The organism is Bradyrhizobium shewense (genome assembly GCF_900094605.1).
In the GTDB taxonomy this organism is placed as follows: Bacteria; Pseudomonadota; Alphaproteobacteria; order Rhizobiales; family Xanthobacteraceae; genus Bradyrhizobium; species Bradyrhizobium shewense.
The window spans coordinates 54836-110605 of the sequence record NZ_FMAI01000020.1 but is presented as its reverse complement, the minus strand read 5'-3'; the positions used below and the strand labels follow the sequence as shown (position 1 = coordinate 110605).

Genomic DNA, 55770 nt, shown 5'->3' with positions numbered 1-55770 from the left:
TGTCCGCGCGCGCGACCTCGGCTCCTTCGTGGCCGAAGCCGAGACGGCGGTCGCGGAGAAGGTCAAGCTGCCACCCGGCTACTGGATCGGCTGGGGCGGACAGTTCGAGCAGCTGGTCTCCGCGACAAAACGGCTAATGATCGTGGTGCCGGTGGCGCTGCTGCTGGTGTTCCTGCTGCTGTTCATGGGCATGGGATCGGCGGCGGACGCGGCGCTGGTGTTTTCCGGCGTGCCGCTGGCGCTGACCGGCGGCGTCGCCGCGCTCTTGCTGCGCGACATTCCCTTGTCGATCAGCGCCGGCGTCGGCTTCATCGCGCTGTCGGGCGTCGCCGTGCTCAACGGCCTCGTCATCATCGCCTTCATCGAGCGGCTGCGAAGCGAGGGGCGGCCCATCGCGGACGCCGTGCGCGAGGGAGCGCTGACGCGGCTGCGCCCGGTGCTGATGACCGCGCTGGTCGCCTCGCTCGGCTTCGTGCCGATGGCGCTCGCGACCGGTGCCGGCGCCGAGGTGCAGCGTCCCCTGGCGACCGTGGTGATCGGCGGCATCATCTCCTCGACGGTGCTGACATTGCTGGTGCTGCCGGCGCTCTACGTGCTGTTCCGCCGTGACGTCGCAAACGAAACGCCTACAATGGCGCCTGATTTGGCGGCTTCCGGGGAGCGCTAGAATTGGGCAGCCACGACCATCACGGTCATCACCACCATGATCATGGCGACCATGGTCACGACCACGGTCACGGCCATGTCCATGCCCCTGCGAATTTCGGCAAGGCATTCGCGATCGGCATTGCGCTCAACATCGCGCTGGTGGTGGCCGAGGCGGTCTACGGCTATGTCGGCAACTCCACCGCCCTGCTCGCGGACGCCGGCCATAATCTGTCCGACGTGCTCGGCCTGGTCGTGGCCTGGGGCGCGTCGATCGCTGCGCAGCGGGCGCCGAGCGGCCGCTTCACCTACGGATTTCGCGCCTCCACCATTCTGGCGGCGCTGGCCAATGCGGTGTTCCTACTGGTCGCGACCGGCGCGATCGGCTGGGAGGCGATCCTGCGCCTGCGCGAGCCGGAGCCGGTCGCGGGCGTCACCGTGATGGTGGTCGCCGGCATCGGCATCCTCATCAACGGTTTTACCGCCATGCTGTTCGCAAGCGGGCGCAAGGACGACATCAACATCGAGGGCGCGTATTTGCACATGGCGGCCGACGCTGCGGTCTCGCTCGGCGTCGTAGTGTCGGCGGCACTGATCATCTGGACCGGCTGGCTCTGGCTCGACCCCGTCACCAGCCTCGTCATCTGCGCCACTATCCTGTGGAGCACGACCAGCCTGTTGCGCGGCTCCGTCGACATGTCGATGGCGGCAGCACCCAAGGGCACCGACCTCGCCGCGATCAGAGCCTTCTTGCTCGCGCGTCCCGGCGTCTCGGCGATCCACGATCTCCATGTCTGGCCGATCTCGACCACCGAGACGGCGCTGACCTGCCACCTCGTCATGCCCACTGGGGCCGGCGATGCCTTCCTGATGGAAACGGCGCAGCTCCTGAAGACGACCCATCGCATCGGCCACACCACGCTTCAGGTCGAGACCCATCCGGACAATGGCTGCGCGCTGGCGCCGGATGATGTGGTGTGACCGCGTCTATGCCTCGCCGCGCTCGGCCCGCTCGGCCTTGGCCCCGGCCCTGAGCCAATCGAACAGCACACTCCCCAGGATCGCGCTCGAGCCGGCGAGGAAGGGAATGACGTAATACGCGTAGCGATTGAGCCCATAAACGAGGAAGGTCGGAAATGCGGCGCTGGCCAACGCCAGCAGGATCATCAAACTGCCGCCGGCGACGAGGCGGCCGGTCGGCCACCGAACCAAACCCGCATGGCTCGCAGGGACGCCAATCAGAAGCACGAGAGCGAGGCCGAGTGTCGCCGAGGACAGCCACCAGATCGGACCCGGGAAATCGTCGTATTCGGTCGAAACCTGCACCCCGCAGCACAGCGCGACCAGCTCCGAGTTGGGCGCGTAGCCACGCGCAAAAAGGCGGTTCAAGGTGAGCTGAAGCCGATCCGCAGAGAGCAGCCGCGACAGTGGCCGCCAGGGTTTGTAGTAGTCGTGAACCAACTGTCCGGACTTCAACCCGGTCGGGCTGCCAAAGAACGGGAACCTGTCGCGGTCCATGAAATATTCGTAGCCCTGCGGATTGGGCGTCCGCCGCGCAACCGAATTTGCGTCGAACAGCAGGAAGTACATTTCCCGGAGAAAGTGCTTCGTGAGGTGTCGATAGAGCGTCGACGGCGTCGTCAGCGTTTCGACGAACGCACGACCCGCTCGATATCCACTTCGCTGTCGCCGGGCTTCGCCAGCCGGTGTATCGCGCCGAACGGCCACTGATAGACACCGGTGTCGGGCCATCCCTGAGGAGTGTCCGCAGCCCGCATCTGCTCGACGTATCCCCGCGCCTGCGCCTTCCGGTCGAGATGAACGCCGTGCTCGAAATCGCCGGAATAGCCGACCACGAAGGCCATCGCGGCCACGATCTCGTTGCCGGCGGGGCGTTTGCCGATCGCCAAGTTGATCGCCGCCGGCGTCAGGTAGACGGCCGAAGCGAAAAGGCCTGCCAGTGCAAGCACGCCAAGCCGGCGCAGGAGCCCTGCGTCCAGCACCACCACCAGCCACAACAGAATGACCGCGGCCTGACCTATCGCGGCCGACCGGCATGTCATCACGGCGCCGAGCGTCAAGCCCACGGCCGCTGCGGCCGGCAACGCCGGCCATTTCCTGAAGGCGGCACCCGCGGCGATGAAAGCCGCAAGACTGACCAGGAAGTTGGAGATCGTCTCCGCACCAATCGTGTTGTCGTAGTGGACGATGCGGCCGTGCAACGCCGCCAGACAAAAGGCCACGAGCGGGAAGAAACGCGGCGCGCCGGCAAAACGCACGATCCCTGCAACAAAAAGCGCAGTGCCGACGCTCATCAGGTGCTGCGCGATGACGAAGACGAGGATGTGCGGGCCGAACAGTTTTGACAGCAGCACAAGGAAGGCGGCCACGCCGTACGGCCGCTTCATCATATCCTCGAGATATTGTCCTCTCAGGATGGATTCGGCCTGTATGATATAGGCCGCGCTGTCCTCATGGATGAAGTGATCCGGCCAGTTCATCAGGAAAGCAAGATGAACCATCAAGACCAGGCCGATTGCGCAAACCCAGACCCAGAACCACGCAATAGAGACTGCCCATCGGGGCAAGGCGGACCAAAGACCAGTGCGCTGGTTCTGTGCTGGATTCATCTTCAATGCTCGCAACCGGGAGTTCGGGGGCGACTACGTCGCCTTCGCGGTCACGATCCAGATCGCGCCCTGCAACGCGACGCTCTGCCCCTTCTGGAACGGCGCGAGCATCTCACGGATCGAGGCTTTTGCGGCCGCGTACGTCTCCGGCGGATGTCCCTGCAGCGCGCGGCTGGCGGGGCCGATCTGCAAGGCGCCGTCAACCGCGGCATCGAGGCCGCCGCCGATCGCGACATCCATCGCCAGATTGTGCGGGTCCATCGCCATGTCGACGAAGCCCGCCCCCTTCAGGATGCGCATCACACGCTCCTCCGAGGCGAACGCGAACGGGCCCGGCTCCTCCGGCCCGACCGGCGGCATCTTCGGCACGTGCTTGTAGACCGCCATCAGCGGCGCCATCATCCACGGATTTTCCTTCGGCTCGCGCCAGCAGGCGAAGGCGAGCCGTCCCGAGGGTTTCAGCGCCCGGCGGAGATTGGTGAAGGAGGCAATGGGATCGGCGAAGAACATCACGCCGAAGCGCGAGGTCAGCAGATCGAAGCTCGCCGGCTCGAACGGATGCACCGTTGCATCCGCCAGCACGAAATCGAGCGGCAGGCCTTTTGGCGCGAACGCGCGCGCCTGCGACAGCATCGGCTCGGACACATCGAGGCCGAGCGCGAACCCATCGGGCGCCACCGCCTTGGCGAACGCGAACGTCGTCGCACCGGAGCCGCAGCCGACATCGAGGACGCGCTCACCGGGCCTCGGCTTGGCGCGCTCGATCAGCGCATCGGCGATCGGTCCGAGCAGGCACTCCTGCGCCGCGTGGCGATCGGCCCAGCGCGGGCCGCTCGGGCCGTTCCAATAGGCGATCTGGTCGGCGTTTTGCTCGTGTCCGTTTGGCTGCTGCATGGTGTTCCCGGTCATTCCCATTCGCGATGCCCATCGCGGTTTTGCAACCGCACAGGGGCGATACCACGTCGGGATGGCGGGCGCACCCCTTCAAGGATTCAAGGCGTGTCGCGCGCCGGGGCCGGAATTACGAGATTGCGATGGTCGAACGGCCTCGGCTCATGCGACGCGCTTCGCGCAGGCACGCCCGGCAGCAATAGCGATAAATGAAATCAAGCAGCGCACACATTGGACCAACCCCTCCGTTGTGACTTGCAAGTCGATCATGGCGCGGGCTGGCCCGGACGCCTGTGACGTTGGTCACATAGGGGGCTTTGCCTTGATGGCATGCTCTGGACTATTCTGGTCACATTGCGATTTGGGGCTGCAATGGGCGCGTTTCGTTTTTTTCTATTTTCATTGACTGCGGCCCGGCGCACGCGGAAAAGCGCGTCGCCCTGGTGATGGGCAATTCCGCCTACAAGAGCGCGCCTCGGCTGACCAACCCGGTGAACGACGCCTCGGCGGTCGGCGGCATGTTGAAGAAGGCCGGGTTCGACCTCGTCGACATCAAGCTCGATCTCAATGCCGCCGAGATGCGGCGGGCGCTGCGCGACTTCGGTGGCAAAGCGCGTGAGGCCGACGTCGCGGTCATCTATTATGCCGGTCACGGGATCGAGTTGGATGGCAACAATTATCTCGTTCCGACCGACGCCGCGCTGGAAACCGATACCGATGTCTTCGACGAGACGCTGCCGTTGGACCGCGCTTTGTTCGCGGTCGAACCGGCCAAGCAGCTTCGCCTCGTCATCCTCGATGCCTGCCGCGACAATCCCTTTGCCAAGACCATGAAACGCACGATCGCCGCGCGCGCCATCGGCCGCGGTCTCGCTAAGGTCGAGCCGACCAGCCCGAACACCATGGTCGCCTTCGCGGCGAAGGCGGGCTCGACGGCCTCGGACGGCAACTCCAAAAACAGCCCGTTTGCCGCAGCGCTGGTCGAACGCCTGCCGACGCCGGGGCTCGACCTGCGCAAGGCCTTCGGCTTCGTTCGCGACGATGTCCTCAAGGACACCGGCTACAAGCAGGAGCCTTATGTCTATGGCTCGCTGGGCGGCGACGACGTGCCGCTGGTTGCGACGAAACCGGTCGTCGCCGGCCCCCAGGCCAACCCCGACAGTGAGATCCGGCGAGACTACGAATTGGCGCTTCAGCTTGGGACACGCGACGGATGGACCGCCTTCCTCAACCGCTTTCCGAGCGGCTTCTATACCGATCTCGCGAAAGGCCAGTTGAACAAGATCGCTGCCGAAGAAACCCGCGCGACCACGGCGGACAAGGCCCGGCAGGCGGAAGAGGAGAAGGCCCGGCTCGCAGCCGAGCGCGCCACCAAGGCCGAGCAGGAGAAGGCGGCGGCCGCGGCCAAGGCGGCCGAGGACAAGCGTCTCGCCGCCGAGAAGGCCAAGCAGGTCGAGGAAGCCAAGGCGGCCGCAGCCGAGCAACGCCGGAAAGAAGCCGAGGCGGCAGTCGCGAAGGCAATGGCCGAGAAGCAGGCTGCCGAGAAGGCGCTGGCCGAGAAACTCGCGAGCGACAAGGCCGCAGCTGAGCTCGCCGCCAAGCAGGCCGCCGAGAAACAGGCCTCCGCCAACACGGAGCAGAAAGTGGCAGCGGTTGCGCCCTCTTCGACTCTGCCGGCGATGTCGCCGCAGGAAACGACAAAGCTGGTGCAGTCGGAGCTCCGCCGTGTCGGCTGTCTGACGGCTTCCGCAGACGGCGATTGGAATGCCTCGTCACAACGTTCGCTGGCGCTATTCAACAAATATGCCGGCACCAAATTCGATGCCAAGCTCGCGAGCTTCGATGCGCTGAACGCGATCAAGGCCAAGCCCGGCCGCTTCTGCCCGCTGATCTGCGATCGCGGCTTCAAGGCAGACGGCGACACATGCACCAAGATCGCCTGCCGCGCCGGCTACCGCGTCAATGACGACAATGAATGCGAGAAGGTGCAGGACAAGAAACCGGTTGCGACGCGCGAGGACGCCAAGAAGCGGGATACTGAGCGCAAGCAAACGGAAGCCAAACCATCCAAGCCTCAGGCAAGCGGGCAGCTTATATGCGGCAACGCAGGCTGTCGTCCGGTCAAATCGGGATGCCGGGTCGAGAGTGGGAGCTCGTCGGGTGCGGGATCGGTCGGATACAGGGAAGTGTGTCCCTAACTCTTCGGCAGCTTCAGGAGTTTAGCCGGGTCGAATTTTGGTGCCGGCCTGTTCGGCCCCAGAGTTGGCTGTTCTTCACTTTCCTGGTGCCAGCATTCCGCTCCCTCTCTAATCGTTGCCGATCTCGCTCAAGGCCGCCCCCCGCGTGCATTTCATTGGGCCACCGCCTGTTGCGCAGGTGGATATGCCTGCGGTGCACGTCGCTCCCGGTCGCATCGTGCCTGTCGAAGTGAACGCCGCGGGCGCAGCGCGGCGAAGGCGAGTCTTGCAAACTGGAACATCTGTCCTCGTCGAGTGGTCTGATTGCTGTTCGACCTTTTGGCGTCGACGTTGAAGTGTTGCCTCGCTTTCGAGCAAAGGCTGGTGGGCGGTCACGGATTCGAACCGCGGACCCTCTCGGTGTAAACGAGATGTCCTAACCAATTAAGCTACCCCCTTGCCGTAGACATCACCGAAGCCTGCGCAGCCGGTCTCACCTGTGCGCATTGCGCCGCATTGGTTTCACCGAACGGCCACATCGAAATCAGATGCCAACCAGATTTCATCGATAGGTTTCGCCATTCCTCAAACTGGAAAAGGCATGACCATGCGCAGCTTCACGGCATCCGTCATCGTTGCAGCTCTCTGTCTCGGAACACCGGCTCTGGTGCAGGCACAGGGCGCATCGTCGCAACCCGGCGCGGAACAGCCGTCCACGCAGTCCAGCACGGAGATCCGGAGCATACAGGTTGTGGACGTCAAGGAATTGCAGCCGGCCGTGCGCGCGAAGGTCGATGAACTCGTGGCGCACACAAGTGACAAGGACATCCAGTCGCTCCGGCAGTCCATCGACGCCACACCGCAAGCAGCCTCCGTGCTCAAGGCCAAGGGCTTGAGCTCGTCGCAAGTCGTCGCGATCAACATCGCCGACGGCGTCCTGACGATGTTCACCAAGACAGCCTGACATCAGGCGGGGTTCCAGGCCGAGGCGTTGCGCAGCGGCGGCGAGCACGATCGCCGCCGCTTCGGGCGCGCTCGGCCCTTGCTCCGACACCCGCCGAGGCGCTAAAGAGGCGCCGTGGGGCGGTTAGCTCAGCTGGTTAGAGCATCTCGTTTACACCGAGAGGGTCCGCGGTTCGAATCCGTGACCGCCCACCAGCCTTCGCTCGCTTCGCGAGCTACGGCTCGGCAAGCCAGCAACTCGGCAAGCCAGCATTAGTGCTCGTGGCGCGAAGCGAGCGCAGACTGCCGCGCCGAAAGCCCAACGGGCGAAGGCGGGCTTTGAGCCGCGAGCTTCGGCTCGGCAAACCAACCTCAATCCTGTGGCCTCCCCGGCAGCAGCGGCACCGCGTCGATCCACACCGCCGCGGACTGGCACCAGATCTGCCTGACGGGGCGCAATTTGTCGCGCTGGCGGATGCTGCCCCACCGGATGCCCCAATCGTCGGCCTGGTCGCCCTCGCCGCTGGTGAACAGCGGGGAACCGCAATCGGCGCAGAAGTGCTGGAAGCGCATCCGGCCGTTGTCGCCGCGCTTGCCGTAGATCTTTGGAGTACCGCCAGTCAGGCGGACATCAGCGCCGGCACAGACGGCCGTCACCCGGAACGGCGAGCCGGTCAGCGTCTGGCAATCGGTGCAGTGACAGACCGAGACCTCCTCCGGATCGACCTCGGCCTCAAAGGTGATTGTCCCGCAATGGCATTGCCCGTCGATCTGCATCGGCCTCCTCCCCTTGCCCGCAAAACAAAAACGGCGCCCGAAGGCGCCGTTCTATCATCTTTTCGCTGAGCCTCAGTGAGCGGTCAGGCCGCCGGCGGCTTCATCGCCGTCCGGCTTCACCGTCACCTTGGTGTCCTCTTCCCAGACGATCGGCACAGGCTTCTTCACCAGCGCCTTGGCGACGACGTCGTCGAGGCGCGAGACCGGGATGATCTCCATGCCGCCCTTGATCGCATCGGAAATCTCCGTGAGATCCTTGGCGTTGTCCTCGGGGATCAGCACCGTCTTGATGCCGCCGCGGGCCGCAGCCAGCAGCTTCTCCTTCAGGCCGCCTATCGGCAGCACGCGGCCGCGCAGCGTGATCTCGCCGGTCATCGCGACATCGTGGCGGACCGGGATGCCGGTCATGACCGAGATGATCGCGGTGGCCATGGCGACGCCCGCGGACGGGCCGTCCTTCGGCGTCGCGCCCTCAGGCACGTGCACGTGGATGTCGCGGCGGTCGAACATCGGCGGCTCGATGCCGTAGTTGATCGCACGCGAGCGGACGTAGGACGCCGCCGCCGAGATCGACTCCTTCATCACGTCACGCAGATTGCCCGTGACCGTCATCTTGCCCTTGCCGGGCATCATGACGCCTTCGATGGTGAGCAGCTCACCGCCGACATCGGTCCAGGCAAGGCCGGTGACGATGCCGACCTGCGGCTCGCTCTCGATCTCGCCGAAGCGGTACTTCGGCACGCCGAGCAACTCTTCCAGAGTCTTCTCGGTGACCTTGACCGACTTCTTCTTGGAGATCATCAGCTCCTTCACCGCCTTGCGGGCGAGTGTGGAGAGCTCACGTTCCAGATTACGCACGCCCGCTTCGCGGGTGTAGCGGCGGATCAAAAGCAGCAGCGCGTCGTCGTCGATCGAGAACTCCTTGGAGTCCAGGCCGTGCTTGGACACCGCGTTCGGGATCAGATGCTTGCGCGCGATCTCGACCTTCTCGTTCTCGGTGTAACCCGCGATCCGGATGATCTCCATGCGGTCCATCAGCGGGCCGGGAATATTGAGCGTATTCGCGGTGGTGATGAACATCACGTTGGACAGATCGTAGTCGACCTCGAGATAGTGGTCGTTGAACGTCCCGTTCTGCTCGGGGTCGAGGACCTCGAGCAGAGCCGAGGACGGATCGCCGCGGAAATCGGCGCCCATCTTGTCGATCTCGTCCAGCAGGAACAGCGGATTGGACGACTTCGCCTTCCGCATCGACTGGATGATCTTGCCGGGCATCGAGCCGATATAGGTGCGGCGGTGACCGCGGATCTCGGCCTCGTCGCGCACGCCGCCGAGCGAGACGCGCACGAACTCACGCCCCGTCGCCTTCGCGATCGACTTGCCGAGCGAGGTCTTGCCGACGCCGGGAGGCCCGACCAGGCACAGGATCGGGCCCGTGAGCTTGTTGGCGCGTGACTGCACCGCGAGATACTCGACGATACGTTCCTTGACCTTCTCCAGTCCGTAGTGATCGGAGTCCAGGATGGCCTGCGCCGCTTCCAGGTCCTTCTTCACCTTGGACTTCTTGTTCCACGGGATCGACAGCAGCCAATCCAGATAGTTGCGCACGACGGTCGCTTCCGCGGACATCGGCGACATCTGGCGCAGCTTCTTCAATTCATGCTGCGCCTTCTCGCGCGCTTCCTTGGAGAGCTTGGTCTTGGCGATTTTCTCTTCGAGATCGGCGAGCTCGTCGCGACCGTCGTCGTCGCCGAGTTCCTTCTGGATCGCCTTCATCTGCTCGTTGAGATAATACTCGCGCTGGGTCTTCTCCATTTGTCGTTTGACACGAGAACGAATCCGCTTCTCGACCTGCAGCACCGAGATCTCGCTCTCCATCAGGCCCAGCACCTTCTCCAGGCGCGTGGTGACGGACAGCGTCTCCAGGATACCTTGGCGATCCGCGATCTTGACGGCGAGATGCGAGGCAACGGTATCGGCGAGCTTGGCGAAATCGGTGATCGCCTGCACGACGCCGACGACCTCGGCCGAGATCTTCTTGTTGAGCTTCACATAGCTCTCGAAGTCGGACACGACCGAGCGCGACAGCGCTTCCGCCTCGACCGACTTCGCATCGGTGTCGGCCAGCGCAATGGCGGTCGCTTCGTAATAGTCGGCGCGATCGGTGTATTTCTGCACGCGCGCACGCTCGAGCCCTTCGACCAGCACCTTCACGGTGCCGTCGGGAAGCTTCAAGAGCTGCAGCACGCTGGCAAGCGTACCGGTCTCGTAAATGGAGTCGGGCGCCGGATCATCGTCGGACGCGTTCTTCTGCGTCGCGAGCATGATCAGCGCGTCGTTCTTCATCACCTCTTCGAGCGCGCGGATCGACTTCTCGCGACCGACGAAGAGCGGAACGATCATGTGCGGGAAGACGACGATGTCGCGCAGCGGCAGCACGGGATAGGCGTGCGTTTCGCCATGAACGATGGTTGGCCTGGGTTTTGGATTAGTCATGGCCTTTTCCTTTTGCTTTGCCCCCTTGCACGCAGCCCGCCATGCTCATGCGCAACCGCCACAAGGTGCCGAGGTGATCCGCAAAACCGATCGGTCCGTTTTTCGCGTTGGACCGGCTCGCCGGATCGGAACTGAGGCGAATCTGGAAGAGAATTTTCGCTCGCCGCCGACATTAGGTGGCTATCGACCCGGGGGGTGTCAAGTCATTGAAAAACGCGCGCCATCAGGCGCTTACGCAACGCGGTAAGCGACGCAACATCGGCTGCGGAGATACACTTCCGCAGCCCACTTTGGGGATACAATTGGAGCGTTCCAGCGCCGAAAGATCAGGCGCTGGCGTTCTCGACGGCGCGATCGGACCGATCGGCGTAGATGTAGAGCGGACGCGCCGTTCCTTCCACGACTTCGCGCGAAATCACGACCTCTTCCACACCTTCCAGGCCCGGCAGATCGAACATGGTCTCGAGCAGGATCGCCTCGAGGATCGAACGAAGGCCCCGCGCACCGGTCTTGCGCTCGATCGCCTTGCGGGCAACCGCGCCAAGCGCCTCGTCGGCGAAGGTCAGCTCGATGTTCTCCATCTCGAACAGCCGCTGGTACTGTTTCACCAGCGCGTTCTTCGGCTCGGTGAGGATCTTCTTCAGCGAGGCCTCATCGAGGTCCTCGAGCGTCGCCACGACCGGCAGACGGCCGACGAACTCGGGGATGAGGCCGTACTTGAGGAGGTCCTCAGGCTCGACGTGACGGAAGATCTCGCCGGTCCGGCGGTCTTCCGGCGCCATCACCTGGGCCGCGAAGCCGATCGAGGTCGACCGTCCGCGCGCCGAGATGATCTTCTCGAGGCCGGCGAAGGCGCCGCCGCAGATGAACAGGATGTTGGTGGTATCCACCTGCAGGAACTCCTGCTGCGGATGCTTGCGGCCGCCCTGCGGCGGGACCGAAGCCACCGTGCCTTCCATGATCTTGAGCAGCGCCTGCTGCACGCCCTCACCCGACACGTCGCGCGTGATCGAGGGGTTGTCGGACTTGCGGCTGATCTTGTCGATTTCGTCGATGTAGACGATGCCGCGCTGGGCGCGCTCGACATTGTAGTCGGCGGCCTGGAGCAGCTTCAGGATGATGTTCTCGACGTCCTCACCGACATAGCCGGCCTCGGTCAGCGTCGTCGCATCGGCCATGGTGAACGGCACGTCCAGGATGCGGGCGAGCGTCTGCGCGAGCAGCGTCTTGCCCGAGCCGGTCGGACCGATCAGCAGGATGTTCGACTTCGCGAGCTCGACGTCGTTGTGCTTGGTCTGGTGGTTGAGGCGCTTGTAGTGATTGTGCACCGCGACCGACAGGACCTTCTTCGCATGGCTCTGGCCGATCACGTAGTCGTCCAGGACCTTGCAGATTTCCTTCGGCGTCGGAATGCCGTCGCGCGACTTGACCAGCGAGGATTTGTTTTCCTCGCGGATGATGTCCATGCAGAGCTCGACGCACTCGTCGCAGATGAAGACCGTGGGACCCGCGATCAGTTTGCGGACTTCGTGCTGGCTCTTGCCGCAGAACGAGCAATATAGCGTGTTCTTGGAGTCGCTCGTGCCGACCTTACTCATTCATGTCTCCGTCCGCGGTTCGATCCCGTTCCGCTCGATCGCTCCATTCCGACACGAGGGTCGGCATGAAGCTTAAGTAGAGCAAATTCCGTACCAAAAAAGACCCTACGCGTTACATCCCGTGCGAATCACGGTCACTCGATTCTCCGCGATCATAGCCGATCATTCGTAGCCAACCATGCTGTCACCCGACTATCAAGAATTCGCTAATCGGGGCTCGCCGGCTACCCGTGACAATACCGTGATTTCCGGTCTTGGCACGGGCGAAGTGATCGAAATCACCCCGGCGTTGCTGGATTGCCACGAAAAACAAGCACGAAAGCGGAACCTTCTGCTTGTCGCAGGGCGCAAAACACCGTTTTGCGACGCGCGCACGCGTCCATAGCGTGAACGCCACCTGATGGTAACAGGCGATCCCAAGGAATTGCCCAAGGGCCTAACAAGGGATCGCCGCAGCCCCAGTAGTGCTACGGGGTCTTCGCCGCCGCCGGTTCCTCGGCGCGCTTGTCGATGACCCTATCGACCAGGCCAAACTCCTTGGCGTCGTTCGCGGTCAGGAACTTGTCGCGCTCCAGCGCGTCCTCGATCGACTTGTAAGTCTGGCCGGTGTGCTTGACGTAGATCTCGTTGAGCCGCTTCTTCAGGTTCAGGATTTCCTGCGCGTGCAGCATGATGTCGGTGGCCTGGCCCTGGAAGCCGCCGGAGGGTTGATGCACCATGATGCGCGCGTTCGGCAGCGAGAAGCGCATGTCCTTCTCGCCGGCGGCGAGCAGCAGCGAGCCCATCGAGGCCGCCTGCCCCGTGCACAGCGTCGAGACCGGCGGGCGGATGAACTGCATGGTGTCGTAGATCGCAAGGCCCGACGTCACCACGCCGCCCGGCGAGTTGATGTACATCGAGATTTCCTTCTTCGGATTTTCCGCCTCGAGGAACAACAACTGTGCGACGACCAGCGTCGACATGCCGTCCTCGACCGGGCCGGTCAGGAAGATGATGCGCTCCTTCAAGAGGCGCGAGAAGATGTCGTAGGCGCGCTCGCCACGGTTGGTCTGCTCGACCACCATGGGCACGAGGTTCATGTAGGTTTCAACCGGATCGCGCATGAGTCACCTAGGGTTTTAAGAGGCGGACATCGCCAGTCTTGACTGCCAGTTTGGGCTGGATCTGCTGAAGGCCGATGGACGTCCTGTGATGCAGGAACTTGGTAGAGATAGAAAGGCGTACCGACAGATATAGCCCAATTCGCTTCTGACAAGTGCGGAGCGCATTAAGGCTTAATCGGTCGGGCAGTTGAAGCTGATTCGTACAAAGAGGCCCAGCCGGCCATCTGGCTAGCTGGGCCTCTTCGCTGATCATCCTTAATAGATGACTGCCTCAAGCTCTTCAGGCAGCGGTCCTTTCGGTTTCGTCGTCCTTGTAGAGGTCCTCGCGCGAGACCTTCTTCTCGGTCACGTTGGCGAGCTCGAGGATGAAGTCGACGACCTTGTCCTCATAGATCGGTGCACGGAGCTGGGCCAACGCCTGGGCGTTGCTGCGGTAATAGTCCCAGACTTCCTTCTCGCGGCCGGGCATCGAGCGGGCGCGCTCGATCACGGCGCGGCCGACCTCGTCGTCGGTCACGGTGATCTTGTTCTTCTCGCCGATCTCGGAGAGCACGAGACCGAGCCGCACGCGGCGGTCGGCGATCTTGCGGTACTCTTCCTTGGCGGCGTCCTCAGTGGTGTCCTCGTCGGCAAAGGTCTTGCCGGCGGAATCCATCTCGGCCTTGACCGAGTTCCACATCAGATTGAACTCCTCGTCGACCAGCGAGGGCGGCGCCTCGAAGCGATGAGCTTCGTCGAGGCGGTCGAGCAGCGCGCGCTTGACGCGCTGGCGCGTCGCGCCGGCGAACTCGACGTTCAGACGCTCGCGCGCGGCTTCCTTGAGCTTGTCCAGCGATTCCAGGCCAAGCGTCTTGGCGAACTCGTCGTCGATCGCGATGTCCTGCGGCGCCTCGATCGAGGTCGCGGTGGTCTCGAACTCGGCGGGCTGGCCGGCGAGCTTGTCGTTCATGTAGTTCTTCGGGAACGACACCTTCAGCGTGCGGGTCTCGCCGGCGCCGATTCCGGTGAGCTGCTCCTCGAAGCCGGGGATGAAGGTGTTGGAGCCGATCACGACCTGGATGCCTTCGCCGGTGCCGCCCTCGAAGACTTCGCCGTTGATGCTGCCCTTGAAGTTGATGGTGACGCGGTCGCCGGACTCGGCCTTGGCGCCCTCGGCCTTCGCGGCATAGCCGCGGTTGGTATCGGCGATGCGCTTGATCGCCTCGTCGACGTCGGAATCGGTGACGTCGGCCACGGGCTTCTCGACCTGGAAGGTCTTGAAGTCGGCGAGCGCGATCGCCGGCACCACCTCGATCGCGACCGTGTAGGTCAGATCGGTCTTGCCGCTCAGCAGCTCCTCGACCTCGGCCTGCTCGCTCGGCATGGTGATCTTCGGCTCGGTCGCAAGGCGGAAGCCGCGCTCGGAGAACAGCTGCGTGTTGGTGTCGCGGATGGTCTGGTCGATGGTCTCGGCCATCACCGAGCGGCCGTAGACCTTCTTCAGGTGAGTGACCGGCACCTTGCCGGGGCGGAAGCCGTTGATGCGGACCTTGTCCTTGAGGTCGACGAGCTTGGCACCGGCCTTGGCGTCGAGATCAGACGCGGGAACGCTGATCTTGAACTCGTGCTTCAAACCTTCCGAGAGGGTTTCTGTGACCTGCATGGCGTCCAATCTTCTTCCCGTTCGGTCCCGGCGCGCATGCGTCGGGACGCTGTCATTAATCGATCCGGCGCGAGGCAAACGCCTCAACGCCGGTGCTTCATCGAACCGGCTCCCGGCGGACAAACATCCGCGCAAAAGCAGGTCTCGTAATCCGTGCAAACGCGATAAGCGCTTGGTGCGGGCGGAGGGACTCGAACCCCCACAACTTTCGTCACTGGAACCTAAATCCAGCGCGTCTACCAGTTCCGCCACGCCCGCGTAAATTTGCATCTAGACCGGCCGCGATGCCGCGGGCGGCCGGGCTTATAACATGTGCCTGACTGTTCGCAGCAAAAAAATGGCCCGATGGAGGCAGGCTTTACGTAGGCACGATGGCTGGACTTATCCAGCGTGGCGTGGTCGGGATCGGCCCATGAAAACGCGGTTCTTCGACCCGACCCGACGTGAGCTTTTGGCCGGCCTCGCCGCCGGGCTTGGCACCGGGCTTGGAGCCTCGGCGGCCGGGCTGGTCGCCAGCAGTGCCGCGCCGGCCCTGACCGCCCAGCTTTCCCTTCAGGCAAGGCCGCAAACCCTGGCTCTCAGGCCGGGTCAGCCAGCTACACCAATCTGGGAGCTGGCCGCCATAAGCCACATCGGAAACGTCCGTCTCAAGCGAGGCGACCACTGCGAGGTGGTGTTTCGCAACAACCTGCCTGTCCCACTTGCCCCAGCCTGGTACGGCCTCAATGGCCCGGCCGCGGCGGACCCGCTGCGCGGGCGCGCGCCCGCTCCGCCGGGCGCGACCGAAACCTCAATTATTTCAGTACCAAGCGCGGGAACCCTGCTGGCGGACTTCCGCCTCTTCGAGGACGTCCTGACGCGGCCTGCGCGCCCGCTTCCGGTCATCGCACAGGAGGCAAACGCGGGCGCCGTCGATCGCGACGAGGTCCTGCTGATCGAGGAGTGGCGGCTGCGGCCGGACGGCACCGCACTCCCCCCGGGACGTGCCCCAAAGGACGCGACGCCGCTCTATACGCTTAACGGACAGACTTCATTTGAACTCTCAGCTGCAGCTGGTGAGCGTTTGCGGCTGCGCTTGATCAACGGCTCCCAACGCACTGTTCTGGCGATCAAATTGGAGAACCACGACGTCCGGGTGATGGCCATGGACGGACAACCAGCCGAACCGTTCCCGGCGCGCAATGGCGCTCTGGTCCTGGCCCCAGGCGGGCGTGCCGATGCCATTGTGGATGCGGCCAGCTCGGCCCCGATTCTGCTCCATGACGGCAAGGAGGCGCACCAGATCGGCTCGCTCGCGGTCTCCGGCAGGCTGGAGCGCCGCGCGCCGCTGTTGCCGCCGCAGCCGCTCCCTTCCAACGACCTGCCCGACAAGCTCGATCTCCGAGGCGCCCTGCGGTTCGATGTCGCGCTCGGCGCAGCCGATGCTGGATGGGCACGATGTGCCGACTTCTCCAGATCCTCCGCCCCGGCCTTCCGCGCCAAGCCCGGCCGCACCGTCGTACTGGCCCTCAAGAACACAGGCCCGGTGACGATCGTCTTCCACCTCCACGGCCACCACTTCCGCCTGCTCGACAAGCTCGACGACGGCTGGAAGCCGTACTGGCTCGACACGCTCGCGATCGAGCCCGGCCAGACCCAGCGCATCGCCTTCGCGGCGACCGCATCCGGACAATGGCTGATCGAATCCGTCGTCACGGACTGGGCCGCGCCGCGGCTGGTGCGCTGGTATGGGGTGGAGTGAGTTTTTGTAGGATGGGTAGAGCGCAGCGAAACCCATCGCCACGGTATCGGGATTTGGGATGATGGGTTTCGCTGCGCTCTACCCATCCTACCCGACGTAGCACAGCTCAGTACTCAACCCCCAGCGCATCATAGATCCGCCGGTGCACGGCCGGCAGCGTCTCGGTGAGATCCTCCGCGATCAGGCCCGGCCCGGCTTCGCGTCCCGCCTCGCCATGCATCCACACGCCGATGCTGGCGGCCTCGAACGCCGGCACGCCTTGCGCCAGCAGCCCTGCGATGATGCCGGCGAGGACGTCGCCGGCGCCCGCGGTGGCGAGCCAGGGCGGCGCGTTGGCGGCGATGGTGGCGCGGCCATCGGGGGCGGCGATCGTGGTGTCGGGTCCCTTCAGGAGCACGACGGCGCCGGAGCGCTCGGCGGCATCGCGCACGCGCTCCAGCTTGGAGCGGCCCGGAAATTTGTTGCTGAGGTCGGAGAACAGGCGCGGAAACTCGCCCTCGTGCGGGGTCAGCACCACCGCATTGTCCTGGGAGGCCTTGATCGATTCGAACAGGCGCTCGGGGGTTGCGGCAAAGCTCGTCAGGGCATCGGCATCGAGCACCAGACGACGCTGCGCGCCGAGCACGGTGTGAACGAGATCGCAGGTGCGCTCACCGATGCCCGCGCCGGGGCCGATCATGCAGGTGTTGTAGCGCTTGTCGCCGAGCAGCTCGCCGAACTCGACGACGGTGTCGACGGGGCGAACCATGACCGCCGTGAGCGCGGCCGCGTTGATCGCGAGCGCATCGCGCGGGCTCGCCAGCGTCACAAGGCCCGCACCGGCGCGCAGCGCCCCGCGCGCGGCGAGCCGTGCAGCGCCGGTCGCCGCCGCATCGCCGGAGACCGCCAGCACATGCCCCCGCGCGTATTTGTGACCGTCGATGCGCGGCACCGGGAACGCGGCGCCCCAGACATCCGGATCGTCCTCGAACGTCTGCGGCGCGATCTCGTCGAGCACCTGCGCGTCGATGCCGATGTCGGCGACGCGCACGCGGCCGCAATGCATCCGGCCGGGCAGCAAGAGATGCGCCGGCTTCTTGCGGAAGAAGGTGACGGTTTCGGTGGCGTTCACCGCCGCGCCCATCACCGCCGCGCTGGTGCCGTTGATGCCGCTCGGCAGGTCGACCGCGAGCACGGGGGCGCCGTTGGCGTTGATCGCCTCGATCATCGCGCGCGCCTCGCCATCGACGGGGCGGCTGAGGCCTGCGCCGAACAGCGCATCGATGATCAGCGCCGGCCGTCCGATCGCCTGTGGATTGAACGGGAGCACCGGCTGCTTCCAGCCGCGCGCCGCGGAGGCCGCATCGCCCTGGAGCTGGTCGCGCTCGCACATCAGGATGACCGAGACCTCCCGCCCCTGCGCGGCGAGCTCGGCGGCTGCGACAAAACCATCACCGCCATTGTTGCCGGGGCCGGCCACGATCAGGATCGGCCCCTCCTCCACCAGCGCCTGGGCAGCCTCGGTGACCGCCTGGCCCGCGCTCAGCATCAGCTTGAATCCGGGCGTGCCTGCCGCGATGGTGAGCTGGTCGGCGCGCTGCATTTCAGCGGTGGTCAGAACTTCCATGCCACTTCCCTGGTCCAAACGCCTTTTCAATAGGCACGTTCCGTGCCGCCCCACCCTTGGGAATGTCGATCTGCACACATATTGAACCGTTTGCCTATTTCGTAGTCTTCGGTATTTTGTGCAGGTCGGCACCACTACTCAGAGATGCTCGTTAAAAGGCTGATAACGCTCCAATAATCAGGGCATTTGCAACTTGGCATAGACCCTGCTTTCGAGGAAGCCGCTTCGGTTCGTCGTGCTCACTGGCATTTATCAGAGTGTGGCCGGCCGTTGTTGCCGGACTGGTCAGGGATCCCGGCATAGCGAAGACAAGATCGTGCGTTAAGAAAAGCGCATCCTGACGAAGACGTTGCTATTTGATCGAAAGGCCGGGAGGCGCGCAGTGAAGAAAATCGAAGCCATCATCAAGCCATTCAAGCTCGACGAGGTGAAGGAAGCGCTTCAGGAAGTCGGCCTTCAGGGCATCACAGTCACCGAAGCCAAGGGCTTTGGCCGGCAGAAGGGGCACGCCGAGCTCTACCGCGGCGCAGAATACATCGTCGACTTCCTGCCCAAGGTGAAGATCGAGATCGTGATCGGCGACGATCTGGTCGAGCGCGCCATCGACGCGATCCGCCGCGCCGCGCAAACCGGTCGCATTGGCGATGGTAAGATCTTCGTCTCCAACATCGAAGAGGCGATCCGCATCCGAACCGGCGAATCCGGGCTGGACGCTATCTGAGCCGGGTGCTATCCCGAATTTTGCGACACTCCGACTAGAAAGAAGGCTGCTTCGGCGGCCTGATTTCGTTTGTGCGGTCGCGCAAAACTCGCCCGAGCGAGAATAATTTTGCTCATCTGGAAACCGACCCGCAGAGCCAAAAGGGGTATGCATGAAGACCGCCAAAGACGTCCTGAAATCGATCAAGGACAACGACGTCAAGTACGTCGACCTGCGCTTCACCGATCCGCGCGGCAAGTGGCAGCATGTGACGTTCGACGTCAGCATGATCGACGATGACATCTTCGCCGAAGGAACGATGTTCGACGGCTCCTCGATCGCCGGCTGGAAGGCGATCAACGAGTCCGACATGTGCCTGATGCCCGATCCGGTCACCGCGACGATCGACCCGTTCTTCGCCGAGACCACCATGGTCATCACCTGCGACGTGCTCGAGCCGACCACCGGTGAGCCCTACAACCGCGACCCCCGCGGCATCGCCAAGAAGGCCGAGGCCATGGTGAAGTCGATGGGCGTGGGCGACAGCGTGTTCGTCGGCCCCGAGGCCGAGTTCTTCGTGTTCGACGACGTGCGCTATTCGGCCGAGCCCTACAAGACCGGTTTCCGCCTCGACTCCTCGGAGCTGCCGACCAACTCCGACACCGAATATGAAGGCGGCAATCTCGGCCACCGCATCCGCACCAAGGGCGGCTACTTCCCCGTCCCGCCGCAGGACTCGGTGCAGGACATGCGCTCGGAGATGCTGGGCGCCATGGCCAAGATGGGCGTCAAGGTCGAGAAGCATCACCACGAGGTCGCTTCCGCCCAGCACGAGCTCGGCATGAAGTTCGACACGCTGACGCTGATGGCCGACCACATGCAGATCTACAAGTACTGCATCCACCAGGTCGCGCACATCTACGGCAAGACCGCCACCTTCATGCCGAAGCCGATCTTCGGCGACAACGGCTCGGGCATGCACGTGCACCAGTCGATCTGGAAGGACGGCAAGCCGGTGTTCGCCGGCAACAAATACGCCGACCTGTCGGAGACCTGCCTGCACTACATCGGCGGCATCATCAAGCACGCCAAGGCGATCAACGCCTTCACCAACCCGTCGACCAACTCCTACAAGCGTCTGGTCCCGGGCTATGAGGCCCCCGTGCTGCTCGCCTACTCCGCGCGCAACCGCTCGGCCTCCTGCCGCATCCCCTACACCGCTTCGCCGAAGGCCAAGCGCGTCGAGGTGCGCTTCCCCGATCCGATGGCCAACCCCTATCTCGGCTTCGCCGCGATGCTGATGGCCGGCCTCGACGGCATCAAGAACAAGATCGATCCGGGTCCGGCGATGGACAAGGACCTCTACGACCTGCCGAAGGAAGAGCTGAAGCAGATCCCGACTGTCTGCGGCTCGCTCCGCGAGGCGCTGGAAAACCTCGACAAGGACCGCGGCTTCCTCAAGGCCGGCGGCGTGTTCGACGACGACTTCATCGACGCCTATATCGAGCTGAAGATGACCGAAGTCGCCCGCTTCGAAATGACCCCGCACCCGGTCGAGTTCGAAATGTACTATTCGGGCTAAAGCGGCCCGGAAAGACACGACACGCGAAAGGCGCCCTCCGGGGCACCTTTTTGTTTTGAGGCGTAAGATGGGTAGAGCCCTTGCGAAACCCATCATCTCGTTCCGTGGAAAACCGATGGGTTTCGCTGCGCTCTACCCATCCTGCTCGGCCCGCTACCAGGTCGCCGTAAAAGCCTTCTGCAGCTCGGCCGCCCCCGTCACGCCGCCCGCTATCAGCAATTGCGTGAGCACCCGCGCCTTCTGCGGATTGAGGTCCTCGGACACGACGAACCCGTTCTTGTCGTCGTCGACCTCGACGTTCCGCGTCACGAAGCCCGATCGAACCCGCGTCGAGCGAACCACGATGACGCCCTTCTTCGCCGCCGCTTCGAGCGCATCGAGCGCCGCCTTCGAGGTGTTGCCGTCGCCGACGCCGGCCAGCACGATGCCCTTGGCGCCGTGCGCAATGGCATCCTCGATCGGAACGGCGTCCATGTTGGCGTGCGAGTACACGATCGCAACGCGCGGCAATTGCTCGCCGGCCGGGAGCTGATAGGTCGCGCGCTTGAGACCTTGAGCCTGTGCCATGAAGCGAATGCCGCCGGCGGTGTCGACATAGCCGATCGGCCCGTCATTGGCCGAGCTGAACGTCTCGATGCTGGTGGTGTTGGTCTTGGTGACCGAGCGCGCGCCCTGGATCTTGTCGTTCAGCACCGCCATCACGCCGCGCCCACGCGAGCGCGGGTCGGCCGCCACCTGCACGGCTTCGTAGAGATTGCCGGGGCCGTCGGCGCTGACGGCCGTCGCCGGCCGCATCGAGCCGACGATCACCACCGGCTTGTCGCCGCGCACCACGTTGTCGAGAAAGAACGCGGTCTCCTCCAGCGTATCGGTGCCGTGGGTGATGACGACCGCATCGGCCTCGTTCTTGTCGAAGGCCTCCTGGATGCGACGTGCCAGCGCAAACCAGACCTTGTCGTTCATGTCCTGGGATCCGATCGACGAAATCTGCTCGGCGTTCAGCTTCGCGAGCTTGTCCAGCCCCGGCACCGATTGCATCAGCTGCTCGCCCGTGATCTGGCCGGATTTGTACGCGCCGGTCGCACGCGCGTCGGCCTGGCCTGCGATGGTGCCGCCGGTCGCGAGCACGAGAATGCGCGGCAGGCCGGCAGCCATCGCGTCCTTGCCCGATTCCGCGGCCTCCGCCGCGGCGATCCCCCACGACCAAAGTGCGAAGGCGATCAGCGGAACGGCGAGGATCGATGGCCGATTTCGGCGGTGGATTGCGGGTCTGGCGGCATGCTTCGTCATCGAATTCTCCTCCCGTTCAAGTTGGGAGCGATATTCGATACGCCCAATGAGGCCGAAGATGGTCCTCTCAATGCTTATGGCTAAGGATTGTCCCGCCGCGGCATAAAATGGTCGAGCAAGCCCGTCGGCAGCGGAAAGACGACAGTCGACGACCGTTCGCCCGCGATGTCGTGCAGGGCCGCGAAGTAACGCAGCTGCATCGCCTGAGGCTCCTGCGCGAGAATCCGGCCGGCCTCGACGAGCTTTTCGGCAGCCTGCTGCTCGCCCATCGCATTGATCACCTTGGCGCGCCGCAACCGTTCCGCCTCGGCCTGTTTGGCAATCGCGCGCACCATGGTTTCGTTGATATCGACGTCCTTGATCTCGATCCCGGTCACCTTGATGCCCCAGACGTCGGTCTGCTTGTCGAGGATCTCCTGGATGTCGGCGTTCAATCTGTCGCGCTCGGCCAGCATCTCGTCGAGCTCGTGCTTGCCGAGCACCGAGCGCAACGTTGTCTGCGCGAGCTGACTGGTGGCGGCCATGTAATCGCCGACCTTGATGATGGCCCGTTCGGGGTCGACGATGCGGAAGTACAGAACGGCGTTGACCTTTACGGACACGTTGTCCCGCGAAATCACGTCCTGCGGCGGCACGACCTGCACCATCACCCGGAGGTCGACCTTGACGAGTTGCTGCACGACCGGAATGAGGATGATGAGGCCCGGGCCCTTCACGCCGGTAAAACGGCCGAGCGTGAAGATGACGCCACGCTCGTATTCGCGCAGGATTCGAATAGCCTGGGATAGAAACATGATGACAAGCAGCAGAAGCGCCGCATAAGTCAGGTATTCCAGCATCATGATGTACCTCCCTCACCGGTCCTGGCCGGTGCGCGCCGTATCAGCAGCGTCAGGTCGACGACGTTCGCGACTTCGACCGTCTCTCCGGGCTTGAACGTTTCGGCCCCGCGCGCCTGCCAGCGCTCGCCATGGGCGAAGACGTGACCTTCGCTCCCACTCCAGTCGAGAACCTCGGCGGGCAAGCCTCGCATCGCCTGCGCGCCGACCCGTTCCGGAGCCCGGGCGGCACGCCGAAGCGAACCAAGCACGACCAGAGCAAAGCCGGCGAACACGGCTGCCGTGATGCCGATCACCCACCATGACAGGTGGTAACCGGGCGCCTCGACCCTGAAGAGCATCAGCGCTCCCAGCACAAAAGCGATGATCCCCCCGAGACCGATCACCACGGTCGGATTGAAGGCTTCGACGGTGAGAAGCACGATGCCGACCAGCATCAGGGCAAGGCCGGCATAGTTGATCGGCAGCAAATTGAGCGCATAGAGACCGATCAGCAGGCAGATCGCGCCGACCACGCCGGGGGCGACGGCTCCGGGAGACATGAACTCGAAGATCAGGCCGTAGATGCCGACCATCAGGAGAATGAACGCCACATTCGGATCGGTGATGACCGCCAGGAAGCGGGATATCCATCCGGGGTCGATGGCTTCGACGACCGCATCCTTCGTCGCAAGACGTTGCGTCTTGCCGCCTGCAACCTCGACCACGCGGCCATCGAGCTGCCTCAGCAATTCAGGCTGATCGCGCGCGACGAGTTCGATGGCATGGGACTGCAGCGCGCCGTTGGCAGAGAGAGTGGCGGCCTCGCGGACCGCCTTCTCCGCCCAGTCCGCATTGCGGCCACGCAGCTCCGCAAGGCTGCGGATGAAGGCAACCGCGTCATTGGTCACCTTTGCCGTCATCGCATCCTTGAACTGATCCTTGGGCTCGCTCTGCTGGTCCCCGTCCTTCTTGTCCTTGCCGCCCTTGTCCGGTGTACCGCTCGGCAGCCCCGGCAGCGGTCCGCCAATCTGCACCGGCGTTGCCGCACCGATATTGGTGCCTGGCGCCATCGCCGCGATGTGGGTCGCATAAAGGATATAGGTCCCCGCGCTCGCCGCGTGGGCGCCGGAGGGAGCGACGTAACCGACGACAGGAACGGGCGAGGCCAGCACATCCGCAATGATCTCGCGCATGCTGGAATTGAGACCGCCGGGCGTGTTGATTCTCAGAAGCACGACCTCGGCGCGCCGTTCGCTTGCCTTGGCCAAGGCCTCCTTCACGTAACTGGCCGACGCAGGGCCAATGGCCCCTTCGATCGACACAATCAGTGCAAGGCGGCTCTTCTCCTCCGCTGAGCTGGGAAGGAGGCAGCAGATCAAAGCAACGACGCCAATCGCCGCAACGAGGGCCGCCTTCATGGTCTGCACGGCAGGGCTCCCTTGCAGAGCATATGGTGTTCGCCTCTCGAACCTCAATGCAGCCGTGTGCTGGTGCAGGCCCCTGTCCTGATTGTGCGATGCAATGGAAACCGCCCCGTAGATCGGTTGAGCACGGGGCGGTGGCGGGCGGACCATGCCTTGAGCTGATCCGCCCACGCATTCCGTGCTGCTAGCGCCGCGCGATCCGCACCCCGTCCGTCCCGATCGCGCCGAACGTGCTCGCGATGATCTCAGCTGTCTGCTGCATGCCGCCGAGCGACCAGTGTGTGGGCTCCTGCTCCTCGATCCTGACCCAGACGTTGCGGCGGAAATCCGGGCTGCCCTGCCCTTCGACCTCGACCAGGAGGTCGGTGACGCGTTCGAGCAGCGTCTTCTTCTGCGCGGCATCCAGAATGCCGCGGACGGTGGAAATGGTGACGTAAGGCATGTCTCTCTCCAATCATGTCGGGTGACGACGGCGGCAGATTGGACCGGACACTCTTCGCAGGGCAGTGGCGGATAAGACAGAGATCAGGCAATTTCCGCCAGGCGCTCGCGGACCCGATCGGCTAGGATCGCGGCATCAACGCCAGGGGGGTCCCATGAAGCTCGCAATTCTGGCACTGGAAGGCTGCATGCATTCGGCGATCGCCGGCGTCGCCGACATCCTGTCGCTCGCCAATCACGTCATGCAGCAGAGCGGCGCAAAATCCGACTTCAGCTGGCAGACGCTTTCGCTCGACGGCAAGCCCGTGTGCGCCGGCGGCGGCCGGATGGTCGCGGTCGATGGCGGGATCGGGCAACGCACTCGCTTCGACGCGATCCTCGTCCCCGGCAATCTCGTCGATCATGTCACCGCCGAGCGCCTGCAGCCGCAATATGACCGCGCCGGCGCCTGGCTCCGGCAGCAGCACGCGAACGGCCGCCTGATCGGCGCGTTCTGCAGCGGCGTGTTCCTGCTGGCCGGCGCCGGTCTGCTCGACAACCGCCGCGCCACCATCACCTGGTGGCTGCAGGGCGAGCTGCGGCAGCGTCATCCCTGCATCGACCTCGCCCCGGATGCCGTCGTCACCGTCGCGGATCGCATCGTCTGCGCAGCCGGCCCGATGTCATGGGTCGACCTCCTGCTCAGGCTGATCGAGATGGTCGAGGGCAAGGAGACCGCAAGATTATGCGCGGACTACGCCGTCATCGACACCGCGCAGCGCACCCAGTCGATCTTCATGCCGGTCGGCTATCTGCTCTCGCAGGACCCGCTGCTGACCAGGGCCGACCTCCTGGTTCGCCGCACCGGCAAGAGCGCGATGACGGTCAAGCGCCTTGCCGGCGCACTCGGTCTCAGCGAGCGCACGCTGAACCGGAAATTTCGGGAGCTCACGCACGAGCCGCCGCAGGCCTTCATCATGCGCCGCCGCGTCGAGCACGCGCGCACGCTGCTGGAGACGACGACGCAGCCGATCAAGGCGATCGCGCGCACGACCGGCTATGAGGACGAGAGCAGCTTTCGCAAGGCGTTCCGCAAGCTCACCTTGATGTCACCGCAGGCCTATCGCGCGCGACGGATGGAGCGGACGATGTGAGGCGCCGTCGAGTCATCCGCTTTCGTTCCACATCCGACTCTACTTTGTTCTCAAAGAACAAATCAGAGCCGCAAAAATCAGGGCGGACCAATTCCTACTGATTGGTTTACATAGGGCGGATCAGCCGAGGGCGTAATCCGCCGACTGCTGGTGACGCTCACGCGCTCTCCAAAGTCGCCATCCGTGCTGCCGTCTCTTCCCCAGTCCTCCGGAAATAATCCGGACTGTACGTCTCGGGGCTTTGAAGCTGCCCGATCAAGACAAGATGGCGGATTACGCCTTCGGCTAATCCGCCCTACACACCAGCGCGCCTCGTCACTTGTCCGGAAAATTCACCCCGATTGCGGTCACCACCGGCGCCTATTTCACCAGCGCCGCATGATCGGACGCTGCTTTCACGCCATCGCCGGACAGCGACCTCGGCGCCCCGGTCTTGGCGCCGAAGCGGATCGACACGGTGCAGCCGCCTTGCAGCGGCCGGCTCAGCGCCCCGCCCTTCCAGTCGGTGACGAAGCCGCCATAGTCCCATTCGAAGCCGCTGACGAGGAACGGCTTGCCGTTCGCCTTTTGCACGTCAGCAAGGCTGGATCCGATCGTGACGCCGGCAACGGTCCAACGGCTGGTCTTGGCGTCGCGCAAGGTCAGGCCGGAGGCGCGCCCGGCCTTGTCGTCGGTGAAGGCGACCTCGATGCGGCGGTCACTCGCCTTCGGGAACAGCACGACGCCTTTGTATCGTTCGCCCTCGGCGCCGGGCAGCTCCTGCACCACGGCGTCCTTGCCGTAGCGCTGCTTCAGGCTCCGCTCGGTATCGTCAGGGGCAACCGGCGAAGCGCAGGTGATCGGCCCCTCCTGCGGCGGCCCGCTCTGGGCGATTGCGGAGGATGCGAGCAGGAAAAGGACCGTGACGGTGGCGCTGCGCTTCATCGCGAGGCCATCCCGTCGCGGGAGAGATTCGGCCATTGAGCTGCCCTTAGCGAACAACGCCAGCCGCGTCGTCCGCGCTCGGGATCAGCCAATCGAGCCCGATCAGGCACACTTCGAGGATAACGAACGCGACAATGCCACCGACCCAGCCGAAGAAGACGATGGAAAAGGTCCCGAGCAAGATTGCGCAAAACAGGTCGGCAAGCACCTTGCAGACGCGGAAGTTTCGGTCTTGTCCAGATGGGAAATACGGCATCGGGCTCCCCTTTCGCTGCTCTGGGCCTGGACTTAGCCACAGCGCGAGGCGACCGTCTACTCCGCCAGCCTGCTGATCGGTTGCGACGTCGCAATCAAGGTCCGCGGCTCCCTGCGCAAGGGCAGCGTTGGCAGGTCACCGGCAGCCCTCCAATATTTGGATCAATCCCCGGGCAGAGATGTTTCCTCAATTCTTGGGCTGGCCGAAATCGAGTGGCGGCGGCAGCTCGATGTCGGGAATCTCGATCTTGATCTTGTCCAGATCCACCTTGATGGGAGCGTCCAGCAGCCCGGTGACCGTGATCGGGAATGCGATGACGACCGCAACCATGATCGCCTGCAGGCCGATCCAGGGCATCGCGCCCCAATAGATGTCCGAACTCTTGACCTCCTTCGGCGCCACGCCTCGCAGGTAGAACAAGGCAAAGCCGAAGGGCGGATGCAGGAAGGAAGTCTGCATGTTGACGCAGAGCATGACACCGAACCAGATCAAGGCAGCGTCCGCCCCGACGATGGGGGTGAGCAGCTTCTGCGCGATCGGCGCGATCATCGGGATGATGATGAAGGCGATCTCGAAGAAGTCGAGGAAGAAGGCGATGAAGAAGATGAACAGGTTCATGAAGATCAGGAAGCCCCAGACCCCGCCCGGCAGCGATGTCAGCATGTGCTCCAGCCAGACACCACCGTTGCAACCGAGAAAGACGATCGAGAAGCAGGTCGATCCGATCAGGATGAACGTCACCATGCAGGTGATGCGCATCGTGGTCTCGTAGCCCTGCTTGACCAGCATGCGCAGGTCCGGAATCCTGATCGCCTCGATGCAAACCCAGGCGACGGCGAGATAGGCAATCGCGAAGGCGATCTTGAACGGCAGATTCGGCGTGAGGTAGATGCCGATGATCGTGCCGACGCCCGCCGCCGCAACGCCGACCAGCAGCACCTTGTGACCAGCCGAGCTGAAATCCTTGTGATGGATGACGGCAAGGACGATCGCGCCGACGGCGCCCATCGCGCCTGCTTCGGTCGGGGTGGCGAGGCCAAGCATCATCGTGCCGAGCACCACGAAGATCAGAACGGCGGACGGGATGATGCCCAAAAGGCATTTGCGCCAGAGCGCCCAGCCCGTGAGCGTCCTTGCTTCCTTGGGCACTGCCGGAACGTGGCCCGGCTTGATCACGCTCAGCGCAAACGTGTAGCCGGCGAAGAGTGCGATCTGGAGGATCGATGGGCCCCAGGCGCCCAGATACATATCGCCGACCGACTTCCCGAGCTGGTCCGCGAGCACGATCAGAACCAGCGAGGGAGGCACCAGCTGGGTAATGGTGCCGGAGGCTGCGAGCACGCCGGTGATGTAGCGCATGTTGTAGCCGTAGCGGATCATCACCGGCATCGAGATCAGCGCCATCGCAATGACCTGCGCCGCCACGGTGCCCGTGATCGCACCGAGGATGAAGCCGACGATGATCACGGAATAGCCGAGACCGCCGCGAATGGGGCCGAACAACTGCCCCATCGAATCCAGCATATCCTCGGCGAGCCCGCATCGTTCGAGGATCGCGCCCATGAACGTGAAGAACGGAATTGCCAGCAGCAGCTCGTTGGCGAGAACGCTGCCGTAGATGCGCTCCGGAATGGCCTGGAGAAAGCTGAATCCGAAGAATCCTTCGTGGATCGCGAGAAATCCGAACGAAAGCCCGAGAGCGGCCAGCGTGAAGGCGACCGGAAATCCGATCAGCATGGCCAGGACCAGCCCGCCGAACATCAGCGGCGGCATCATTTCAATCGTGATCATTGGGTCGGCCGCTCGTATTTCGCATCGATCGTGACTTCACCACGCAAGGCCGCAATGCGTTTGATGGCCTCCGAGACGCCTTGCAAAGCCAGCATGAAGAATCCCGCCGGCAGGACGAATTTGATCGGCCACCGCAGGAGGCCGCCGGCATTGTTGGACATCTCGCCGATGATGAACGAGTTGTAGAACATCGCCCATGAGAGGTAGCTGAGCAGCAGGCACGGCGGGACGAGGAAGACCAATGTCCCGATCAGGTCGAGCCATACCTGGCCGCGTTCGGACAGCATGAGGTAGAGGATTTCGACGCGCACATGCTCGTTGCGCTTGAAAGTATAGGACGAGCCGAACATCACGACGACGGCGAACATATACCACTGCGTCTCGAGCCAGCTGTTGGAGCTGTAGCTGAAGGCATACCGGATCATCGCATTTGCAGCGCTGACCACGCAGGCCGCGAGCACCAGAATATTGCAGACGTTACCGACCTTTTCGTTCAGCCAGTCGATAGCCGTACTCACCGCCAACAATGGGCGCATCGATGCCTTTTCCCCGCTCGCTGAGTGCTACCCCCCGAACGAGCAGGACCATGGCGCTGTATCAGCGACCGTCCACGTCTGCGCGGGAGCTAGTTCACCCTCCTGATGCTTCCGCTCGTTCTTGTTGTCGGTTTTCGCCGAGACGTGTTCGGGTCTCGGCCGCGCGTGAAGCACGGCACCTTTACCGTCAGCAATTTCGTGGTCAACAGGAAAATGGACAGTTTGCCGCAGTGACCTCAAAAATGGGTCACTGTGCCTAATTTGGTCGATGCACGGGGCAGCCGGCAATCCGGCTCTCGGACGCGCCTAACCCTCGACGTCGTACTGCTTGCAGAGGTGATCGCCGATCTGGACAAGCATGGCAACGCATTCAGGGTAGCCGGGCCGATCCGAGGTGGCCCGGTCTGCGCTGGCTCGAAACTCCCAGGAATTGCCATCGCGGAGGATCGAAATTGTCATTCCATCGGGACAGTCGGCGTGAACCCTCAACTCGGCCTTGGCCATGGCGATCAGTTCGCTTTCAGTCTTCACAGGTCTGCTCATGAAGGTCATCCTCCGTCCTGGGACAAAACTTAAGGTGTATCTGCAAATCCACCAAACAAGTCTTCCCGATAAAGCGGCTCCCGGCATTGGGATAACGCAATAAGTCCCTGCCGGGGTCACTCCCGAGAGGCGTCGGGCAAAACACCCGGTCAAGCCCTTCTGGCAAAAATATTTCCACTTTCCCGAATTTCGGATTTGTGGCATAGACGCCCCGTCCCGGCCCTACCAAAGGGGCGCTTCGCGATCGTCACGAGATGCGGGCCGGGTGGCGGTGGACGCGGTAGCGCCGGCGCGGCTCAGCATGATGACAGGGCGGGCAACCGTGAGTCCTCAGGCGACGCGATACGACACGGCGCGGTCACAGCGGTTTCGTCGATGCCCGAGGGCGAGCACACGCAAGCCTCCGGGTACTCGGGCGGGATCGTCCGCGGACGGAGAAGTCGTGTGGTCCTGACGCCCGGGGTCTGTGCGTCAAGGCTTGCGGTGATGCGGCGGCCCGACCGGGCACGCGCATCGATCATCCGCGAGGCGACGGGGGCAATAGTGCAACGCTCCCCGAGGAGAGCACGAAGGACACCGTTAAAACCAGCCGCGCAGGGAAGGCCGGGCGACCGGCATCACCTGTGGTCCACCCCGTGTGCATCTTCGTCGCGCACGGACTTGCGGGTGCCGCCGGTACCCGGCCTTCCCTGCGCCCTTTGGTCTTCATGGGGCGCGAACGACAGCAAACCTCGGGCGAAACGCGCCGCGAGAATGGGAAGACGTGTCTGCTGATGGGAAGAGCCGTAGGATGGGTAGAGCTCTTGCGAAACCCATCATGCTTCAGCGTGGAAGTGCTGATGGGTTTCGCTTCGCTCTACCCATCCTACGAGACTACGGCCTACGCCGCCGCCTTCTGCCTCGTCACCATGGCCTCGCCAAAAGCCTCGAACAGCTTGCGGTTGACCGGATTGCGCTGGGGATCGTATTCGGCGTGCCATTGCACGCCGAGCGCGAAGGTCGGGGCTTCCGCGATCCGGATCGCCTCGATGGTGCCGTCCTCGGCGACGCCCTCGACCAGCACGCGCTTGCCGGGATCGAGGATGCCCTGGCCGTGCAGTGAATTGACCCTGATCTTCTCGCAGCCGAGCAGTGTTGCGAACGCTCCGCCCGGCGTCAGCTCGACGTCGTGACGGTCGGCGAACACCACGGTCGGATCGGGGTGAATCTCGCCGTTCTCGAGCCGGGGCATGCGATGGTTCATGCGGCCGGGAATTTCGCGGATCTCGGGATGCAGCGAGCCGCCGAAGGCGACGTTCATCTCCTGGAGGCCGCGGCAGATGCCGAACAGCGGCACACCGCGGGCGACGCAGGCGACCGAAAGCGCCAGCGCCACCTCGTCGCGATGGATATCGTACGGCTCGTGGCGCTCACACGGATCGACATTGAAGCGGGTCGGATGGACGTTGGCGCGGGCGCCGGTGAGCACGATCCCGTCGACCACGTCGAGCAGCGCGCCGATATCGGTGATATCGGGCGCACCTGCGAACATCATCGGCAGGCCGCCGGAAACCTCGGCCACGGCGCGCAAATTGCGCTCGCCGACCATCTGGACCTGAAATCGATTTTCGACGCGATGGGCATTCCCGATCACGCCGACGACCGGCTTTCTCATCTGTCGTTCCGCGCCTCTCCGATAATAAGATTCTCCAAACATGCCCTTGGGCTGGAACAAATTCAACAGAAGGGATCGCGGGACGGCAATGCTAATTTCGCGCAAATGCCTCCCGGGCCTCGCCCCCGGCGGGCAGCCCGGCGGCCTGCAGTGCAGTTGCGGCCGGATCGCCCGGGGCGGCCAGCCAGGGCAGTTTCGCGCTGATGCCGCGCGTCACGGGCTCTCCGAGCACCCCACCGAAATCAACCGGCCAGAACCCGTTGGGCACGACTTCGACCGTGATGCCCCGGATCGCATAGCCCTCGCCCAGAACCGCCTCCGCATGGTCGCCGGCGACAAGGCGCGCCGTCTTGGGATCCTTGGGATCGCCAAAGCTCACGAGCACCGGCACGAGATCTGCCTGCACCGGGACAACGCCGGTCTGCCGGTGGATATCGTTGAACGAGACGCGGTTGCCGCGCGCGGCGCCATAGGCACGGAGCGCGACATAGTTGATGTCGTCAAAGTCCAGCTTGGCGTCCTGCCGGTGCGCCAGCAATGCCACCAGATTCTTGCTCTGACCGAGATCGACGAACACCGCCTCCCCGCGCATCGTGGTGCGGCCGCCACGGTTATAGTTGCGGTCGGGCACGACGGCCAGAACGCCGGATCCGGTCTTGACGCCGTCAGGCGTCGTGACCTCGACCGTGAGACGAAATTTGTGGCCGGGCCGGTTGATCCGGATCTGGTCGCCGACCACGAGCACGGCCAGAAGCCCGAGCAGACCGGCCCATTTGCTGATGAAGCTCAAACCGCCCCCATTGTTCTTTCCTCATCGCTCTGCACCGTCGGCGCGCCGACGTCAAACCAGCGCGTTGACGCGGTCTTGATCCCAAGCGCGTTTGTCGAGAGAGTGCAGCGCGCATTGCGCTGAAAAGGACCCGATGTGACCATGTCGTCCAAAGATGAACGCTCCCGGACCCGCGGCGACCTCGCTTGGGCGATCTCGGTCGGGGGCATCGGCGTCGTGCTGTTCACCGCGTTGCTCGCCTTCACCTGGTATTTCGCCGCCACCCTGCTGCTGATCTTCACCGGCATGCTGCTCGGTCTCGGCCTCAACGCGCTGACGGGCGCGCTCGGCCGCCGCGTGCCCCTGCCGCATCCGGTGCGGCTCGCGATCGTCTGCACCGCGCTCGCCCTGATGCTGGCCGGCATCGCCTATCTCGGCGGCGCCACCATTGCCGAACAGGCTTCGCTGCTGAGCAAGACCATCAAGTCGCAGATCGGGAACGTGAAGTCCTTCCTGGACAACCACGGCATCGACACCAGCTTCTTCGATTTCGGCAACGGCGCGACCGACGCCTCGGCCACTGCGCCGTCGGAGACGGCGCCCGCACCAGCAGCGCCCTCGCGCGGTCCCCTGCCCGGCGCCGGCGCGCTGGCCTCCAGCGGCGGCGCGATCGTGAGCCAGACTTTCAAGCTGCTGCTCGGCACCATCCACGGTGTCGGCAACATCTTCATCGTGCTGTTCCTGGGCTTCGCCTTCGCCGCCCAGCCGGCCGTCTATCACGACGGCCTGCTGTTCCTGGCGCCGGCCAGGCACCGCACCCGCGTCGCCCTCATCATCGATCGCATCAGTGAGACTCTGGAGCGCTGGCTGATCGCGCAGATCATCGTCATGCTCGCGGTCGGCGTGGTGACCTGGATCGGGCTTGCTGTCATCGGCATCCCCAGCTCGTTCATCCTGGGAATTCAGGCCGGCCTGCTCGCCTTCATCCCGACCATCGGGGCCATCATCGCCGGCGTCGTTGTGGTGCTGGCGAGCCTCGCCTCGGGCTGGATCCCGGCGCTATCGGCCTTTCTGCTCTTCATGGGCGTACACGCCATGGAGAGCTACGTGCTGACGCCGATCCTGCAGCGGCAGGCGCTGGACATTCCGCCGGCCACGCTGTTCGCGTTCCAGATCGTGCTCGGCGTCGTGTTCGGCATCTGGGGCCTGGCGCTGGCGCTCCCGCTGGTCGCCATCGCCAAGGTCATGATCGACCATTTCAAGACCTATGAGGCGCCGCCTTTGGCAGAAGCGGCCTAGAGCATGATCCGGAAAAGTGTGCAGCGGTTTTCCGATAAGATCATGCTCCAGAAATAAGCCCTCAGGTCGTCAGCACGGTCTCGGTGTGCTCCACCTCGGGCGGCGAGGCAAAATACTGGCCGACAAGGCCGCGCCATTCGGTGAAGTTTTCCGAGCCGCGGAAATCGACGGTGTGGTTTTCCAGCGTCGCCCATTTCACCATCAGCCGGTAGCGCTGCGGCTTCTCGATCGATTTGTGCAGCTCGAAGCCGTGAAAGCCTTTGGAGCGGCCGAAGGCGGCCTTGGCCTTGGCGACGGCGGCCTCAAAGTCCTTTTCGCTGCCCGGCTTGACGTCGATTTGCGCGATCTCGGTGATCATCGGTTTCCACCCGTTTTTGTTCGATGGGCGTGTCTAGCGCAGCCGGCGAAAAAGAAAAAGGCGCCGAAACGGCGCCCTGGTCGGTCCTAAAATGCAGGTCTGTCAGAGCAGCAGCAGAACGGTGCCCGCCACGATCAGGGCGCAGCCGATGAACAAAGCGAGCGGCCAGTAGCTGCGGCGGCCTTGCGTGTAACGCCCCTGCGCGCGGCGCTCGGTGATCAGCGCGCTCTCGTATTCGTCCGCGGTCGAGAACAGACAGGCGAAACCGCTGCGTGCCGAGGCCGCAGCGGCTTCGAGCGACATCAGGGCAGCTTGCGGGTTCTGTCGACGGATCGATTCCATGACCGCGATGGTAGGGATCGAATGGTAAACAGAGGATTACCGCGATACTGCCCTGCGTCTCAGGCGGTGGCCGGCCGCGGCTGCGGCGCACTGATCCGCGCGGCGCTCTGGCGGCGCCAGTTCTCCAGCGACAGCGGCAGCTCCTCCGCCGCCTCGACGCGGTTACGGCCGCCGCGCTTGGCTTGGTAGAGCGCAGTGTCGGCGGATGCCAGCAGCACCTCGAGCTCGGTGCCGGCGGGTCCGCCGGCGACGCCGATGCTGACGGTGGTGTCGACCGGGCCTTCGTCGACCACGACGCCGGAGGTCTCGAACGCCTCGCGCACGCGCTCGGCGACCAGCACGCCCTCCTCCAGCGAACACGGCAGCAGTGCTGCGAATTCCTCGCCGCCGATGCGGCCCGACATGTCGGTGATGCGCAAATTGCTGACGACGACGGTCGAGAACAGTTTCAGCATCTCGTCGCCGGCGGGGTGGCCGAAGCGGTCGTTGATCGACTTGAAGTGGTCGATGTCGAAGATCATCACGGTCACGGGACGTCCGGCCTTGGCCTCGCGCTCGATCACGCGGCCGCAGGCTTCCGAGAAGCCGCGCCGGTTGAGCATGCCGGTCAAGGGGTCGGTCGACGCGGCGGTGCGGTGCGCGGTCACGGTGCGCTCGGACACCAGCATGAAGATCACGAACACGGTGCCGACGGCATAGAGGATCAGTTCGACCGCGAAGACCTTGACCCAGATGCTCTGGGAGAAGCCGGCGTCGTGCGGACGCAGGAAGCTGCCGATCAGGACCGGCAGCATCAACACGCAGCCATGCATCACCGGCATCACGAAGGCCGGCCAGCGCCGCTGCAGGCTCTTGCGCCGTTCGGTCCAGAGCTCGCTCGCGGTCAATGCCGCATAAACCGAGACGATGCCGGCGCCGATGATCATCCGCAACATGGATGCCTCGGGGGCGAGCAGCGTGACGGCGGCGACCCAGGCCAGCGCGCCGACGAGGAGACCCGGCCAGTTCGGCTTGCGGCCGTGGAAGACGCGCGCCGCATTCCACACCATGCCGCAGGCGACGAAGCCGACCGCGTTCAGCGCAAGGTAAAGATGCGGGCCCAGCCTGTCGCCGGCCGCGGTCCACAGCGCGACGGAGGCGGCACCGAGCAGATAGGCGGTGCCCCACCATTTCAGTGCAGGGCTGTTCTCCTGCCTGCCGAAAAACACCATCATGGCGCCGAGCAATGCGGCAACCATCGTGGCGACCAAATAGAGCGTGATGCTATCGAGCGACATCATGTCGGCCCCCTTTAAGACATAGCAGTTACGCGACCGGCCCCAGCCGATTTGCGCGCCCTTCCGAATGCGACGCTAGGTCGCGCGAGTTCCATTCAGGTTTTCGCGGGAGGCCAAGTTTTCGGGAAACACGCCATCAATTTGCATACAAACGAACAACAAAAAGGGCGCTGAAATCAGCGCCCTTTTGCATCTCATTGAAGCCGCTTTCGCGGCGAATGTGACCGAAGCGATTAACGCTTCGAGAACTGGAAGGACCGGCGGGCCTTGGCCTTGCCGTACTTCTTGCGCTCGACCACGCGGGAGTCGCGGGTCAGGAAGCCGCCCTTCTTGAGCACGGAGCGCAGCTCCGGCTCGAAATAGGTCAGCGCCTTGGAGATGCCGTGACGGACCGCGCCGGCCTGGCCGGACAGGCCGCCGCCGGCAACCGTGCAGATCACGTCGTACTGGCCGGAACGCGCGGCCACCGAGAACGGCTGCTCGATCATCATGCGCAGCACGGGACGGGCGAAATAGACCTCGACCTCGCGCGAGTTGACCGTGACCTTGCCGGCACCCGGCTTGATCCAGACGCGGGCGACCGCGTCCTTGCGCTTGCCGGTGGCATAGGCGCGGTTGAACTTGTCGACCTTCTTCTCGTGCTTGGGCGCATCGGGCGCCGCCGCCGTCTTGAGCTGCGAGAGCTGGTCGAGCGACTGGATGGATTCGGCCATGTTATGCGGCCCTCGTGTTCTTGCGGTTCAACTTGGCGATATCGATCTTCTCGGGCGTCTGGGCCTCGTGCGGATGATCGGCGCCGCCATAGACGCGGAGATTGCCCATCTGGACACGACCGAGCGGACCACGCGGGATCATGCGCTCGACGGCCTTCTCGAGCACGCGCTCGGGATGCTTGCCCTCGAGGATCTGGCGCGCGGTGCGCTCCTTGATGTGGCCGACATAGCCGGTGTGCTTGTAGTAGGTCTTCTGCTCGCGCTTGCGCCCCGTGAGGACCGCATGCTGCGCATTGATGATGATGACGTTGTCGCCGCAATCAACGTGCGGGGTGTAGGTCGGGAGGTGCTTGCCGCGCAGGCGCATGGCGACGATGGTGGCGAGGCGGCCGACGACCAGACCCTTGGCGTCGATCAGCACCCACTTCTTCGTCACCTCAGCCGGCTTTGCCGAAAAGGTTTTCATGTCAGAGTTTCCGTGGACGGGGAGCATCGGCGCGAACACCGCACCGGACTGCGCGGTTTTCTAGAGAAGAGACGCGCACCGGTCAATGCCCAGCAATTGAAATTAGCACCGTAATATCAATGGCTTAAAAATATGGTGCTATATTACCTGCGAAAAGCTCAAACATTTGGAATGGAATAGGTCGAGGTGACATGGGCGATCGGATCGGGCGAGCTGCCGGACAGCAGTTTCACCTCCCCGACCGCAAGCCGCTTGCCGAGCTTGAGCAGCCGCGCCTCCGCCAGCACGTCCTGCCCCGGCTGGCCCTTGCGCAGGAAGTTGATGTTGAGATTGGTGGTGACGGCGAGCCCGACCGGCCCGATCGCGGACAGAAGCACCACGTACATCGCGAAATCGGCGAGCGCCATCAGCGTCGGGCCGGACACGGTTCCGCCCGGTCGCAGCATCCTTTCACTGTAGCGCTGGCGCAAAAGGCAGGTCTGGCCGTCCGCGCTTTCAATCGTGATGTCGTCGCCGCTGAAGGCCTGGGGAAACTCGTGACGGAGGAACTGCTCGACCTCTGCCACGCTCATTTTCGCTAACGCCATGCTGTTCCCCACCCTCGCTTCACTTGCCCTGTTACATTAAGTTATCTGCGTCATTCAAATGCAATAATCCAACGGAAACGCTTCGATGTCCGCCCAGGCCGCCCGCGCCCCCTCCCCGCAACCGCCGATCCTGCTGCGCGAGACCGTAGGCCCGATCGCCGTGCTGACGCTGAACCGCCCCGCCGCGCGCAACAGCCTGTCGGCGGCGATGATCGCCAGCCTGCATGCGGAGCTCAACGAGATCCGCGATGACAAGGCCGTCCGCGGCGTCGTGATCGCCGCCAACGGTCCCGCCTTCTCCGCCGGCCACGACATGAAGGAGCTGACCGCGCGCCGCACTGACGCCGATCGTGGCCGCGCCTTCTTTGCCGAGATGATGACCGCCTGCAGCGCGATGATGCAGGCGATCGTGCATCTGCCAAAGCCTGTGGTCGCATCCGTCCAGGGTATCGCGACCGCGGCCGGCTGCCAGCTCGTGGCCAGCTGCGATCTCGCCATCGCCTCGGAGGACGCGAAATTTGCTACGCCTGGCGTCGACATCGGCTTGTTCTGCTCGACGCCGATGGTGGCGCTGTCGCGCAACGTGCCGCGCAAGCAGGCGATGGAGATGCTGCTGACAGGCGAGCCTGTCACGGCCGCGCGCGCCCGCGAGATCGGCCTCATCAACCGCGTGGTGCCCGCCGGCACCGAACGCGACGCCGCGATCGCGCTGGCGGAGCAGGTCGCGCTGAAATCGGCCTACACCGTCAAGCTCGGCAAGGAGGCGTTCTATCGCCAGGCCGAGATGAGCCTTGCGGATGCCTATCGCTATGCCGCAGAGGTGATGACCGAGAACATGATGGCGCGCGACGCCGAGGAAGGCATCGGCGCCTTCATCGAGAAGCGCACGCCGACATGGCGGGATGAGTGAAACACTAGCATCGTCATTCCGGGGCGGCTCGCAGAGCCGAACCCGGAATCTCGAGATTCCGGGTTCGCGCTCTCGCGCGCCCCGGAATGACGGAAAGAAAAAGATGAACCACGACGCCTATCCCGACAATTACATCCGCGGCATCCTCAACAGCGTGAAGTCGATCGCGATGGTCGGCGCCTCGCCGGTCAATGTGCGGCCGAGCTATTTCGCATTCAAATATCTGGCGCAGCGCGGCTATGACATGATCCCGGTCAATCCCGGCCATGTCGGCAAGGAGCTGCTCGGAAAGCCCTTCATTGCCTCGCTGTCCGACATCGGCCGTCCCATCGACATGATCGACATTTTTCGCAATTCCAGCCACATCATGCCTGTCGTCGAGGAAGCGCTCACGCTCGACCCGCTGCCGAAGGTGATCTGGATGCAACTTGGCGCACGTGACGATTTGGCGGCAGCGAAAGCCGAGTCGGTCGGTATCAAGGTGGTGATGAACCGCTGCCCCAAGATCGAATATGGCCGCCTGTCGTCCGAGATCTCCTGGATGGGCGTGAATTCACGCACGCTGAGCTCGAAGCGCGCGCCGGCACCGACGCAAGGCATGCGTCTATCCCTCAATCGGATGAGCGTCGGCGGCGGCGACACCGCGGCCTCCGATCGCGCCGCCAAAAACAAGACCGAGCAAAGCTGACGCAATTGCGAGGGATTCATTTTGCCAACGCGACAATGCGTAGCAAGATCATTCCCAAATGGTCTTGATGTGACGCGGCGCCTTGACGGCGAGCGCGGCGCCCATCAGCATGCCGCGCGATTTCAGACCAAGAGAACAGGACGCCCTCAATGAGCGATCGCCTTCCGGGATTTTCAACCCTCGCCGTGCATGCCGGTGCACAGCCCGACCCCACCACCGGTGCGCGCGCGACTCCGATTTATCAAACGACCTCGTTCGTGTTCAACGATGCCGACCACGCCGCCTCGCTGTTCGGCCTGCAGGCGTTCGGCAACATCTATACCCGCATCGGCAATCCCACCAACGCGGTGCTGGAAGAGCGCGTCGCCGCGCTTGAAGGCGGCACGGCCGCGCTGGCGGTGGCCTCGGGCCATGCCGCGCAGGTTGTGGTGTTGCAGCAATTGATGCAGCCCGGCGACGAGTTCATCGCCGCGCGAAAACTCTATGGCGGCTCGATCAACCAGTTCACGCACGCCTTCAAGAGCTTTGGCTGGAACGTAGTGTGGGCCGATCCCGACGACGTCGCGAGCTTCGAGCGCGCGGTGACGCCGCGCACCAAGGCGATCTTCATCGAGTCCATCGCCAATCCGGCCGGCAGCATCACCGACATCGAGGCAATCTCGACGGTGGCGCGGAAGGCCGGCGTGCCGCTGATCGTCGACAACACGCTGGCCTCGCCCTACCTGATCCGCCCGATCGACCACGGCGCCGACATCGTCGTGCACTCGCTGACGAAGTTTCTGGGCGGTCACGGCAATTCGCTCGGCGGCATCATCGTCGATGCCGGCACCTTCGACTGGTCGACCGGCGGCAAATATCCGATGCTGTCGGAGCCGCGGCCGGAATATCACGGCATCCGCCTGCAGGAGACCTTTGGCAATTTCGCCTTCGCGATCGCCTGCCGCGTGCTGGGCTTGCGCGACCTTGGCCCCGCGCTGTCGCCGTTCAACGCCTTCATGATCCTGACCGGCATCGAGACCTTGCCGCTGCGCATGCAGAAGCAATGCGACAATGCGAAAGCGATCGCCGAATTCCTCGCCGGCCATCCGGCGGTGGCTTCGGTCAGCTATGCGGGCCTTGCGAGCGACAAGTACAACCAGCTCGCGCGCAAATACGCGCCGAAGGGCGCGGGCGCCGTGTTCACCTTCAGCCTGAAGGGCGGCTATGACGCCGGCGTCAACCTGGTGTCGAAGCTGCAGCTGTTCTCGCATCTCGCCAATGTCGGCGACACCCGCTCGCTGGTGATCCATCCGGCCTCCACCACGCACAGCCAGCTCGACGACGCCGCCAAGGTGAAGTCCGGCGCCGGCCCCGACGTGGTGCGGCTCTCGATCGGCATCGAGGACAAGGAAGACCTGATCGCCGATTTGGAGCAGGCGCTGGGGGCGTAGTCATCGCTGTCATTCCGGGATGATCCGAGGACCAGACCTCAGGTGCGCAATTGCGCGCCGGGGAATCTCGAGATTCTCGGGTGCGCAATCGCGCACCTGAGTTCGCGCTCGCGCGCGCCCCGGAATGACGGTCGCTTTGGCCGCCGTCAGTTAACAGTCATTAACCATATCTGCCGCATAGATGGCCTTTGGATCGCCCTTTTGATTCGGAGCCGACGATGCTGCGCTGGATGGTGCCTGCCCTTGCGGCGATGCTGACGGTTTCAGCCGCCGTTGCCGCTGACTTGCCGGCCACGCCGAAGCGGCGTGCCGCCGCTCCGCCACAGGAGCCGCCGCAGGTCTATGTCGATACCGATCCGGATGCGCTGATCTCGCCGGCCTATGGCATCGGCAGCTACATCCGCAACCTGCCGGGCACACCGCTGCTACCGGGCTCGCACACCCTGCCGGGCTACTACGGCCGCCCCTGGAGCTACGACTATCAGGGCGCGTATTACGGCGGGAAGCAGGTCGATTATTTCTGGCGCCTGCCCTACGCGTGCGGCATCTACGGCTATTGCTGATCAGCCGGGCTGGCTAATCGGAACCGCACGCGGCTGCGCCTCCGCAGATCGCCGCGAAGCGAGCCGTTCCACCTGCATCACCGCGAGCATCAGCACGACGATTGCGACGGCCTGGTGCGACAGCGCGAGTTCGATCGGCACCTGGTTGAGCAGCGTGAGAACGCCGAGCACCGCCTGCAGGCTCACCGCCACGAACAGCCAGAGCGCGCCGCTTGCCGCAGCACCCGCGCGCGAGCGCACCGCGTCGATTGCGTGCAGCAGCGCCAGCGCGAACAGCGCATAGGCGGTCATGCGGTGCTCGAACTGCACCGTCAGCACATTGTCGAACATGTTGCGCCACCACGGCGTCTCGAACCACAGCCGCTCGGCCGAGGGAATGAACGCGCCGTCGATCTGCGGCCAGGTGTTGTAGGCGCGCCCGGCGCGCAGGCCCGCAACCAGTGCACCGAAATAGATCTGCACGAACGTCACGACGAGCAGCAGCGCACTCGTGAAGCGCAACCGCGCCGGTGCTGCGATCTGCGGCCGCTCCTTGAGCCGCCGCACCGTCCAGACGATGCCAGCGAAGATCAGGAGCGCGAGCACAAGATGCGTCGCCAACCGATATTGCGACACTTCGACCCGTCCCGTCAGGCCCGAGGCCACCATCCACCAGCCGACCGCGCCCTGGAGACCGCCAAGCGCGAACAGCAACCACAGCCTGCGCTTCAATTCACCGGACAGGCCACCGCGCCACAGGAAGAACAGGAACGGCAGCAGATAGGCGACGCCGATGAAACGGCCGAGCAGCCGGTGGCTCCATTCCCACCAGAAAATCTGCTTGAACTCGGACAGGCTCATGCCCGCGTTGAGCTCGCGATATTGCGGGATCCTCTTGTAGGCCTCGAACGCCTCGGTCCACTGTGCCTCCGACAGTGGCGGCACGCTGCCCGTGACCGGCTTCCATTCGACGATCGAAAGGCCGGATTCCGTCAGCCGCGTCGCGCCGCCGACCAGTACCATCAGCGCGATCAGTGCGGCGACCGAGATCAGCCACCAGCGCACGGCGCGACGCGGGTTGGTTGGGACAGAATTCGTCGTCATTTCAGAGGTTAAAACCAGGGCTTGAACCGGACTGCGTGCCCCTTATAGTCCCCCGCTCCCGCAGCGCAAGTTACGCGAAAGGCCGCTATTAGTCCGTCATGACGATCCGCACCCGCAAGTTCCTCGGCGCCATCCTGCTCCTGGTGCTGGCCACGGTCTGGGCCCTGCTCGGCATGGCGGCAGCGCAGATTCCGTGGATTGCCGAGTCCGGCTGGCGGCAGGCGATCTATTACGTCGTGGTCGGCATGGGTTGGGTGCTGCCGGCGATGCCGATCGTGAGCTGGATGCAGCGGCCCGACCGCGTCAAGTCTGGCTCGTAGCGGTCGGCCTCACCGGCGCAAACGCAACACCCGACACCAGCACCCGCAACATGCGCAGCGAGCGCACGCGGCCGTCCCAGGAAATCCGCGGCAGCGCGCGCAGATTGGTCCGCCCCTCCGCGTCCACGATGCCCGGGATCGTCGACACCGCGCTGGCAAAGCCGGCCTCCTCCGCCATCATGACGTGGCTGCGCCGGAACGAGGTGCGGTCGCCGAACGGAAAGGCGAAATGCCTGACATCGCGGCCGAAAGCGGCTTCGGCAACGGCCTTGCCCATCGCCATCTCGCGCGAGGCTGCCGTATCCTTCATGCTGGCGAGAACGGGATAGTTCACGGTCGCGCTGCCGATCGTCACGAGCGGATCGGCGGCGAGCTTCGCCAGATCCTCCCAATCCATCGACGCCGCGCGCGAGAGCGCGGCAAGATCAATGCGGTAGCGCGTGCAGAGATCGGCGATCGCGGCCGATAGATCCGCCGGTGACAGCGAGCGCAGCCAGCTCTCGAGATGCGAGAACAGCGCCTGCTTCTCGGCATTGTCGGTGACGGTGAAGCGCTGCTCTCTCTCGCCCATCATCAGGTTGATGCGGCTCTCGCGCGCGATCACCTGTTCGAGCCCAAGCCACCAGGCCTGCCCGACGCCATCGGGAAATGCGGTGGGCACGTAGACCGTGAAGGGCACGGCGTGATGCGCCAGCATCGGATAGGCAAAGTCGATGAGATCCTTGGACGCACCATCGAAGGATAGCGCCACGAAACGCCGTTTCTCCGGCAGTGTCACCGCGCGCCGGCAGACCTCGTCCATGCCGAGAAAATCGTAGTTCCAGCGCTTCAACGCGCGAATGGCGCGGTCGAGAAATTGCGGCGTGATCTCGTGCGCGCGCAGCGGCTGAAACCCGCCACGCCGCCGTGGCCGCACCCGCGCAAAGCGCAGGATGGCGCCGGCACCGCGGCTGCGCAGCGCAGCCTGGCCGGTGAACCAGGCCAGCTCGAGGCGCAGCCGTTCCAGCCATCTGTCGTCGGATGCCAATATCCCATACCTTCGCGCCCCCAAGGCGCCGTTCCCTCTCCATTGTCCTTACCCTTTGTTGACATTTCTTTGCAAAGGTCGGCCACAGGCCGAATTACGTCTATTTTGATTTCTCGACAGGTTTCGCGAATGACGATGGCTGCGGCGATGCAAAGCCGGACGGCAGAAGCGCCAGCGCGGTCGAAAGCGAGCCGTATCGCGCATGTCGATATCCTCACCGATCTTGGCGCTGCCGAGGCGGTCTGGCGCGCCTTTGAGGAGCCCGGCCATCTCTTCACGCCCTATCAGCGGTTTGATCTGCTGAGCCCCTGGCAGCGACTGGTCGGCGAGCGCGAGGGTGCGCGCCCCTTCGTCGTGATCGCCCGTGACGCCGATCACACGCCATTGATGCTGCTGCCGCTCTCGCTGCGCCAAAGCCACGGCGTGCGCACCGCCTGCTTCATGGGCGGCAAGCATACCACCTTCAACATGGGCCTGTGGAACGCCGCGTGTGCCGCGCAGACCGTCGCCGTCGATCTCGATACGCTGCTTGCGCCGCTGCGCGAGCACATCGACGTGCTCGCGCTGACGCAGCAGCCGCAGCGCTGGCACGGCCAGCAGAACCCGTTTGCTCTACTGCCGCGGCAGAGCCCGATCAACGGCTGCCCGCAACTGGTGCTGGAGCCGGGCGGGCCGCCGGCATCGCGGATCAGCAATTCCTTCCGCCGCCGCCTCAAGAGCAAGGAAAAGAAGCTCCAGGCGCTGGCTGGCTATCGCTATCACCTTGCCACGTCAGACGCCGACATCACCCGCCTGCTCGACTGGTTCTTCCGCGTCAAGCCGGTGCGGATGGCAGAACAGAAGCTCCCGAACGTCTTCGCCGAACCGGGTGTCGAGCAGTTCGTCCGCAGCGCCTGCCTTGCGCCGCGCGGTGAAGGCCGCGTCATCGACATCCACGCGCTCGAATGCGACGACGAGGTGATCGCGATCTTCGCTGGCGTCGCCGACGGCGAGCGCTTCTCGATGATGTTCAACACCTACACGATGTCCGAGCACGCCCGCTACAGCCCCGGCCTGATCCTGATGCGCTACATCATCGATCGCTACGGCGAGCGCGGCTACCGCTCACTCGACCTCGGCATCGGTTCGGACGACTACAAGCGGATGTTCTGCAAGGACGATGAAGACATCTTCGACAGTTTTGTCCCGTTGACCTCGCGCGGCAAGCTCGCGGCGATGGCAATGTCCTCGCTGAGCCACGGCAAGCGGCTGGTGAAGCAGAACCAGATGCTGTTTGATCTGGCCAGGCGGCTGCGGCAGGCGTTCGGGTAAACGTCACAAGCGCTTTAGCGCCCTCCATCCACTTGCGAGCAAACCTGTAGGGTGGGCAAAGCGAAGCGTGCCCACGTCTTATGTTATTGCATTGGATAGGTGGTGGGCACGGCGCATACGCGCCTTTGCCCACCCTACGATTCCTGGTGCGCGGAGAAAGAAGAGCCTACGCCGCCACCACGCGCGGCGCATCCACCGCATCCGAAGCCTGCACCGGCTTGCTCAGCATGGTCACCTCGCTGAATCCGACCGCCTTCAGCTGCTCGCACATCAGCGTGCGCGCATCGCTCGCCATCGAGGCATCGGGCACCACGACGGCGCGGGCATGCGCCGTCAGCAGTTCGGCCGGAAGGTCGGAGGCGCTGCCGGCGTCGATCAGCACGTGATCATAGGCGCGCAGCAGCGCGTCGATGGCGAGCGTCACCCGCGGCGATTGCAGCACGCTGCGGTCGAAGCCGGGACGGCCGGCCATGACGAGATGCAGCCGCGACAGCTTGTCCCGGGTGATGATTTGCGCGAACGACGCCTCGCCCTGCATCAGCTCGGCAAGGCCGGGCGCCGAAGCGTCGACGGAGACCGCGGCAATCGTCGGCGAGGACGCGGCGAGATCGACCACGACGACGCGCGCCTCGCGCGCCAGATGCCGGGCAAGCGTCAGCGTCGACAGCGTAATGGCTTCGCCGGAGGCGGTGCCGAGCACCGTGACCTTCTTCGCCGCAGCGCCCGCGGCGCGCAGGCTGCCGGCCAGATTTTCGATCTCGGTGAATTCGGTGACGTCGGCATCATCAGTCATCTCCGGCTGAAGCGGCGCGGGCTCCGCCATGACCGGATCGGCGATCGGCTCGACCTCGGGCCGGACAACCGGCTGGACAACCGGTTCCTGGCGCACCGGTGCCTGCGCTTGCACCGGGCTGAACGCGGCCACCGTGCGCGGTGCGGTCTGGCGCAACAGCTCGCCGGTGACGACGACGCCGGACGAGAGCAACAGCGTCGCGATCGTCGCGATCAGCACGATCGGCAGCTTCTTCGGGTAGGCCGGCGTGTTCGAGACGATGGCGCGCGAGATGACGCGGCCGTCGGTCGGCGCCGTGTCGATGGTCTCGCGGGTGTTGGCCTCACGGTACTTGGCGAGATAGGTCTCGAGCAGATCGCGCTGCGCCTTGGCCTCGCGTTCCAGCGCACGGAGCTGGACGTCCTGGCCGTTGGTCGAGGTCGCCTGCTTCTTGAGCTGCTCGAGGCTCACGGTCAGGCCATCGACCCGGCCGCCGGCGATCCGCGCGTCGCTTTCCAGCGAGCGGGAAATCTTGGCCGCTTCGTCGCGGATTTGATTGTCGAGATCGCCAAGCTGCGCCTTCAGCTCCTTGATCCGCGGGTGATTGCCAAGCAGTGTCGATGACTGCTCGGCAAGCTGCGCACGCAGCGTGACCCGCTGCTCGGACAACCGCCGCATCAATTCGGAGTTCACGACCTCGGAGGCCTCGATCGGCTTGCCGCTCTGGAGCATCTCGCGGATCAGGCGCGCCTTGGATTCCGCATCTGCCTTCAGCGCGCGCGCATTGTTGAGCTGGGTGTTGACCTCGCCCATTTGCTGGTTCGACAGCGTGGTGTTGTTGGTGCCGACGAACAGGCTCGACTTGGAGCGGAAGTCCTCGACCCTGGCCTCGGCGTCGGAGACCTTCTTGCGCAGGCTCTCGATCTCGCCGGCGAGCCACTGGCTGGCGTTCTTGGCCTGCTCCTGGCGCGCGCCCTGCTGGAGCACGAGATAGCCGTCGGCGATCGAATTGGCGACGCGCGCGGCAAGGTCCGGATCGGCGGACTGGAATTCAACCACGATCACGCGCGACTTGTCGACGGCGTAGGCCTGGAGACGATCATAATAGGCATCGAGCACGCGCTCTTCCGGCGTCATCGAAAACGGATCGCGACCGATACCGATCATTGCGGCCAGCGACTTCAGCGGCGAGATGCCTTGCAGCACGGGATCGAATTCGGGGCGTTCGGCGAGCTTGTTCTTCTTGATGATCTCCCGCGCCAGATCGCGCGACAGCACCAGCTGCACCTGGCTGGTGACGGCCTCGGCGTCGAGCGCCTGCCGCTCCTCGGTGCGGTCGCTGCTCGGACGCAGGAACACGTTCTCGCGGCCGTCGATGAGGATGCGCGATTCGGACTTGTAGCGCGGCGTGACGAGGTTGACGACGGCGACGGATGCGACGAGCGCGAGCACCGTTGGCACGATGATCCAGCCGCGCTTGCGCGCCAAGGCCGCGCCGAGCGCGTGCAGGTCGATATCGCCGGATTCGATTTGGGCCTGCTTGGTGACGACGGGCGCAGGCTTTGCTTCAAGCCTGACTTCAGCCTTGGTCTCGACCTTGGTCTCGAGCTTGGGCGCGACCTCGGGTTTGGCCTTCGAGACGGCCCGCGCGACCACGGCCTTGTCCTTGCCGGCACGCCAGAACGCTAAACGCATCGAACACTCCCGCAGGGGCAACGCCACTAAGCTACCTCAACCGGGGCGATTACACTCCATTAAGGTTGCCGCTGGGTTAATCGCGGCATGCGGCGACTTGCGCAGGCGCACTCGTCACCGTTTGTTAACCACGAGGGCCCTTAATCCGTCTCGATATTTTCCTAGGAATTGTTCGGCATTCGCCGTCGAGCGCTGGTTTTGATTCATGCCCCCCTCTCCTGACCGGCCGCTTCGTATCCTGCACGCCGTGCGTGCTCCGGTCGGCGGCATCTTCCGCCACATCCTCGACGTCGCCAACGGCCAGGTCGATCGCGGCCACCATGTCGGCATTCTCGCCGACAGCCTCACCGGCGGCGAGCGCGCCGACAAGGCCCTGGCAGAACTCGCGCCGCGGCTGAAGCTCGGCGTGCACCGGCTCGCGATCCGCCGCGAGCCGTCGCCAGACGATGTCCTGGTCTGGCTTCGCATGCGGCGCCTGATCGCCACGCTCAAGCCCGACGTCATGCACGGCCACGGCGCCAAGGCCGGCGCCTTCATCCGCATGCGACGACGCTCCGACGACACCATCCGCATCTACACGCCGCATGGCGGCTCGCTGCATTATCCCCTCAACACCTTCAAGGGTGAGTTTTACGCGCGGCTGGAGCGGACGCTGATGGACGCGACCGACCTGTTCCTGTTCGAGAGCGCATTCGCCCGCGACACCTATCAACGCATCGTCGGCACGCCCAAGGGCGTGGTGCATTGCGTCTTCAATGGCGTCACGCCCGAGGAGTTCGAGCCGGTCGTGACCGCCGACGATGCGACCGACCTCGCCTATGTCGGCGAGTTCAGGCACATCAAGGGCGCCGATCTCCTGGTCGATGCCGTGGCGCGCCTGCACGAGGGCGGCAAGAAGGTCTCCCTGACGCTCGGCGGCGACGGCGAGGAAACGGCGGCGCTGAAGGCGCAGGTCGAGAGGCTCGGCCTCACCCATGCGATCCGTTTCATCGGCCACGTCAAGGCGCGCTACGGCTTCTCCAAGGGGCGGCTGCTGGTCGTCCCCTCGCGCGGCGATTCCATGCCCTATGTCGTGATCGAGGCCGGCGCGGCCGGCATTCCCATGATCGCGTCCCGCATCGGCGGCATTCCCGAGATCTTCGGCTCCGAGAGTCCGGCCCTGTTCGCGCCAAGCGATTCCGAGGCCATGGCCGAGGCGATCGCGGCCGCACTCGACGATCCCACAGCAACGGCGCAGCGCGCCGTGTCCTTGCGCGAACGCATCTCGGCGCATTTCTCGCAAGCCGCCATGGTCGACGGCGTGATCGCCGGCTATCGCGACGCATTTGCCAATCATTAACCATCCTTAAGCCCGCTTTAGAAAATCTTCCGATTTGTTCGATAATCGAAGGACCAGGGGATGCCGCCCGGGGCGCCAACGCTATTGGCCCGCGGGTGCTTGAAATGGACGTGGACGCCCGTGGAACCGCTCAACGCACGCTCGATGCTCGATGCCGCGACCAGCGCCGCGGCGAAACCCGCTGACCAACCCTTCGTGGAGCGTCGCCGCCGGCTCTCGCCCGCAGCCCTCGACGTCGTCAACCAGAAGGTCGCCCGCGCCTATTCGCCGATCGTGATCGCCGGCTTCGTGCGCGTCGCCGACTTCGCGCTGCTGAGCCTCGTCGGTATCGCGCTCTATGTCGGTTATGTCATGCCGCTCTCCGGCTTCAGCTGGGTCTATCCCGCCGAGGTCATCGCCGTATCGATCGCGGCCGTGGTCTGCTTCCAGGCCGCCGACATCTATCAGGTGCAGCTGTTCCGCGGGCAGCTCCGGCAGATGACACGGATGATCTCGTCCTGGTCGTTCGTCTTCCTGCTGTTCATCGGCATCTCCTTCTTCGCCAAATACGGCAGCGAAATCTCGCGGCTGTGGCTTGCCGCCTTCTACTTCCTCGGGCTCGCCGCGCTGCTCGCCGAGCGTCTGGTGCTGCGCTCGCTGGTGCGCGGCTGGGCGCGCCAGGGCCGGCTCGACCGCCGCACCATCATCGTCGGCTCCGACAGCAATGGCGAGCAGCTGGTCGAAGCGCTGAAGGCGCAGGAGGATTCCGACATCCACGTGCTCGGCGTGTTCGACGACCGCAACGACAGCCGCGCGCTCGACACCTGCGCCGGCGCGCGCAAGCTCGGCAAGGTCGACGACATCGTCGAATTCGCCCGCCGCACCCGCGTCGATCTCGTGCTGTTCGCGCTGCCGATCTCGGCGGAAACGCGCATCCTGGAAATGCTGAAGAAGCTCTGGGTGCTGCCGGTCGACATCCGCCTCTCCGCCCACACCAACAAGCTGCGCTTCCGGCCCCGCTCCTATTCCTATCTCGGCGAGGTGCCGACGCTCGACGTGTTCGAGGCGCCGATCACCGACTGGGATCTGGTGATGAAATGGCTGTTCGACCGCGTCGTCGGCAGCCTCGCGCTGCTCGTGGCGCTGCCGGTGATGGGACTGGTGGCGCTGGCGGTGAAGCTCGACAGCCCCGGCCCGGCGCTATTCCGCCAGAAGCGCTTCGGCTTCAACAACGAGCGCATCGACGTCTACAAATTCCGCTCGATGTACCACCATCAGGCCGATCCGACCGCCTCCAAGGTCGTGACCAAGAACGATCCGCGCGTCACCCGCGTCGGCCGCTTCATCCGCAAGACCAGCCTCGACGAGCTGCCACAGCTCTTCAACGTGGTGTTCTCCGGCAATCTTTCCCTGGTCGGCCCGCGCCCGCATGCGGTGCAGGGCAAGCTGCAGAGCCGCCTGTTCGACGAGGCCGTCGACGGCTATTTCGCCCGCCATCGCGTCAAGCCGGGCATCACGGGCTGGGCCCAGATCAACGGCTGGCGCGGCGAGATCGACAACGAAGAGAAGATCCAGAAGCGCGTCGAGTTCGACCTTTATTACATCGAGAACTGGTCGGTGCTGTTCGACCTCTACATTCTCCTGAAGACGCCGATCTCGCTGCTGACCAAGAACGAGAACGCGTATTGAGCTGAGTTTCTCCGACATGCCCCGCGAAAGCGGGATCCAGTACGCCGCGGCGCCGACCGTCTTCTCCAATGGCCGCCACGGAGTACTGGATCGCCCGGTCAAGCCGGGCGATGACAGCGGTGTTTGTGGCGTGTGAGTAGCGTAAGCGTATGAGCATGTGATGGCGTATGCGGCAACAGCCGGTGGAGTGAACGTAGCCGTACCGGCTGCGCCCGGCGTGCTGGCGCTGCAGCGCGCGCTGGTGTGGCTGGTCGGCGCCTCCGGCGCGATCGTCTTCATCGAGCCGAGCCCCTACGAGATCATGACGCTGCTCGCAGCCGTCACGTTCTTCGCCACCGGCCTGCGGCTGCGGCTCGCGCTGATGCCGCTGGTGCTGATGCTGGTCCTGCTCAATGTCGGCTACACGATCAGCGCGATCCCGCTGTTCGAGCAGTCCGAGGTGGTGAGCTGGATCGCGACCTCCTGGTACATGGCGGTGACCGTGGTGTTCTTCGCGATGGTCACGTCCGAGGATACCGCGGCCCGGCTCGACATGCTCCGCCGCGGCCTCGTGGTCGGCGGAATGATCGCCTCGCTGCTGGCGGTCGCCGGCTATTTCCACTTGGTGCCCGGCGGCAACGACCTTCTCACGCTCTACGGCCGCGCGCGCGGCACGTTCAAGGATCCGAACGTGCTCGGCGCCTTCCTGATCCTGCCCGCGCTGTTTGCGCTGCAGAGCGTGGTTTCGGACAGACTGGGGAAGGCCTTCCGCAACGTCATCGCCTTCGGCATCATGTCGCTCGCGATCCTGCTCGCCTTCTCACGCGCCGCCTGGGGCGGCCTGGTGCTGACCTCGGCCTTCATGCTGGCGCTGATGGTGCTGACCAGCCGCACCAACGCGCAGCGCTCGCGCATCATCATCATGGCGATCGTGGCTGCCGTGCTGGGCCTCGCGCTGATCGCGGTGCTGCTGTCGTTCGATTCCACCGCCGAGATGTTCAAGCAGCGCGCGAGCTTCGACCAGAGCTACGACGAGGGCCGCTTCGGCCGGTTCGGCCGCCACATCCTCGGTGCGGAAATGGCGCTCGACCTGCCGTTCGGCATCGGCCCTCTGCAATTCCACCGCTTCTTCCCCGAGGACACCCACAACTCCTATCTCAACGCCTTCATGTCCGGCGGATGGCTCTCCGGCGTGTGTTATCCCGCGCTGGTCTTCACCACCGTCATCATGGGCTTCCGGCACATCTTCGTCCCGGTGCCCTGGCAGCGTGCTTATCTCGCAGTGTTCTCCGCCTTCGTCGGCACCGTCGGCGAAAGCTTCGTGATCGACACCGACCACTGGCGGCACTTCTGGATGATGCTGGGCGCGATGTGGGGCATGATCGCGGCCGCGCAGATCTACAAGACTGGGACTAGCGACGAAGCTTCTTCAGCTTGAGGGCCGGCCGCTTCTCCGGCGGCGTGTCAAGCAGGCCCTTCAGGGCCTCCGTCGCCGCGAGCACACCCTTGTAGCCCTCATTGGCGAAACGCAGCAGCAGCCGCAATTCCTCGTCGGAATAGCCGTTGCAGATCTTCTCCATCGCCTGCTGCATCGGCACGTAGAACTGGCCGATCTTCATCGCTGCGTCCGGCACGACCGCGATGAAGACCTTGCGGCGGTCTTTCTCATCCCGCTCACGGCGCACCAGCCCGGCCTTTTCGAGCCGGTCAACCACGCCGGTGATCGCGCCGGTCGTGAGGCCCGTGACCTCGGCGAGCCTCCCTGCGGTGACGCGTCCCTCGAGATACAGGATGTCCATGCATTCGAGGTCGGAATTGGCAATTCCGGCAACGTTGGCAACAGTTTGCCCGTAAAGCACGCCCTGCGCCGACGACCTGCGCATGGCCTCCTCGAGCTCCTGCAGCAGCGCAGCGCGCGCCTTCTTCCTTGACAAGGCCGACCTCATATCTTAGGCGATATATATCTTAGTCACTAAGAGATTTAGCGACCGTAATTCCTCCTAGCACCACGGAAACGTCGGGAGCAAGCATGTCCTATCGACCCCGCAAGGCCCTGATCATCGGTGCCGGCATTGCCGGACCCGTGGCCGCGATCCTGCTGCGCCGCGCCGGCATCGAGTCCGCGATCTACGAGGCCTGGCCCTATTCCAAGGGCATCGGCGGCGGCCTGCAGATCGCGCCGAACGGCATGCATGTGATGGACGAGATCGGGCTGGCGAATGAGTTGATCAGCCGCGGCTCGGTCGCAGAATCCTTCGACTTCTATTCGCAAGGCGGCGCGAGGCTCGGTTCGATCAACCGCGACATGGAACGGCGCTTCGGCCAGCCTGCGGTGAACGTCTGCCGCGCCACGCTGAACGAGATCCTGGTCGACAAGGCCTGGTGCGCCTGCGTTTCGCTCTATTTCGAGAAGCGCCTGATCAAGGTCGAGGACCGCGGCGACCAGCCGATCATCGCCTATTTCGCCGACGGCACCACGGCCGAGGGCGACTTCCTGATCGGCGCCGACGGCGTGCACTCGATCACACGTCGGCAGGTGGTGCCGGACGGACCGCAGCCGTTCAACACCGGACTGATCGGCTTTGGCGGCTTCGTGCCGCACGCCGTGCTCGACGGCAGATCGATCGGCCGGCACGTCGAGACCACCTTCGGCCAGAGCGGCTTCTTCGGCTATGGTTATTGCAGCCCCGATCCGACGGACGGCGTGATGTGGTGGAGCACGCAGCCCGCGCACGGCATGGACGCGGCGATGTTTCGCGCGCTCGACCCGTCGACGCTGAAGCAGCATTTGCGCGGCTTCCACCGCGGCTGGCACGATCCGATCCCTGATATCATCGAGGCCGCCGAGAACATCGTGGTCACCGACACGCTCGACGTCGCGACCCTGCCGACCTGGTCGCGCAAGCGCTCGCTGCTGATCGGCGATGCCGCGCATGCGACCAGCCCCCATGCCGGCCAGGGCGCCTCGCTGGCGCTCGAAGACGCGATGCGGCTTGCGCGCCTGATGCAGGAGGGCCAGGAGCTCGGCGCCACCTTTAGGGCATTCGAGGCGGAGCGCCGCCCGCGCACCGAGAAGATCGTCGCTATGGCGCGCCGCAACGGCAACAGCAAGCGCGAATTCAGCGCCACCGGCGCATGGGTTCGCAATCAGATGCTGAAATGGCTGCTGCCGCTGGGATCGAAAAGCATGGAGTTCATGTACGCGTATGACGCGAGGGCGGTGTAGCGGCACGAACGCTGCCGTAGGGTGGGCAAAGCGCAGCGTGCCCACCATCTCTCTCCAATCGGGACAATGGTGGGCACGGCGCGTTGCGCCTTTGCCCACCCTACGGCACCGAGCTAGCTCTCAACTGTGAACGTCAGCCCGGCATGATCCTGCAGCCGCTTGATCAGCTTGTGCTGCATCGCTGCGCCCGGGGTCCAGAAGCCGGCCGGAACGTCCGCGGCGTCGCGGAGCAGGCAGATCGCGCATTCGGAAATCATCTTCGAGGTCGAGCCGTAGCCGGGATCGCGGTCGCCGGTGACGCCGGCGCGGACCTGGCGGCCGTCCGGCGCGATCGCAACATACAGCAGATTGAACAGACCGTTCTCGCGCTCTTCCTTCGACGGCCCCTCGCCCGGCTTCGGCGCATTCGGGCCGGTCTTCTCGGCATTGACCGCCATCACGCGCTTCGCGTTGGCCTCGCCCTTCTCGCCGGGACCGGTCAGGACCATCTCGTCGTAGACGAACTCGCGGCCGTAGGGAAAGCCCATCAGCATGTTGGAACGATGGACGTTGCGCGTGTTGATCAGCGCCATCATGAACGGCGCGGCCCAGGATTGCAGATCCTCCTCGTAAGCCGCTCTGTTGCCTTTCGGCTGCTTCGGACCGGTAAATCCGGGCGTCAATGCAAAATGGTCGTTGAGGATGGCGACCAGGCTGAGATCCTTGGCGACGGCATCGAAGGTCGCTTTCGCGCTCGCTGCGGTACCGCCGGACAGCGTGCCGCGCATGTCGCGCACGCGGCCCTTGACGCGCGCGGCCGGCGCGCCGAACACGCGCCTGGCCTCTTCCTGCACGAAGAACGTGCCAAGCTCGAACGGCACGGAATCATAGCCGCAGGAAAACACGATGCGCGCGCCGCTCGCCTTGGCCGCCGCATCGTACTTGTCGATCATCTGGCGCATCCAGACCGGCTCGCCGCAGAGATCGAAATAGTCTGTGCCCGCAGCGATGCAGGCAGCGAGCAGCTCTTCACCGTAGAATTGGTACGGTCCGACCGTCGTGATGACCGATCTGGTCTGCGCCACCATCGCCTTCAGCGAGGCAGCGTCCGACGCATCCGCCACGATCAGCGGCGTATCCGCGGGCGCACCGATGGCGTCGCGCACCGATTTGAGCTTGTCGAGGCTACGGCCTGCCATCGCCCATGTCAGCGCCTTGTCGTCCTTGTAATTCGCCGCCAGATACTCGGCGACGAGCTGGCCGGTGAAACCGGTCGCGCCGTAGACGACGATGTCGAATTTCGCAGAGCTCATGACTGGCCTTTACTTCTTCGCGTAACTCACGCCCATGCCGGCACGGACGTCGCTTTGAATGCCATAGGGCGGGATCGGATAGCGCAGGCCGTTCTTGGCCAGCGCCTTCATGCCTTCAATTGCCTTGGCGAGATGCGACGGCTTCAAGGCCATCAGCATCTCCTCGTCCGGCACGCCGCCATAGCGCCGTTCGGCATAGCATGGCAAGGACAGGCTGGGCTCCCCGGTCTTGAGCGCCCGCCCCCAGGAATCCGCGCAAGCCGTCTCGCCGACGACGCCCCATTCGAACTTCTTGTAGCCGGTATATTGCAGCCCGTTGATCAGGATGATCATCTGCCCGGGCGTCGCATAGACCAGGCAGATGTCGGGCGGATCGAGCCGGCCGCTGGCGAGCAGACTGACGGCGAGCGCCTGATATTGTCCGAACGGAACCACGTCCAGCGCCTCCTGGCGCTTGCGCGCGTCGTCCGCGGTGCCGTGCCAGACCCCGACATAATTTTCGCCGGCGAGCCATTTCTCGTCCTGGGGGCTGAGCCCGATCACCGCGCGGCATTGCGCGCCGACAAGGTCGTCGGCAGTGATCCCGACGGTCCAGCCCAGACGCGAAGCCATGCTGACGATCTGGTCGGTGGTGTGGATCGCATTCGGCCGCCGGATTTTCGGGATCGCCTCCATCTCTGCCGCTTGCGCGAACAGCTTCATGCCGATCACATTCGTCTTCAGCCGCAGCAGACTGTTGAGATCGGCGACGAGGCCGCCAAGATCGATGCTGTCTGCACTCTGCTGTTGCATGGCTTCCTCCGGCCCGGCGATCGTGCGCCGGCGCTGTGTTCTTATTTTGCAGCTCTCGTTCTAGTCCTTGCCCGGTCCCGGAAGCAACTCGCCGGTCCGGCCCATCAGACGGTAGGCCAAAAGGCCGATCCACTCGCGCACTGCAACTTCGGTTCGGCCCAGCCCGTCCGCGCCCATATTGGTGAAGGAGAAAAGATCCTCACGCCCGCCCATCCGCCAGTCCACGGGATAGGCCTCGACGTCAAATCCGGCCTTGCGGAAGATCCCCATCGAGCGCGGCATGTGGAAGGCCGATGTCACCAGAAGCCAGCGCTCGCCCGGCTTCGGCGTTACCAGCTCATTCGTGAAGATCGCATTCTCCCAGGTGTTGCGGGAATTGCGCTCGAGGATCAGGCGCTGCTTCGGTATGCCGAGATTTTCCAGGATCGGCGCGGAATAGTCGGCCTCCCTGGCGTCGGTCGCGACCAGGTTCGCGGTCCCCCCGGTAAAGATGATGCGCGCATTCGGATAGCGGCGCGCGA

At 64.3% G+C, this 55770-nt stretch carries 53 protein-coding genes and 2 tRNA genes (2 of these 55 only partly in view); 21 read left to right on the top strand and 34 right to left on the bottom strand.

All coding sequences use genetic code 11. The features are described 5' to 3' along the window. Both GA0061098_RS30970 and GA0061098_RS30965 read left to right on the top strand, forming a co-directional pair. Positions 1–667, top strand: partial view of an efflux RND transporter permease subunit gene (locus tag GA0061098_RS30970; RefSeq protein ID WP_091965279.1) — the end only. It extends 2552 nt beyond the left edge of the window; the window shows 667 of its 3219 coding nt (coding positions 2553–3219); its start codon lies off the left edge, out of view; the stop codon is at positions 665–667. A 2-nt stretch (positions 668–669) separates the two neighbouring features. Next, positions 670–1626 carry a cation diffusion facilitator family transporter gene (locus tag GA0061098_RS30965; protein WP_165637709.1) on the top strand — a complete coding sequence of 319 codons (957 nt, stop codon included), beginning with the start codon at positions 670–672 and terminating at the stop codon, positions 1624–1626. Between the two features lie 6 nt (positions 1627–1632). On the opposite strand, the gene GA0061098_RS30960 is transcribed toward GA0061098_RS30965, so the two are convergent. The 3 genes from GA0061098_RS30960 to GA0061098_RS30950 all read right to left on the bottom strand — a co-directional run bounded on the left by GA0061098_RS30960 (position 1633) and on the right by GA0061098_RS30950 (position 4169). Continuing rightward, positions 1633–2163: a hypothetical protein gene (locus tag GA0061098_RS30960; RefSeq protein ID WP_129590990.1), complete on the bottom strand. Its 531-nt coding sequence runs from the start codon at positions 2161–2163 to the stop codon at positions 1633–1635. 122 nt (positions 2164–2285) lie between these two features. Further along, a complete protein-coding gene (locus GA0061098_RS30955; RefSeq protein WP_091965277.1) occupies positions 2286–3167 on the bottom strand; it encodes a hypothetical protein in 882 nt (293 codons plus the stop codon). A gap of 141 nt (positions 3168–3308) precedes the next feature. Then, complete coding sequence (locus GA0061098_RS30950) at positions 3309–4169, bottom strand: class I SAM-dependent methyltransferase (protein WP_091965309.1); 861 nt, start codon at positions 4167–4169, stop codon at positions 3309–3311. A 443-nt stretch (positions 4170–4612) separates the two neighbouring features. Between GA0061098_RS30950 and GA0061098_RS30945 the strand changes: the two genes are divergently transcribed. The 3 genes from GA0061098_RS30945 to GA0061098_RS30935 all read left to right on the top strand — a co-directional run bounded on the left by GA0061098_RS30945 (position 4613) and on the right by GA0061098_RS30935 (position 7501). Beyond that, entirely contained in the window at positions 4613–6364 is a 1752-nt protein-coding gene (locus GA0061098_RS30945) for a caspase family protein (protein WP_129590992.1), read from the top strand. Between the two features lie 580 nt (positions 6365–6944). After that, the gene (locus tag GA0061098_RS30940) at positions 6945–7307 is read left to right on the top strand and encodes a hypothetical protein (RefSeq protein WP_018320121.1); all 363 of its coding nucleotides are present in this window, start codon (positions 6945–6947) and stop codon (positions 7305–7307) included. A gap of 117 nt (positions 7308–7424) precedes the next feature. Further along, positions 7425–7501: transfer RNA gene (locus tag GA0061098_RS30935), tRNA-Val, on the top strand. Positions 7502–7657: 156 nt separating this feature from the next. Here the strand turns inward: GA0061098_RS30935 and GA0061098_RS30930 are convergent. From GA0061098_RS30930 to clpX, 3 genes are all read right to left on the bottom strand, one after another. After that, complete coding sequence (locus tag GA0061098_RS30930) at positions 7658–8062, bottom strand: GFA family protein (protein WP_091965276.1); 405 nt, start codon at positions 8060–8062, stop codon at positions 7658–7660. 72 nt (positions 8063–8134) lie between these two features. Beyond that, positions 8135–10558: an endopeptidase La gene (lon, locus tag GA0061098_RS30925; protein WP_091965275.1), complete on the bottom strand. Its 2424-nt coding sequence runs from the start codon at positions 10556–10558 to the stop codon at positions 8135–8137. Between the two features lie 326 nt (positions 10559–10884). Then, positions 10885–12156 (bottom strand): ATP-dependent Clp protease ATP-binding subunit ClpX, encoded by a 1272-nt coding sequence (clpX, locus tag GA0061098_RS30920; RefSeq protein ID WP_091965274.1) that lies wholly within the window; start codon positions 12154–12156, stop codon positions 10885–10887. 178 nt (positions 12157–12334) lie between these two features. On the opposite strand from clpX, the gene GA0061098_RS44160 reads away from it, so the two are divergent. Beyond that, entirely contained in the window at positions 12335–12541 is a 207-nt protein-coding gene (locus GA0061098_RS44160; RefSeq protein WP_129590989.1) for a hypothetical protein, read from the top strand. Positions 12542–12623: 82 nt separating this feature from the next. Here the strand turns inward: GA0061098_RS44160 and GA0061098_RS30915 are convergent, their stop codons facing one another. The 3 genes from GA0061098_RS30915 to GA0061098_RS30905 form a co-directional block, all read right to left on the bottom strand. After that, the gene (locus tag GA0061098_RS30915; RefSeq protein ID WP_091965273.1) at positions 12624–13259 is read right to left on the bottom strand and encodes an ATP-dependent Clp protease proteolytic subunit; all 636 of its coding nucleotides are present in this window, start codon (positions 13257–13259) and stop codon (positions 12624–12626) included. Positions 13260–13539: 280 nt separating this feature from the next. Next, the gene (gene tig, locus GA0061098_RS30910; RefSeq protein ID WP_091965272.1) at positions 13540–14901 is read right to left on the bottom strand and encodes a trigger factor; all 1362 of its coding nucleotides are present in this window, start codon (positions 14899–14901) and stop codon (positions 13540–13542) included. A gap of 173 nt (positions 14902–15074) precedes the next feature. After that, positions 15075–15159, bottom strand: a tRNA-Leu gene (locus GA0061098_RS30905). Positions 15160–15313: 154 nt separating this feature from the next. On the opposite strand from GA0061098_RS30905, the gene GA0061098_RS30900 reads away from it, so the two are divergent. Then, a complete protein-coding gene (locus GA0061098_RS30900; protein WP_091965271.1) occupies positions 15314–16642 on the top strand; it encodes a multicopper oxidase family protein in 1329 nt (442 codons plus the stop codon). Positions 16643–16748: 106 nt separating this feature from the next. Here the strand turns inward: GA0061098_RS30900 and GA0061098_RS30895 are convergent, their stop codons facing one another. After that, complete coding sequence (locus GA0061098_RS30895; RefSeq protein WP_091965270.1) at positions 16749–18248, bottom strand: NAD(P)H-hydrate dehydratase; 1500 nt, start codon at positions 18246–18248, stop codon at positions 16749–16751. A gap of 382 nt (positions 18249–18630) precedes the next feature. On the opposite strand from GA0061098_RS30895, the gene GA0061098_RS30890 reads away from it, so the two are divergent. Together GA0061098_RS30890 and glnA are read left to right on the top strand one after the other, a co-directional pair. Then, positions 18631–18969, top strand: a complete 339-nt coding sequence (locus GA0061098_RS30890; RefSeq protein WP_007603495.1) for a P-II family nitrogen regulator — start codon at positions 18631–18633, stop codon at positions 18967–18969. Positions 18970–19120: 151 nt separating this feature from the next. Continuing rightward, complete coding sequence (gene glnA / locus GA0061098_RS30885; RefSeq protein WP_018320110.1) at positions 19121–20530, top strand: type I glutamate--ammonia ligase; 1410 nt, start codon at positions 19121–19123, stop codon at positions 20528–20530. Positions 20531–20683: 153 nt separating this feature from the next. Here glnA and GA0061098_RS30880 read toward each other — a convergent pair whose 3' ends face one another. From GA0061098_RS30880 to GA0061098_RS30865, 4 genes are all read right to left on the bottom strand, one after another. Next, a complete protein-coding gene (locus tag GA0061098_RS30880; RefSeq protein WP_091965269.1) occupies positions 20684–21820 on the bottom strand; it encodes an asparaginase in 1137 nt (378 codons plus the stop codon). Positions 21821–21900: 80 nt separating this feature from the next. Beyond that, complete coding sequence (locus GA0061098_RS30875; protein WP_018320108.1) at positions 21901–22662, bottom strand: slipin family protein; 762 nt, start codon at positions 22660–22662, stop codon at positions 21901–21903. Further along, entirely contained in the window at positions 22659–24068 is a 1410-nt protein-coding gene (locus tag GA0061098_RS30870; RefSeq protein WP_091965268.1) for an NfeD family protein, read from the bottom strand. The genes GA0061098_RS30875 and GA0061098_RS30870 overlap by 4 nt, the downstream gene beginning before the upstream one ends. Positions 24069–24249: 181 nt before the next feature. Continuing rightward, positions 24250–24507: a tautomerase family protein gene (locus GA0061098_RS30865; protein WP_091965267.1), complete on the bottom strand. Its 258-nt coding sequence runs from the start codon at positions 24505–24507 to the stop codon at positions 24250–24252. Between the two features lie 154 nt (positions 24508–24661). Between GA0061098_RS30865 and GA0061098_RS30860 the strand changes: the two genes are divergently transcribed. Then, complete coding sequence (locus GA0061098_RS30860; RefSeq protein WP_091965266.1) at positions 24662–25639, top strand: GlxA family transcriptional regulator; 978 nt, start codon at positions 24662–24664, stop codon at positions 25637–25639. 360 nt (positions 25640–25999) lie between these two features. On the opposite strand, the gene GA0061098_RS30855 is transcribed toward GA0061098_RS30860, so the two are convergent. The 7 genes from GA0061098_RS30855 to GA0061098_RS30825 all read right to left on the bottom strand — a co-directional run bounded on the left by GA0061098_RS30855 (position 26000) and on the right by GA0061098_RS30825 (position 32133). Next, positions 26000–26563, bottom strand: coding sequence for a hypothetical protein (locus GA0061098_RS30855; RefSeq protein WP_091965265.1), 564 nt, complete (start codon positions 26561–26563; stop codon positions 26000–26002). A gap of 46 nt (positions 26564–26609) precedes the next feature. Then, on the bottom strand, positions 26610–26819 hold the full coding sequence (locus GA0061098_RS44155; RefSeq protein WP_129590988.1) for a hypothetical protein: 210 nt from the start codon (positions 26817–26819) through the stop codon (positions 26610–26612). A 186-nt stretch (positions 26820–27005) separates the two neighbouring features. Then, positions 27006–28610 (bottom strand): TRAP transporter large permease, encoded by a 1605-nt coding sequence (locus GA0061098_RS30850; protein WP_091965264.1) that lies wholly within the window; start codon positions 28608–28610, stop codon positions 27006–27008. Further along, complete coding sequence (locus GA0061098_RS30845) at positions 28607–29146, bottom strand: TRAP transporter small permease subunit (protein ID WP_091965263.1); 540 nt, start codon at positions 29144–29146, stop codon at positions 28607–28609. The genes GA0061098_RS30850 and GA0061098_RS30845 overlap by 4 nt, the downstream gene beginning before the upstream one ends. A gap of 306 nt (positions 29147–29452) precedes the next feature. After that, complete coding sequence (locus GA0061098_RS30840) at positions 29453–29689, bottom strand: hypothetical protein (protein WP_165637708.1); 237 nt, start codon at positions 29687–29689, stop codon at positions 29453–29455. A gap of 880 nt (positions 29690–30569) precedes the next feature. Continuing rightward, positions 30570–31343 carry a gamma-glutamyl-gamma-aminobutyrate hydrolase family protein gene (locus GA0061098_RS30830; protein ID WP_165637707.1) on the bottom strand — a complete coding sequence of 258 codons (774 nt, stop codon included), beginning with the start codon at positions 31341–31343 and terminating at the stop codon, positions 30570–30572. A gap of 91 nt (positions 31344–31434) precedes the next feature. Then, positions 31435–32133, bottom strand: coding sequence for a hypothetical protein (locus GA0061098_RS30825; RefSeq protein WP_091965259.1), 699 nt, complete (start codon positions 32131–32133; stop codon positions 31435–31437). A 141-nt stretch (positions 32134–32274) separates the two neighbouring features. On the opposite strand from GA0061098_RS30825, the gene GA0061098_RS30820 reads away from it, so the two are divergent. Next, positions 32275–33411, top strand: a complete 1137-nt coding sequence (locus GA0061098_RS30820; RefSeq protein ID WP_091965257.1) for an AI-2E family transporter — start codon at positions 32275–32277, stop codon at positions 33409–33411. Between the two features lie 61 nt (positions 33412–33472). On the opposite strand, the gene GA0061098_RS30815 is transcribed toward GA0061098_RS30820, so the two are convergent. From GA0061098_RS30815 to GA0061098_RS30790, 6 genes are all read right to left on the bottom strand, one after another. Then, complete coding sequence (locus tag GA0061098_RS30815) at positions 33473–33769, bottom strand: antibiotic biosynthesis monooxygenase family protein (RefSeq protein WP_035673823.1); 297 nt, start codon at positions 33767–33769, stop codon at positions 33473–33475. A gap of 102 nt (positions 33770–33871) precedes the next feature. Next, positions 33872–34111, bottom strand: coding sequence for a hypothetical protein (locus GA0061098_RS30810; protein ID WP_028141420.1), 240 nt, complete (start codon positions 34109–34111; stop codon positions 33872–33874). 59 nt (positions 34112–34170) lie between these two features. After that, entirely contained in the window at positions 34171–35391 is a 1221-nt protein-coding gene (locus GA0061098_RS30805) for a GGDEF domain-containing protein (RefSeq protein WP_091965255.1), read from the bottom strand. A gap of 230 nt (positions 35392–35621) precedes the next feature. Continuing rightward, positions 35622–36101 (bottom strand): 30S ribosomal protein S9, encoded by a 480-nt coding sequence (gene rpsI / locus GA0061098_RS30800; protein ID WP_008547917.1) that lies wholly within the window; start codon positions 36099–36101, stop codon positions 35622–35624. A 1-nt stretch (position 36102) separates the two neighbouring features. Continuing rightward, the gene (gene rplM, locus GA0061098_RS30795; protein WP_091965253.1) at positions 36103–36567 is read right to left on the bottom strand and encodes a 50S ribosomal protein L13; all 465 of its coding nucleotides are present in this window, start codon (positions 36565–36567) and stop codon (positions 36103–36105) included. 158 nt (positions 36568–36725) lie between these two features. Next, a complete protein-coding gene (locus tag GA0061098_RS30790) occupies positions 36726–37154 on the bottom strand; it encodes a PaaI family thioesterase (protein WP_091965251.1) in 429 nt (142 codons plus the stop codon). A gap of 85 nt (positions 37155–37239) precedes the next feature. On the opposite strand from GA0061098_RS30790, the gene GA0061098_RS30785 reads away from it, so the two are divergent. The 4 genes from GA0061098_RS30785 (at position 37240) to GA0061098_RS30765 (ending at position 40745) form a co-directional block, all read left to right on the top strand. Beyond that, positions 37240–38064: an enoyl-CoA hydratase gene (locus GA0061098_RS30785; RefSeq protein WP_091965249.1), complete on the top strand. Its 825-nt coding sequence runs from the start codon at positions 37240–37242 to the stop codon at positions 38062–38064. Positions 38065–38167: 103 nt separating this feature from the next. Continuing rightward, complete coding sequence (locus tag GA0061098_RS30780) at positions 38168–38752, top strand: CoA-binding protein (RefSeq protein ID WP_091965247.1); 585 nt, start codon at positions 38168–38170, stop codon at positions 38750–38752. Between the two features lie 149 nt (positions 38753–38901). Continuing rightward, complete coding sequence (locus tag GA0061098_RS30775; protein ID WP_091965245.1) at positions 38902–40182, top strand: O-acetylhomoserine aminocarboxypropyltransferase; 1281 nt, start codon at positions 38902–38904, stop codon at positions 40180–40182. Between the two features lie 218 nt (positions 40183–40400). After that, on the top strand, positions 40401–40745 hold the full coding sequence (locus GA0061098_RS30765) for a hypothetical protein (protein WP_028141414.1): 345 nt from the start codon (positions 40401–40403) through the stop codon (positions 40743–40745). On the opposite strand, the gene GA0061098_RS30760 is transcribed toward GA0061098_RS30765, so the two are convergent. Then, on the bottom strand, positions 40746–41828 hold the full coding sequence (locus GA0061098_RS30760; RefSeq protein WP_091965241.1) for a COX15/CtaA family protein: 1083 nt from the start codon (positions 41826–41828) through the stop codon (positions 40746–40748). It abuts the gene before it with no gap. Positions 41829–41926: 98 nt separating this feature from the next. On the opposite strand from GA0061098_RS30760, the gene GA0061098_RS30755 reads away from it, so the two are divergent. Next, a complete protein-coding gene (locus GA0061098_RS30755) occupies positions 41927–42148 on the top strand; it encodes a DUF2842 domain-containing protein (protein WP_091965239.1) in 222 nt (73 codons plus the stop codon). On the opposite strand, the gene GA0061098_RS30750 is transcribed toward GA0061098_RS30755, so the two are convergent. After that, positions 42132–43175, bottom strand: coding sequence for a polysaccharide deacetylase family protein (locus GA0061098_RS30750; RefSeq protein WP_091965237.1), 1044 nt, complete (start codon positions 43173–43175; stop codon positions 42132–42134). The two genes, GA0061098_RS30755 and GA0061098_RS30750, sit on opposite strands and share 17 nt — an antisense overlap. Positions 43176–43304: 129 nt before the next feature. Between GA0061098_RS30750 and GA0061098_RS30745 the strand changes: the two genes are divergently transcribed. Further along, a complete protein-coding gene (locus GA0061098_RS30745; RefSeq protein WP_091965235.1) occupies positions 43305–44486 on the top strand; it encodes a GNAT family N-acetyltransferase in 1182 nt (393 codons plus the stop codon). A gap of 166 nt (positions 44487–44652) precedes the next feature. Here the strand turns inward: GA0061098_RS30745 and GA0061098_RS30740 are convergent, their stop codons facing one another. Continuing rightward, the gene (locus tag GA0061098_RS30740; protein WP_091965233.1) at positions 44653–46953 is read right to left on the bottom strand and encodes a GumC family protein; all 2301 of its coding nucleotides are present in this window, start codon (positions 46951–46953) and stop codon (positions 44653–44655) included. Positions 46954–47158: 205 nt separating this feature from the next. Here GA0061098_RS30740 and GA0061098_RS30735 point away from each other — a divergent pair, with 205 nt between their 5' ends. From GA0061098_RS30735 to GA0061098_RS30725, 3 genes are all read left to right on the top strand, one after another. Continuing rightward, complete coding sequence (locus GA0061098_RS30735; RefSeq protein ID WP_091965232.1) at positions 47159–48292, top strand: glycosyltransferase family 4 protein; 1134 nt, start codon at positions 47159–47161, stop codon at positions 48290–48292. 120 nt (positions 48293–48412) lie between these two features. Then, positions 48413–49960: an undecaprenyl-phosphate glucose phosphotransferase gene (locus tag GA0061098_RS30730; RefSeq protein WP_165637705.1), complete on the top strand. Its 1548-nt coding sequence runs from the start codon at positions 48413–48415 to the stop codon at positions 49958–49960. Positions 49961–50120: 160 nt separating this feature from the next. Continuing rightward, on the top strand, positions 50121–51377 hold the full coding sequence (locus GA0061098_RS30725) for an O-antigen ligase family protein (RefSeq protein WP_165637704.1): 1257 nt from the start codon (positions 50121–50123) through the stop codon (positions 51375–51377). On the opposite strand, the gene GA0061098_RS30720 is transcribed toward GA0061098_RS30725, so the two are convergent. Further along, entirely contained in the window at positions 51352–51822 is a 471-nt protein-coding gene (locus tag GA0061098_RS30720) for a MarR family transcriptional regulator (RefSeq protein ID WP_165637712.1), read from the bottom strand. The genes GA0061098_RS30725 and GA0061098_RS30720 overlap by 26 nt on opposite strands. A gap of 146 nt (positions 51823–51968) precedes the next feature. On the opposite strand from GA0061098_RS30720, the gene GA0061098_RS30715 reads away from it, so the two are divergent. Next, positions 51969–53165, top strand: coding sequence for an FAD-dependent monooxygenase (locus tag GA0061098_RS30715; RefSeq protein ID WP_091965224.1), 1197 nt, complete (start codon positions 51969–51971; stop codon positions 53163–53165). 113 nt (positions 53166–53278) lie between these two features. On the opposite strand, the gene GA0061098_RS30710 is transcribed toward GA0061098_RS30715, so the two are convergent. The 3 genes in view from GA0061098_RS30710 to GA0061098_RS30700 are tightly spaced (at most 60 nt apart) and all read right to left on the bottom strand, a layout consistent with a single transcriptional unit that may run on beyond the window. Further along, on the bottom strand, positions 53279–54457 hold the full coding sequence (locus GA0061098_RS30710; protein ID WP_091965222.1) for a saccharopine dehydrogenase family protein: 1179 nt from the start codon (positions 54455–54457) through the stop codon (positions 53279–53281). 9 nt (positions 54458–54466) lie between these two features. Next, the gene (locus GA0061098_RS30705; RefSeq protein WP_091965220.1) at positions 54467–55249 is read right to left on the bottom strand and encodes a DUF169 domain-containing protein; all 783 of its coding nucleotides are present in this window, start codon (positions 55247–55249) and stop codon (positions 54467–54469) included. A gap of 60 nt (positions 55250–55309) precedes the next feature. Then, on the bottom strand, positions 55310–55770 hold the 3' portion of the coding sequence (locus GA0061098_RS30700; RefSeq protein ID WP_208610700.1) for a YdcF family protein. 289 nt of this gene lie beyond the right edge of the window; the window shows 461 of its 750 coding nt (coding positions 290–750); the start codon falls outside the window, past its right edge; its stop codon occupies positions 55310–55312.

What these genes read in the sequence shown, in the direction of transcription:
- GA0061098_RS30955 (WP_091965277.1), bottom strand. Translation starts at nt 3,167, where the DNA reads ATGGTTCATCTTGCTTTCCTGATGAACTGGCCGGATCACTTCATCCAT.
- GA0061098_RS30790 (WP_091965251.1), bottom strand. Translation starts at nt 37,154, where the DNA reads ATGGCGTTAGCGAAAATGAGCGTGGCAGAGGTCGAGCAGTTCCTCCGT.
- GA0061098_RS30895 (WP_091965270.1), bottom strand. Translation starts at nt 18,248, where the DNA reads ATGGAAGTTCTGACCACCGCTGAAATGCAGCGCGCCGACCAGCTCACC.
- GA0061098_RS30765 (WP_028141414.1), top strand. Translation starts at nt 40,401, where the DNA reads ATGCTGCGCTGGATGGTGCCTGCCCTTGCGGCGATGCTGACGGTTTCA.
- GA0061098_RS30705 (WP_091965220.1), bottom strand. Translation starts at nt 55,249, where the DNA reads ATGCAACAGCAGAGTGCAGACAGCATCGATCTTGGCGGCCTCGTCGCC.
- GA0061098_RS30810 (WP_028141420.1), bottom strand. Translation starts at nt 34,111, where the DNA reads ATGGAATCGATCCGTCGACAGAACCCGCAAGCTGCCCTGATGTCGCTC.
- GA0061098_RS30725 (WP_165637704.1), top strand. Translation starts at nt 50,121, where the DNA reads ATGGCGTATGCGGCAACAGCCGGTGGAGTGAACGTAGCCGTACCGGCT.
- GA0061098_RS30875 (WP_018320108.1), bottom strand. Translation starts at nt 22,662, where the DNA reads ATGATGCTGGAATACCTGACTTATGCGGCGCTTCTGCTGCTTGTCATC.
- GA0061098_RS30850 (WP_091965264.1), bottom strand. Translation starts at nt 28,610, where the DNA reads ATGATCACGATTGAAATGATGCCGCCGCTGATGTTCGGCGGGCTGGTC.
- GA0061098_RS30830 (WP_165637707.1), bottom strand. Translation starts at nt 31,343, where the DNA reads ATGAGAAAGCCGGTCGTCGGCGTGATCGGGAATGCCCATCGCGTCGAA.
- GA0061098_RS30940 (WP_018320121.1), top strand. Translation starts at nt 6,945, where the DNA reads ATGACCATGCGCAGCTTCACGGCATCCGTCATCGTTGCAGCTCTCTGT.
- GA0061098_RS30775 (WP_091965245.1), top strand. Translation starts at nt 38,902, where the DNA reads ATGAGCGATCGCCTTCCGGGATTTTCAACCCTCGCCGTGCATGCCGGT.
- rplM (WP_091965253.1), bottom strand. Translation starts at nt 36,567, where the DNA reads ATGAAAACCTTTTCGGCAAAGCCGGCTGAGGTGACGAAGAAGTGGGTG.
- GA0061098_RS30945 (WP_129590992.1), top strand. Translation starts at nt 4,613, where the DNA reads ATGGGCAATTCCGCCTACAAGAGCGCGCCTCGGCTGACCAACCCGGTG.
- GA0061098_RS30760 (WP_091965241.1), bottom strand. Translation starts at nt 41,828, where the DNA reads ATGACGACGAATTCTGTCCCAACCAACCCGCGTCGCGCCGTGCGCTGG.
- GA0061098_RS30900 (WP_091965271.1), top strand. Translation starts at nt 15,314, where the DNA reads ATGAAAACGCGGTTCTTCGACCCGACCCGACGTGAGCTTTTGGCCGGC.
- GA0061098_RS30710 (WP_091965222.1), bottom strand. Translation starts at nt 54,457, where the DNA reads ATGAGCTCTGCGAAATTCGACATCGTCGTCTACGGCGCGACCGGTTTC.
- clpX (WP_091965274.1), bottom strand. Translation starts at nt 12,156, where the DNA reads ATGAGTAAGGTCGGCACGAGCGACTCCAAGAACACGCTATATTGCTCG.
- GA0061098_RS30745 (WP_091965235.1), top strand. Translation starts at nt 43,305, where the DNA reads ATGACGATGGCTGCGGCGATGCAAAGCCGGACGGCAGAAGCGCCAGCG.
- GA0061098_RS30950 (WP_091965309.1), bottom strand. Translation starts at nt 4,169, where the DNA reads ATGCAGCAGCCAAACGGACACGAGCAAAACGCCGACCAGATCGCCTAT.
- GA0061098_RS30880 (WP_091965269.1), bottom strand. Translation starts at nt 21,820, where the DNA reads ATGACGAAGCATGCCGCCAGACCCGCAATCCACCGCCGAAATCGGCCA.
- GA0061098_RS30785 (WP_091965249.1), top strand. Translation starts at nt 37,240, where the DNA reads ATGTCCGCCCAGGCCGCCCGCGCCCCCTCCCCGCAACCGCCGATCCTG.
- GA0061098_RS30715 (WP_091965224.1), top strand. Translation starts at nt 51,969, where the DNA reads ATGTCCTATCGACCCCGCAAGGCCCTGATCATCGGTGCCGGCATTGCC.
- GA0061098_RS30915 (WP_091965273.1), bottom strand. Translation starts at nt 13,259, where the DNA reads ATGCGCGATCCGGTTGAAACCTACATGAACCTCGTGCCCATGGTGGTC.
- GA0061098_RS44160 (WP_129590989.1), top strand. Translation starts at nt 12,335, where the DNA reads ATGCTGTCACCCGACTATCAAGAATTCGCTAATCGGGGCTCGCCGGCT.
- GA0061098_RS30845 (WP_091965263.1), bottom strand. Translation starts at nt 29,146, where the DNA reads ATGCGCCCATTGTTGGCGGTGAGTACGGCTATCGACTGGCTGAACGAA.
- GA0061098_RS30820 (WP_091965257.1), top strand. Translation starts at nt 32,275, where the DNA reads ATGTCGTCCAAAGATGAACGCTCCCGGACCCGCGGCGACCTCGCTTGG.
- lon (WP_091965275.1), bottom strand. Translation starts at nt 10,558, where the DNA reads ATGACTAATCCAAAACCCAGGCCAACCATCGTTCATGGCGAAACGCAC.
- GA0061098_RS30720 (WP_165637712.1), bottom strand. Translation starts at nt 51,822, where the DNA reads ATGCGCAGGTCGTCGGCGCAGGGCGTGCTTTACGGGCAAACTGTTGCC.
- GA0061098_RS30815 (WP_035673823.1), bottom strand. Translation starts at nt 33,769, where the DNA reads ATGATCACCGAGATCGCGCAAATCGACGTCAAGCCGGGCAGCGAAAAG.
- GA0061098_RS30735 (WP_091965232.1), top strand. Translation starts at nt 47,159, where the DNA reads ATGCCCCCCTCTCCTGACCGGCCGCTTCGTATCCTGCACGCCGTGCGT.
- GA0061098_RS30840 (WP_165637708.1), bottom strand. Translation starts at nt 29,689, where the DNA reads ATGAGCAGACCTGTGAAGACTGAAAGCGAACTGATCGCCATGGCCAAG.
- GA0061098_RS44155 (WP_129590988.1), bottom strand. Translation starts at nt 26,819, where the DNA reads ATGCCGTATTTCCCATCTGGACAAGACCGAAACTTCCGCGTCTGCAAG.
- GA0061098_RS30860 (WP_091965266.1), top strand. Translation starts at nt 24,662, where the DNA reads ATGAAGCTCGCAATTCTGGCACTGGAAGGCTGCATGCATTCGGCGATC.
- GA0061098_RS30805 (WP_091965255.1), bottom strand. Translation starts at nt 35,391, where the DNA reads ATGATGTCGCTCGATAGCATCACGCTCTATTTGGTCGCCACGATGGTT.
- GA0061098_RS30930 (WP_091965276.1), bottom strand. Translation starts at nt 8,062, where the DNA reads ATGCAGATCGACGGGCAATGCCATTGCGGGACAATCACCTTTGAGGCC.
- glnA (WP_018320110.1), top strand. Translation starts at nt 19,121, where the DNA reads ATGAAGACCGCCAAAGACGTCCTGAAATCGATCAAGGACAACGACGTC.
- GA0061098_RS30780 (WP_091965247.1), top strand. Translation starts at nt 38,168, where the DNA reads ATGAACCACGACGCCTATCCCGACAATTACATCCGCGGCATCCTCAAC.
- GA0061098_RS30855 (WP_091965265.1), bottom strand. Translation starts at nt 26,563, where the DNA reads ATGAAGCGCAGCGCCACCGTCACGGTCCTTTTCCTGCTCGCATCCTCC.
- GA0061098_RS30960 (WP_129590990.1), bottom strand. Translation starts at nt 2,163, where the DNA reads ATGGACCGCGACAGGTTCCCGTTCTTTGGCAGCCCGACCGGGTTGAAG.
- GA0061098_RS30740 (WP_091965233.1), bottom strand. Translation starts at nt 46,953, where the DNA reads ATGCGTTTAGCGTTCTGGCGTGCCGGCAAGGACAAGGCCGTGGTCGCG.
- GA0061098_RS30865 (WP_091965267.1), bottom strand. Translation starts at nt 24,507, where the DNA reads ATGCCTTACGTCACCATTTCCACCGTCCGCGGCATTCTGGATGCCGCG.
- rpsI (WP_008547917.1), bottom strand. Translation starts at nt 36,101, where the DNA reads ATGGCCGAATCCATCCAGTCGCTCGACCAGCTCTCGCAGCTCAAGACG.
- tig (WP_091965272.1), bottom strand. Translation starts at nt 14,901, where the DNA reads ATGCAGGTCACAGAAACCCTCTCGGAAGGTTTGAAGCACGAGTTCAAG.
- GA0061098_RS30755 (WP_091965239.1), top strand. Translation starts at nt 41,927, where the DNA reads ATGACGATCCGCACCCGCAAGTTCCTCGGCGCCATCCTGCTCCTGGTG.